Below are 57311 nucleotides of genomic sequence, written 5' to 3'. Positions count from 1 at the left end.
ATACGATAAGGATGAACGCACCCAAGGCGCCGATCCAGGCCGCGGCAGCCAGCAAATGAATAATGTCGCTGGCCAATTGGACCATCCCTGCTGGTCCCTCGGTGGCGGCGCCGTGGCCCGACCAGGCCAGGCTCGCGACAGCTATGGCAGCAAGACCGGTGAGGAGGGCGAGCCCGGCCACCCGACGCAACACAGAGGTCAGGGCGGCGATGCCCAAGATGGCCAGAACCGCCATCCGCGCGAGCAGAGCCCATCCAACATTCGTCTCGGTGAGCAGCATCATCGCGCTCGCGCGATCGACACCTTCGACACCCACGCCAAGCATGGCAGCGGCGGACAGCAGGAAGCCATAGCCACTCAGCAGGATGCCCAGCACGGCCAGCGCCACGGTCAACCCGCGGAGGGGCAGCAATCTCTCGCGCTCGTCGCCGGTCAGGGCGTAGAGCGCGAAGAGGAGCAGTCCGAACAGCAGCCCGAGATCCGCGTAGAGAGCCCAGCGGATCGCGATGAGCGGCCAGTCCGCCAATTTAGCGGACCGTGAAGGTCAGGCTGCCGGCGATGCGGTGCGTGTCGACCGAGACGACGTGCCAATCCAGCTTGTAGGTGCCCGCGGCGAGCCGACGCGGCAAAGCCGCGATCAGCGTCTTGCCATCCCGGCCAACGGTGGTCCTCACGCCGCCAATCTTCATCGGCGCATGATTTGCCATTCCGGGCATGCCGGTCATCGCAAGGTCGATACCGGATAATTGCATCAAACGCTCGCTGAACGTCAGGGTAAGCCGGTTTGTCGCGGCAACGGTCGCGCTCGCGGCGGGCGATGAGCTCACCAGCTTGGGATGCGCCAGTGCCGGGGCCGACACGCCGATCGAAAGGGCCGCGAACGCGGCGAACAGAGTCTTGGTCTTCATCGAACATCTCCTTCGCGTTCGATGACCATTACGCAGATTGAGTGCCGATCCCTCATCGGTGCCCACTCGATTGGCGATGAGGGATTTTTCGCTACCATGCGTAAATCCAATGCGCAGGGGCGGGAGTAGCGAGATGATGGACGTTGATGCAGCACTGAGCCGCCTGAGAGAGCTTCCGGTCGATCCGCGTTTGGAGGCGATCGACGGCGCGGTGATCGACGCGCTTGCCTACCAGCGCCGGCACGGTGCGCCTCTATCAGGAGCCGTCTTCGGCATCGCCGCCGGCGTCGCCCTTTCCGTCGGACTTCTGGGATCAGCCATACCTGCGCGCGAGACTCGGGTGGCATCGATCGCCCCCTTCGGCGCGCCGCCGGCACTGGCGCCATCGACGCTTCTCGGGACGAGCGAATGACCGATCGCCGTCGCCTCGTGCTGATTGCGGTGGTCGCCTTCGTGGCCGCGATCGCTGGCGCCTTCCTTGGCCGGGCCTTCATCGCGCCGCCAGCCCCGGTCGAAACTGAACTGCATGCACTGCTCCACCACGAGCTCGACCTCGATAGTGCGCAACAAGCGCGCATGGACGAAATCGAGCGCCGCTTCGCGATCCGCAAACAGGCGCTGGAGCTCGAACTTCGGGCGGACAATGCGCGGCTCGCCGACGCTATCCAGGCCGAACATGGCTATGGTCCCGCTGTCGGCGGCGCAGTCGATCGGTCGCATCAGGCGATGGGTCAGCTTCAGAAGGAAACGCTCGAGCATATCTTCGCCATGCGAGCGGTCCTGAAACCCGACCAGGCTGCCAAATTTGACGCGGCCGTCGTAAAGGCGCTCACGGCCAAGGAACCGTGAGCCTTGATCTCGCCGCCTGCTCGGACGGCGAGCTAGCCGCGCTTGCGCTGGGTGGGCGACAGACAGCCTATAGCGAGCTGATGCGGCGCCACCGGGACTGCGTCTTTCGCCTGCTGCGCGGTCATACCGGAAACGCGGACGCCGCGGTCGACCTGGCCCAGCAGAGCTTCATCGCGGCATTCGCCGCGCTACGCAGCTATGACGGCGAACGGCCCTTTCGTCTCTGGATCTCGCGCATCGCGATCAATAAAGCGCGCGACTGGGCTCGCCGCCGCGCGGTGCGCCGTCTCTTTACCTTTGCGCGGCCGATCGAGGAGGCGATCGATGTGGCTGATCCCGGGATCTCGACCGACGTCCGGCTCGACGACCGGCGCGAACTTGAGCGGACAATGGCCGCGATCGCCACCCTACCTGCCAGCCTCAAGGATGTGCTCGTCCTGCGAACGATCGAAGGTATGAGCCAAGCTGAAAGTGCGGGCGTTCTCGGCATCAGCGAAAAGGCCGTGGAGACCAGGCTCTATCGCGCGCGCGCGAAACTGGCGGAAATTTTGAGGGGTTGATGCCGACCCTGCGTAACTCCTGAGAGTTCAGGACAGGAATCGCGCGCAATGGACCTTTCAACCCTCGACCGCCGGGACTTCTTGCGAGGGGTCGGGTTTGCAGGCGGGACGGCCGCCCTGGCGGCCTGGATGCCGGCATGGGCCCAACCGGTTTCCGAAGGGCTCACCGCGCCGCTTCCAACCGTATCGGGCACCGACATTACGCTGAAGATCGCGCGGCAAACGATGACGATCGATGGGCGCCGGTCGGCCGCGATCGGCGTCAACGGCACCGTGCCGGCACCCCTCATCCGCCTACGCGAAGGCCAGACGGTACGACTCAACGTGATCAACGAGCTTGACGAAGACAGCTCGATTCACTGGCATGGGCTTCTCGTGCCGCCCCAGCACGACGGCGTTCCTGGTGTGTCCTTTCCGGGCATCAAGCCGCGGTCGAGCTATCTCTACGAGTTTCCCGTCCGTCAGAACGGCACCTATTGGTACCACAGCCATTCCGGCCTCCAGGAGCAGCTTGGGCATTACGGCCCGATCGTCATCGATCCCGCTGGAGCCGATCCCGTACGCTTCGACCGCGAACATGTCATTGTTCTGTCAGATCATAGCCAGCTTTCGCCAGAGGCGATCTTCCGGCGAATGAAGGTCGATCCAGGCCATTTCAATTTCCAGCGGCAGACGCTCGCGGGCCTGCTTGCAGGTAAGGACCAGCGGCTCAAGGACCGGGTCGACTGGGGGGCGATGCGGATGGATCCGACCGACATCTCCGACGCCACGGGTGCCGCTTATACCTATCTCGTCAATGGCCATGGCCCCTTCGACAACTGGACCGCGCTTTTCACGCCAGGCCAGCGGGTCCGCCTGCGGTTTATCAATGCCTCCGCGATGACAACGTTCAACGTCCGCATCCCAGGGCTACGCCTCACCATCGTCCAGGCCGATGGCCAGAATGTCATGCCGGTCGAGGTCGACGAGTTCCAGATCGGCGTTGCCGAGACTTATGACGCGATCGTCGCGCCGACCGAGGACAAGGCCTACACGCTCGTCGGCGAGGCGATCGACCGCTCCGGCATGGCGCGGGCAACCCTAGCGCCTCGGGCCGGCATGAGCGCGCCGGTTCCGCCCCTTCGCAAACGTCCCATCGCGACGATGAAGGACATGGGGATGGATATGTCCGGCATGCAGGGCAAAGGCATGGACATGTCGGGTGGCATGAGCCCGTCTCGCGGGGTCGATCCGACAGCAGAGAAGAATGAGTCGGGGCGACTTGCTTCGGGCGTCGCTGCCGGAGCCGCCATCCAAAGCACCATGCCGGAAATGGCGGGAATGGACCATGGTCAGATGGGCGCGATGGACCATTCCTCCATGGCCCAGGGCGGCATGGATCACGCGGCGATGGGCCATGGCGCGATGTCAGGCAGTCAGCCCATGGCGGGTCATGACATGGGCGCGATGAACATGCGCGACTTCTCTAACGCACCTCAGGTCAAGCGCGGACCCGGCGTCCAGACCATCTCGCCGATGCCGACGGATCGGACGGGCGAGCCCGGACAGGGTCTCGAGGACGTTGGTCACAAGGTCCTCGTCTACAAGGACCTGATGGCGCTCGACCGCAATCCCGACGTGCGCGCGCCGTCTCGCAGCATCGACATCCATCTCACCGGCAACATGGAGCGATTCATGTGGTCTTTCGACGGCGAGAAGATGTCCGACGTGCATGAGCCCATTCCGTTCATCGAGGGCGAGCGCGTGCGGGTGAACCTGATCAACGACAGCATGATGGGCCATCCGATCCATATCCACGGTCATTTTTTCGAGCTGGTGACCGGCCATGGGGATCATGGGCCGCGCAAGCATACCGTGATCGTTCAGCCGGGCGGAAAGGTGACCTGGGACTTCACGGCGGACGCCGTCGGAGACTGGGCCTTCCACTGCCATCTGCTCTACCACATGCACGCCGGCATGATGCGCGTCGTCAGCGTCCGTCCCAAGGGAGAGGCAGCATGATGCGGCTCGCCCCCTTCCTCGCCGCCGCAGCCACCATGGCCCTTACAGCACCCGCGTTCGCGCAGAATCATTCGATGCACAATATGCCGGGCATGTCGATGCCGGCGGCACAGCCGCAGGCTGCAAAACCCAAGCCCAAAGCGAGAAAGCCAGCGCCGCGTCGATCAGCGCCCGCGGCGCGCCCGGCCAGGCGCGCACCGCCCAAGCCCGCCAAGCCACCGGCGGTGCATCAGGGTCATGATATGAAGGAGATGGATCACTCCACCATGCCGGGCATGTCCGCCAGCCCCTCAGAGACGATGGATCATGATGCCATGCCGGGCATGGACAAGCAGAACGAACCTGCCGGTCACGACATGACCGCGATGCCCGCCATGCAGCCGACCGGGACGGCGCTGCCTGCAGGCAGTGAGCCGGCTCCAAGGCCGCCAATGGACCATTATGCCGATCGCCAGTTTCCCCCCGCCGAAATGGCGCGGGCGCGTCGGAAAATGATGGCGGAAGAAGGGGGGCAGACGCTGTCACAGGTCATGTTCAACCTTGCCGAGTATCAGGTCCGCCAGGGTCATGACGGCTATCGGTGGGACGGTGAGGCCTGGTTCGGCGGCGACATCAACCGGCTGACCCTGAAGTCCGAAGGAGAAGGTGCCTTCCGCAACGGCGTGGAGGCCGCCGAGATCCAGGCGCTCTACAGCTGCGCCATAGGACCCTATTTCAACCTTCAGGCAGGGGTGCGCTACGACTTCAAGCCCAATCCCTCGCGCGCCTATGCCGTCCTCGGTTTCGAAGGTCTTGCCCCTTATTGGTTCGAGGTCGAGGGCGCTGTCTTCCTCTCGGACAAGGTCGACCTGCTCGGGCGCGTCGAGGGCTATTATGACCAGCGCCTCACCCAGCGCCTAGTCTTGCAGCCACGGGTCGAACTGAACTTCGCTGCGCAAGACGTGCCGGAAAACCGCATCGGGGCCGGTCTTTCCAACGCCGAACTCGGCTTGCGGCTTCGCTATGAGATCACGCGCCAGTTCGCGCCCTATGTGGGTGTGTCCTACGACGCGAAAAGCGGGCAGACGGCCCGTTACGCGCGCGACGACGGCGAAGATTCGACAACGACGAGCTTTGTTGCCGGTGTCCGGATCTGGTTCTGAGCGCACAAGGAGGGTGGGAAGCGAGCCCATAACTCAGCGGGGGCAGACAGGAGAACGGAGATGGACCATTCGCAGGACGCAGGCAGTAAGATGAACGGCTATATGAGCCTTGCCGTGCAGACATTGGTCAGCGCCGTCATCATGTACCTCGTGATGTTCGTCATGATCGACAACTTCGACAGCTTCTACAACAATCTCAACATGCTCTACATGACGCTGATGATGGTGGCGCCCATGGTGGTGCTGATGATCCTGGCGATGAAGCACATGTTTGCGTCGCGCTCCACCAATATTGCGATCATCGTCGTATCGGCGGCCGCTTTCTTTGGGTCGTTCGCCCTGATCCGTTCGCAGACGACGATCGGTGACCGAGCCTTTCTGCGTTCGATGATCCCGCATCATTCGGGCGCGATCCTGATGTGCCGCCAAGCGGATATCCGGAATGCAGAGGTCAAGCGGCTGTGCGGCGAAATCCGCACGTCTCAGCGCCGCTAGATCGATGAGATGAAGGTCATCCTTTCGCGCCTCGATTGACGCGCGAACAGATTTCGAGGGGTGCTTCCCCCGATCGCGTATAGGCAGATGAAGGAAAGAGGAACCGAACGTGCTGAAGCGCCGCCTGCTTGGAGCCGCATCGCTTTTCCTGGCAACCGCAGCAAGCGCTGCGGGACCGATAGTGATCCATCGCGACCCTGGATGTGGGTGCTGCGAGCAATGGGCCGCACAAGTGCGCGCGCAGTTCGGGCGGCGCATCAGCATGGTCGACGATCAATCCCGAGCTACGTTCCAGCGGGCTCGCGGCGTTCCGACCTCGCTGTCCTCCTGCCATACCGCGGTCATCGACGGCATGGTTTTTGAAGGTCATGTCCCCATCGCAGACATGAAGCGGGTGCTCGCCCAGCGCCCGAAGGGCATTGCTGGCCTTGCCGTGGCCGGCATGCCGGTGGGATCACCGGGCATGGAAGTCCCGGGTCGTCGCGGCGATGCCTATGTTGTCATTGCATTCGGTCCTTCGGGAACGCGGATATTTGCGCGCCATCAAGTATAGTTGGCCATTGTCGGCAAGGTTGGGCTGCGATAGATAGAAACGGTCTTGAAACGCTTTTTCGCCTCTCTGCTCCTCGTCGGAGCGCTCCTCGGCCTCTTCGGGGCGCAGTTGGCCTATGCGCACGGCGTGCCCGTTACCGCGAGTGCACCCAAAGCGATGGCGATGGACGCCGATTGCATGGCGATGATGGCCAAGCAGCAGCCCGCGCCAAAAGGAACCCCGTGCAGGGGACTTACGCTCGATTGCATCGGGGCGATGGGATGCGTCGTACCTATCCTGCTGGGTAATGCACTGCCCACGCCCGGGTCGCCATGGTTTCACGACCAGACCACCTTCTGGACCACCGTCAGTGTCCTGCACGGGCACGAGTACGCGCCCGAACCAGAGCCGCCCACCCTCCTTGGCTGATTGAACAATCGCGCCCGTCAGGCGCGCGGCTTCTTGTCGCGTCCAGACGCCCCGCGATTCCTCTCCATTCAGCCAAGGATATTCGTGATGATCAAGAAGTCGATTTCGGCCGCCCTGCTGGCGGTCCTCAGCCTCGCCGCGCCCGCATGGGCGACTGACCAGAACAGTGCGCCACAAGGACACTGGGAATGGAAGTCGGTGCCACAATATGGGCCGCGAGCAACCGGCCCGGCGCAAAAGCGCTTGTGGGTACCCGACAGCGCGCAGATGGCGAATTGCGCCTGCGACATGATGAAGACGAGCGCGGCCGATTGCATGAAATCCATGCATGATCACCGCATGTCGCCTTCGGCCGGCTGAACCACGGTTCCCGGCCGATAAGATAAAACAGTGAGGCCAGGCGCGTCGCGCCGGCGCGGGCACGATCCCGCGTCGGCGCATGTTGGTTCTCACTACTTCTCATGACGGCCCGGGACCTCCGCAATGGGAGTCCTCCATGCGCATCTTCTTCTTCGCCATCCCTGTGCTCGCGCTGACCACGAATTCCGCGCTCGCCGAGCCGCTGCGCTTCGAGGAAGCGCTGGCCCGTGCGGAGGCGCAGGCGCCATCCCTGCGCGCCAAGGCGCTGGAGGCCGACGCCCGGCGCTCCGCATTGCCCGCCGCCGGTCAGCTACCCGATCCCCGGCTCGGGCTCGGCATCGACAATTTTCCCGTGTCTGGCCCACCGGCGGGCAGCTTTGCCGAGGACAGCATGACGATGGCGCGGGTGGGAATCTCGCAGGAGCTTCCGAATGCCGCGAAGCGCCATGCTCGCACGACCCGGGCGCGGACCGATCTCGCGGCAGCTGAAGCCACGCTTCTGTCGGAGGCTCGCCGAGTCAAGGTTGCAACGGCGCTGGCCTGGATCGATCTCGCCTATGCGGAGCGTCGCCTCGATGCCCTCGACCGAGTCCTTTCTCGCCTTGCCCCCCTTCCCTCGGCCGCGAAAGCGGGCGTCACCTCAGGCGCAGCGCGTCCGGCGCAAACGCTGCAGATTCAGCAGTCGCTTGCGGCCCTGGAAGACCGCAGGAGTGAGCTCGTCGCCGAAGTGGCGCGCCAACGCGCTGTCCTCTCGCGCTGGACGGGCGAGCTAGCGCCCGAGACCGCCGGCGACGTTCCCGCTCTCATCATCGATGGCGCCGCCCTTCGGGCAAGCATAGCCGCTCATCCCGATCTCGGAGCCGCCCATACTCGCGTGGCCCAGGCCGAGGCCGACGTCGCCATCGCGCGGGCCGACAAACGGCCCGACTGGGGGTTCGACGTTGCCTACCAGCGCCGGGCTGATCGCTACGGCGACATGGTCTCAGCCGGCGTGACCATCAGCCTGCCCCTCTTTGCGGGCAGGCGCCAGGACCCGATGATCGCGGCCAGCACGGCGACCGCGGCAGCGGCGCTCGCCAGTCAGGAGGACATGCGGCGAACCCTCCTCGCGGACCTCGAGGCAGGCCTTGCCGACCATGACATGCACCATGAACAATGGGTCCGCGCACGCGAGACCTTGCTACCGCTTGCGCGCAACCGGTCCGAGCTCGAGACCGCCAGCTATGCGGCGGGTCGCGCTGAGCTTCTCGACGTGATCGAGGCCCGGGCCATGCTCGCCGACAGCGAGCTCCAATTGCTCGACAGGGAGGCCGCCGTCGCGCGCGATGCCGCGCGGCTCGTCCTCACCTTTGGGGGGAACAGCCAATGAAATTCGACACGACCTCGCGTGTGCAGCTGGGGATTGCCGCAGCCGTACTTGCTATTGCGGCCGGGGGGCTTGGCTACGGACTGGCCAGCTGGAACCATGGCGGCCCGCCCACTGCGGCAGGTCCCGGCGCGCGCAAGATCCTCTACTGGTACGATCCGATGGTCCCGAGCCAGCATTTCGACAAGCCGGGCAAGTCGCCGTTCATGGATATGGAGCTTGTCCCCAAATATGCCGACGAGGCGGCGAGCGGCGAGGCCGGCGTATCGATAGACCCCGCACGGACGCAATCGCTGGGTCTGCGCATCGCAGAAGCGCGCACGGGCACGCTTGGCTCCGCCCTCACGGCAACCGGTACGATCGAGTTCAACGAGCGTGACGTTGCGATTGTGCAGTCCCGGACCGGTGGCTTCGTTCAGCGTGTCTATGCGCGCGCGCCAGGCGACGTGATTGGCAAGGGCGCGCCGCTCGCCGATATCCTCGTGCCGGAATGGGCGGGCGCGCAGACCGAATATCTGGCGGTGCGGCGGATCGGCGATGCGGGCCTCGGCCGCGCCGCCCGGCAGCGTCTTCTGCTGCTTGGTATGCCACCGGGGACGGTCGCGGCCGTCGAGCGCAGCGGGCGACCGCATAATGTCACGACGATCTCGACGCCGACCGGCGGCACCATCAAGACGCTGGGCGTCAGGGCCGGGATGACGGTGACGAGCGGTCAGACGCTCGCGGAGATAAACGGGCTTGGCACGGTATGGCTGTATGCTGCCGTGCCCGAAGCGATGGCCGGAAGTCTCCGTCCGGGTGAAAGCGCAACCGCATCACTCGCGGCCTATCCGGGCGAACGCTTCACCGGCCGCATCGCCGCGATCCTTCCAAGCGTCGCCGCCGAAAGCCGAACCCTCACCGTGCGCATCGAGCTTCCCAATCGAGGCGGACGCCTGCGGCCCGGCATGTTCGCCTCGGTCGGTTTCGGAAGCACAGCGCGCCCGGCATTGCTCGTCCCTTCGGAGGCGGTCATTCGGACCGGCAAGCGCACGATCGTCATGTTGGCTCTGCCACAAGGGCGCTATCGGCCCGCGGAGGTGCAGACCGGCGCGGAGGCAGGAGGCCAGACCGAAATCCTTGCCGGTCTCGCCGCAGGGGAGAAGGTCGTCGCCTCCGGCCAGTTCCTGATCGATTCCGAGGCCAGTCTCTCGGGCATCGAGGCGCGTCCGATCGGCGGAGCAAGCCCCGCTCCGGGTGCAGCAGCACCTTCGAACGGTGCCTATCGCACGAATGGCCGGATCGAGAGCCTCGCGGGAGATCGGATCACCCTCAGCCACGAGCCTGTCCCTGCGCTCAAGTGGCCGGCCATGACGATGACGTTCAGGCTGGGCGCCCCAGCGCTTGCGCGCGGTTTCAAGAAGGGCGACCGGGTTGCCTTCAGCTTCGACCAGGGCGCGGAAGGCCCCGTCGTTCGCACCCTGACCCGAATGGCAGCGCGATGATCGGTCGGCTCATCGACTGGTCGGCCAACAACCGCCTGTTCGTGGTGCTGGGCGCGCTGGCGCTGGTCCTGAGCGGACTGCTCGCCCTGCGTAGCACGCCGATCGACGCGCTGCCCGACCTCTCCGACACCCAGGTCATCATCCGCACGACCTATCCGGGCCAGGCACCGCAGATCGTCGAGAACCAGGTCACCTATCCGCTCGCAACGACGATGCTCTCGGTGCCGGGTGCCAAGACCGTGCGCGGCTATTCCTTTTTCGGGGACAGCTTCGTCTATGTGATCTTCGAGGATGGCACCGACCTTTATTGGGCGCGCTCGCGCGTGCTTGAATATCTCAATCAGGTGCAGGAGCGCCTGCCCGACACGTCTCGGAGCGCCATCGGGCCCGACGCGACCGGTGTTGGCTGGGTATACCAATATGCGCTGGTCGACCGGACCGGCGGACACGACTTGGCCCAACTGCGGTCGCTGCAGGACTGGTTCCTGCGCTATGAGCTCAAGAGCCTGCCGGGCGTCGCTGAAGTCGCCAGCATTGGCGGCATGGTCAAACAATATCAGGTCGTGCTCGACCCGGTGAAGCTGGCCGGCTTCGGCGTCACTCATGCCCAGGTCGTCACGGCGATCGAGCAGGCCAATCAGGAAACCGGCGGCTCGGTCCTCGAGCTCGGCGAGGCCGAATATATGGTGCGCGCTTCGGGCTATCTGCAGACGCTCGACGATTTCCGCGCCATCCCGCTACGCACCGCGGCGGGCGGCGTGCCGGTGACCCTCGGGGACGTTGCCACCATCCAACTCGGCCCTGAAATGCGGCGCGGCATCGCCGAACTCGATGGCGATGGCGAGGTGGCTGGCGGCGTCGTTATCCTGCGCTCGGGTTCGGATGCGCGCGCCACCATCCAGGCGGTCCAGGACAAGCTTGAGGTCCTTAAGAAGAGCCTTCCCCGCGGCGTCGCGATCGTGCCGACCTATGACCGCTCGCACCTCATCGATGCGGCGATCGAGAATCTTACGCACAAGCTCGTCGAGGAGTTCGTCGTCGTTGCGATCGTCTGCGCCCTGTTCCTGTGGCACGTGCGCTCGGCCCTCGTCGCCATCGTCACGTTGCCGCTCGGCATCCTGACCGCCTTCATCGTGATGCACTTGCAGGGCGTCAACGCCAACATCATGTCGCTCGGCGGCATTGCGATCGCGATCGGCGCCATGGTCGACGCGGCAATCGTGATGATTGAGAACGCCCACAAGCGGATAGAGCAATGGGAGCATGATCACCCCGGTGAAGAGCTGGAAGGGCCGGCGCGGTGGACCGTTGTCACCGACGCGGCGCGCGAAGTGGGGCCGGCGCTCTTCTTCTCGCTCCTCATCATCACTTTGTCGTTCGTCCCGGTCTTCACGTTGGAAGCGCAGGAGGGGCGTCTCTTCGCGCCGCTGGCCTTCACTAAGACCTACACCATGGCAGCGGCCGCGATCCTCTCGGTGACGCTCGTACCGGTGCTGATGGGCTGGCTCATCAGAGGCAAGATACCGTCCGAGCAGGCGAATCCGGTCAATCGGACGCTGACGAGGGCCTATCGCCCCGCCATCGACTGGGTACTGAAGCGGCCCAAGGCGACCCTAGTCTTGGCGGGGCTGGTCTTCCTGACGACCGCCTGGCCCCTGTCGCGGCTTGGCGGTGAGTTCCTACCGGCCATGAATGAAGGCGACCTTCTCTACATGCCCTCGGCTCTGCCTGGCTTGTCAGCCGCCAAGGCATCGGAGCTCCTCCAGCAGACCGATCGTATGATCAAGTCGGTGCCCGAGGTGCAGAGCGTGTTCGGAAAGGCCGGGCGCGCGGAAAGCGCGACCGACCCTGCGCCGCTCGAAATGTTTGAGACGACGATCCGCTTCAAGCCGCGCGATCAATGGCGGCCGGGCATGACCCCCGACAAACTGGTCGAGGAGCTTGATCGTGCGGTGAAAGTGCCGGGCCTTGCGAACATCTGGGTGCCCCCAATCCGCAACCGGATCGACATGCTGGCAACCGGCATCAAGAGCCCGATCGGCGTCAAGGTCTCAGGCGCGGATCTTGCCGCCATCGATCACATTGCGCGCGAGGTCGAACAGGTCGCCAAGACCGTGCCTGGGGTGAGCTCGGCCCTGGCCGAACGGCTCACCGGTGGACGTTATGTCGATGTCCGGATCGATCGGATGACCGCCGCGCGCTATGGTCTCAATATTGCCGATGTCCAGGCGATCGTCTCCGGTGCGATCGGCGGCGAAAATGTTGGCCAGACCGTCGAGGGGCTGGCGCGCTATCCCATCAATGTCCGCTACCCTCGCGAACTGCGCGACAGTCCGGACGCGCTGCACGCCCTCCCCTTGCTTACCCCGTCCGGCCAGCAGATCACTTTAGGCAGCGTCGCGCAGATCGCGATCAGCGATGGACCGCCGATGCTTAAAACCGAAAACGGGAGGCCCTCGACCTGGGTCTATATTGACGTTCGAGGACGCGATCTCGCATCGGTGGTCGACGATTTACAAACAGCAGTGGCGCACAAGGTGAAGCTCTCGCCCGGAGTCAGCCTCGCCTATTCCGGTCAGTTCGAATATCTCTCGCGCGCGATCGACCGGCTGAAGATCGTCGTGCCAGCCACGCTCGCGATAATCTTCCTCCTGCTCTATCTGATCTTCCGACGGCTCGACGAAGCGGCGCTCATCATGGGCACGCTGCCCTTTGCGCTCACCGGTGGCTTCTGGATCCTCTACCTCCTCGGTTACCACCAGTCGGTCGCCACCGGCGTAGGCTTTATCGCGCTCGCCGGCGTCGCCGCCGAGTTCGGGGTGGTGATGCTGATTTACCTGAAGGACGCCCTTCAGGCCCGCGGCCAAAGGCCGTCGCAGGCAGATATTGCAGAGGCGGTACGCGAAGGCGCGCTGCTCAGGGTCCGGCCCAAGGCGATGACGGTGGCCGTCATCATTGCTGGCCTCCTGCCGATCCTAGTCGGATCTGGCGCGGGCTCGGAAGTCATGAGCCGTATCGCGGCGCCCATGGTCGGCGGGATGCTGACCGCGCCACTCCTCTCCATGTTCGTTATTCCCGCCGCCTATCTGCTTCTGAGGCGACGGTCCCCTCACACCAAACCATGAAGCACCACGAAAGGAGACTATGATGAAATTGCACGCACTGACCGTTCTCGGCATCACTATTGCGCTCGCCGCCTGCGGCTCCAAGACCGAGTCCAACGAGACGGCGGCCACGAACACGGCGTCGCCTGCGGCTGCGGAGACCAATGCGATGGCGGGCGACATGGGTAAAATGGAGATGTCGCCTACAGCCAAGATGGCGAAGGGCACCGGCAAGGTGACAGCCGTCGACAAGAGCGCCGGGACGATCACGCTCGACCATGGTCCGATCGCCGAGGCCAACTGGCCGGCGATGACGATGGCGTTCAAGGCAGCGCCAACCCTGATCGACAGCGTGAAGGTGGGCGATCAGGTGAATTTCGAATTGAAGCTCGATGGCAACGCTGGCGAGCTGATGGCCATCAACAAACAGTAGACTGTCGCAGAGGGCTTCGGGAGGAGCCAAGAAAGCGCCTCCCGAAGAGCTCCAACAAGCCTGGAACAGGCGATGTTCGCCCGGTCCACGATCGACGGCGAGGCCAAGTTAGCGCCTCGCCATCACATCATGCGTCAGCAGACATCGCGCCCGTCGACCCAAACGCGGACCGGTCCCTGCAACGGCGCGCGCGGACCATACTGTGGCCGCGACCGCCACACATAACGGCCGGTCTCGCCGGTATAGGCCGGATCGCATTCCGGTCGGTAGTGTGCGTCAAGTTCTGCAAATTGGCGGTCACGGTTCTGGTCATGCGGCTTGGCGTAGTTCGAGCTTCTTCTGCTCGCGCAGATCGCCCATGTTGAGATAGCGGTTTGCCTCGAGCCAGTTTTCGTGGGTTTCGACGGCGAGTGCCCGCACCAGGCGCAGGCAGCTGGGAGCGTTGGGGAAGATCCGCACGACGTAGGTTCGGCGCCGGATTTCCTCGTTGAGGCGCTCGAGCATGTTGGTGCTCTTGAGATGCTTGTGATGCTGCCTCGGCAGCCGGTAGAAGGAGAAGGTCTCCTCGATCGTCTCCTCGGCCCAGTCGGTTAGCCTGGGATACTTGCCCTGCCATCTGGCGAGCCATTGGGCGAGATCGGCGCGGGCCTCGGCGAGGTTGCGCCGGTCGTAGAGCCAGCGCAGTTCCTGCAGGCAGTCGTCGTCGGCCTTGCGCGGCAGATGGTCGAGCGCGTTCCGCAGGAAGTGCACGTAGCAGCGCTGATAGGCCGCGCCCGTCAGCACCTCGCGGATCGCCGCGCGCAGGCCGGCATGGTCATCGGCGACGACGAACTCGACGCCGTGCAGGCCGCGGGTCCGCAGCCGCAGCAGGAAGTCCTTCCACGACGAGCTGCTCTCGCGGTTGGCCATCACGACGCCCAGAATCTGCCGTCGGCCGTCCCAGTCGATGCCGATGGCGATCAGCACTGCCTGGCTCATCACCACACCCGCCTCGCGCACCTTCTCGTAGCGGGCATCGAGGATCAGATAGGGGAACGGCTCGTCGAGCCGCCTGTGGGCAAAGGCGGCGAGGCTGGCATCGAGCTTCTTGTTGATCGCCGAGATCGTCGATGCCGAGAAGGCGTGGCCGCACAGTTCCTCGGTGATCGCCTTGACCTTGCGGGTCGAGACCCCCTGGACGTACATCTCGGCCAGCGTGGCGACCAGGGCCTGCTCGGAGCGCTGATAGCGTTCGAACAGCTCGGTCGAGAAGCGTCCGGCCCGGTCCTGCGGCACCCGCAGTTCCAGCTTGCCGACGCGGGTCACCAGGGTGCGCGGGTAATATCCCGAGCGATAGCCCAGGCGCCCCTCGGTCCGCTCGCCCTTGCCCGCGCCAAGCGCTCCGTCCATCTCGGCTTCGAGCATCGCCTGCATCACGCTGCGCACGATCTCGCGCAGCGCATCGGGTTCCTGGCACATCAACTCTTTGACAGCGGCGATCGCGGGCTTAACTTCGCTCCTGGTCATGGCGGGTCTCCTTGGTGACGTAGAACATCACCAGCCTGCCATGACCGCCTCGCTCCTCAAGCGATTTTGCAGAACCTCCCGCACACTACCTTCCGGTCCGCCGATCCCTGTCGACTGCTCGCGCTGATCGGCGACCTTCCTGCAGACCCGCGCACTCAGCGGCGCACGCGGACCAGGAGCCTGGGGTTGCCACTCACATTTGATGGCAGCTGGTTTCTGGACATCTGCTTGTGCCAATGCCGGAACCGGGGCGGCGACGAGCATCGTGAATGCGGCCACCGCGGCGCTGAATAGTACCCATCCGGTGGGTCCCGCCTTGTCCTGGAGGTGAGTGACCGGTCTTAAGCTCGTGCTCAAGAGCGCGCTTAGGAGCGGTTGATGGGTCAGGTGACGGTATTTTCAGGGCCTGAGCGGCGCCGGCGCTGGAGTGACGAAGAGCGGCTGCGGATTCTGTCTGAGGCGTTTTCGCCCGGTGCCTGCGTGGCTAGGGTGGCCCAGCAGCACGATGTTTCGACGTCGTTGGTTTACACGTGGCGGCGCAAGCTGCGTGAAGCTAGCTCTGAGCAGGCGGTGACCGAGGGTTCGGCACCGCGGTTTGCCGAGGCGATGATGGCCGAGGAGGCAGGATTGGCCCGGCCAGGCCTTGCCCCAGCGATTGTCGTTGATCTGGCGCGTGGCAACCGGGTCAGCATCTTCACTTCGGCATCGCCAGCCTTGGTCGCGGCGGCCTTGAGAGCGCTGCGGTGATCCCTGCAGGTGCGCGCGTGTGGATCGCGATGGGCCACACCGATATGAGGAAGGGGATGCAAGGCCTGGCCCTGCTGGTCCAAGAAGGCCTCAAGCGCGATCCCCACGGCGGCGATCTGTTCGTGTTTCGTGGGCGTGCCGGATCGCTGGTGAAGCTGATCTGGCATGACGGGATCGGCATGTCGCTCTACGCCAAGCGGCTCGAGAAGGGGCGGTTCGTCTGGCCCTCGGCGAAGGACGGCATGGTGTCGCTGACAGCCTCGCAACTGGCCTGTCTGCTCGACGGGATCGACTGGCGTAACCCGCAGTATTCCTGGCGTCCGCAGAGCGCGGGATAGTACGCCCGTTTTCTTCTCTGCCCTCGCATTTTGCGCTTCATTCGGGCGCTTTTCTGTGATTCCATCGCGGTCATGGAAGCAGCCGTTTCGCCCCTTCCTGATGATATCGAAGCGCTCAAGGCGCTGCTGGCGAGCGCGACCCAGCGGGCCCAAGAGGCCGAGGCCAAGCTCGCCAATGCACATGCTCGGGAGAGCGCGACCGAGGCGGTAATCGCGCACCTCAAGCTGCAGATCGCCAAGCTGAGGCGCGAGCAGTACGGCGCCAGCGCCGAGCGCACTCGGCGGCTGCTCGACCAGATGGAGTTGCAACTCGAAGAGCTCGAGGCCGACGCGGCCGAGGACGACCTCGCTGCCGAAGCCGCAGCCCAGAAGACCGCGGCCGTCACTGCCTTCGAACGCAAGCGGCCGGCCCGGAAGCCCTTTCCCGAGCACCTGCCGCGCGAGCGGGTCATCGTGCCGGCGCCGTGCTCGTGCCCATCCTGTGGCGGCAGCCGGCTGTCCAAGCTGGGCGAGGACGTCACCGAGACGCTCGAGGTGATCCCGCGCGCCTGGAAGGTCATCCAGACCGTGCGCGAGAAGTTCGCCTGCCGGGACTGCGAGACGATCACCCAGCCACCGGCGCCGTTCCATGTCGTGCCGCGCGGCTGGGCGGGACCGAGCTTCCTCGCCATGCTGTTGTTCGAGAAGTACGGGCAGCACCAGCCGCTTAACCGCCAGGCCGAGCGCTTTGCACGCGAAGGCGTGCCGCTCAGCACTTCGACCCTCGCCGACCAGGTCGGCGCCGCGGCGTTCGCGCTGATGCCGCTCTACCGGCTCATCGAGGCCCACGTGCTTGCTGCGACGCGATTGCACGGCGACGATACCACCGTGCCGGTCATGGCCAAGGTCAAGACCGATACGGCAAGGTTGTGGGTCTACGTGCGCGATGACCGGCCGTTCGCCGGTGCCGATCCGCCTGCGGCGCTGTTTCACTACTCTCGCGATCGGCGCGGCGAACATCCAAGAAGCCATCTCGCGTCCTGGTCAGGGATCCTGCAGGCCGACGCTTATGGCGGCTACGGCGAGCTCTATGCTGCCGGGCGCATGCCCGCGCCCGTGCTCGAGGCTGGCTGCTTTGCCCACGCAAGGCGTAAGTTCTTCGAACTAGCGGACGTTGCCAGCGCGGCTCGCAAGAAGAGCCGCGGCGAGCACGCAGGCATGATCTACCCGATTGCGGTGGAGGCCGTGCAGCGGATCGATGCCCTGTTCGATGTCGAGCGCACTATCAACGGCAAGGATGCGAACGAGCGGCTCGCTGTGCGCCGCGAGCTGAGCGCACCGCTCATGGCTGAACTGCACGCCTGGCTCACCACTCAGCTCGCCCGGCTCTCGCGCAACCACGATCTCACCAAGGCATGTCATTACATGCTCCGGCGCTGGGACGCCTTCACCCGCTTCCTCGACGACGGCAGGGTCTGCCTCACGAACAACGCCGCCGAACGCGCGCTGCGCTGCGTGCCGCTCGGCCGCAAGGCCTGGTTGTTCTGCGGGTCAGATCGCGGTGGCCAACGTGCCGCTGTCCTTTACACGATGATCCAGACCGCACGGCTCAACGACATCGACCCGCAGGCCTGGCTTGCTGATGTCCTCGCCCGCATCGCCGACCATCCCGCCAGTCAGCTCGATCAGCTGCTGCCTTGGAACTGGCAGATCAACCGCACCGCCATCGCCGCCTAACCGAAGTCGGCTGCGGCCTTCACCGGATGGCTACGCTGAATATCAAGGTCTTCATGATTCTTCTCCTTGGACTGAAAGTGCCTTGGGCAAAACCGGTCCCGAAGAGGTGGGCAGCGCGCGGCGCTGTCCAGCGTTCGGAAGGGTTCGCCTGGCGAATTATCAGGCCAAGGTGTTGGGTGGATGCTGTTCAGGCTGGGTCGATCGTCCGAGGAGCGCCGGATAAGATGGCGAGATGAGCAGTAAATCCGTGCTCACCATTTCCGCCACGGGGGACGACCGGTTATTGACCGCAAAAAGGGGGAGACAACCCATGCCCGCCAGGCAAGCGAGGGTCATCTGCTGGCAGGGTAGCGATTTCTCGCCATCGTCTTGCATCATCCCGACACAGTCCATGGGCATCATCGCTGGCGCCGCCCCGCTTACGGCAGTTGCCACAGCAGGACTTGCGGCAACTGTGACTATCTGTCCGAACAGGCCGAGTAGGACGCCTAAGATCAGCGCTAATTTATGCGCTCGTCTCATGCGTACATTCTCTGCCTGCTGCTGGATCGAGTCAAGGACCGGCACCCGGAAACCGGCTATTGCGCAGCTCGTGCGGGGCGCGATCACCCGCCGGTTTCTGCTTTTGGAACGCCACTAACTTCGCGGCCCTTCCCGCTCCCTATCAGGCATGTTCCCCATCGCCTCATGCAACGACCGGGCGAGCTATTCCTCGCTCCTTCCAAGCGCTTCAATAGCCGGATTTCTAGCTCTCAAAATGGACCACTTCCCCGGAGGCAGGCCACTGCCTGCATTGGGCCTTCATCATCCATTCAATCGAGCGGTAGCAGAAGGTTAATCCTCGGAAGTTTGAGGAGATCTTCGAATGCGTAAGCTCGTAATTACCCTAATCACCTCCGTCTTCGCCGTCGGCCTGGCAACACCCGCGATGGCCCACCCCGACGACGTAGACGGTTCTCACAATCCCCACGCGCGCGTGCACGACCGTCTGGAAGACAGGCATGACGATGGACATGACAGGCTCGATTCGGTCCACGAGCAGGCCCATGACGAAGGCGTGAGCCGGCGGGGACATCGCCGCCTCCATCGCTATTTAGACCGTCAGCACAATCGCCAGCATGATAGGTTGGAAGATCGTCACGAGACATGGCATGACCGTTCCTGGAACGGCTATAACGGTTACGGTTATAACAATCGCTATTACCGTAACCGTTATCGGAATCATGATGACGATTGATTGAGCCCGCCCCGGCGCGGACCAAAAGAACATTTCCGTTCGTTGCGGTCTCATCGCGCATGTTCGAAGCTGTTTCCGGGCAGCTGCGCATCCTGGTAGGCATAGCCGCCGCTCACCTGCCAGTTGGGCGTGAGCCGCCCAGTCAGAGCTAGCTCGACGACCTTGGTCCGCGTTTCACCCACATTGATCGTGGCGGTGACATTGTTCGGATCGGGCATTGTTGCATTGGTCCACTCAAGCTGACACAGCGCGAGCGCGACATTGAGGTCGGGCCGGATGTCCCACTTCGCGCCGATCTCATAATTGATGAACTTTTCGGGCGCGAGGTTCTGCTGAGTCGCCGTCATCAGCGTGCAAGATGATCAAGCCCGCTTATCACGAGCCGTGAGGTGAGTTGGCGACTCGTTCGATCCATTCCTCGATCTCCCGCTCGACCCACACGGCGCATTTGGCGCCGAGGGAGCGCGACTTCGGGAAGCGCCCATCACTCATGCGCTGGTAAATCGCCGATCGCTTCATGCCGACGCGCGCCATCACTTCGGGGAGACGAAGCAACCTGTTACCGGCGTACTTCGCGGGACCATCGATGTCAGAAGGTTCCGGCACCGAATTCGATTTGGACTCCGGGGAAATCGCAGACATTCTTGTTTCCTGGAAGATTGAGAAGCTCGGTCCCCTCCGAGGTTCAAGCAGGCGTCAGCGCGCGAGCGCCAACGCGATGTCGCGGTCGGCAAAATCGTCGATGTGCTTAGCCAGCATGCGCGCCACAAGTTGAGACGTTCCCTTGGCCCAACGCGGACTGAGGTCCCCAATTCTTTGGCCGAGGGTCCGTTCCAGCTGACCTGGCAAGGCCTCGAAGAACTGCTCAAGGAATTCGCCCATCGCGCAGCGCATCCACTCGCACGCGAGATCTTCCTGACCCGTGAGCGCAAGAACGAGGGTCGCGCGCGGATAGGCGCCGCAGGAATCCAGGATGCGGGCCGCTTCATCGACTCCGATCGGGCGTTCGCCGCGCATTACGCGCAGCAACGTCTCGCGATGCATCCCAACCTCGCGAGCGATCTGATGACGAGGCTTGTCTGCCCCCTCAACGGCAAATGTCAGTGTTCGCGCAAGGCAATCATTGGCCTGCCGGATCGCGGTCGCGGCGTGTTCCATTTTTTGTCACTCCTTCGTGGTCGTGGATCGAGTCGGTGGCATAACGCATGGCCATATCTGTAGGAAATAGAAAAGAACAGTAACAGAACATCGCGTTTATAGGCGAATCACAACGAGAGGCGAGGCAGCCGGAATACTCCGACGCAATCGCCCGATTCTCCCAGCAAGCCACCCACAGAATACCGTCATTTCCGGTCGTTAGCTCCGACGGTCGACCCAAAATCTGTCCATATCAGTCCGGCTAGATGGGAATTGCATCGCCGACTATTTCCTACATGGATTTCCTAGACGCATGAAGAAAGCACAGCGAACGAATGGCGCTGTGTTCACCCCTCCAAGCGGAGCTTCACATGCAGTCTCTCACCCTCCCCCGGCGCATGCACACCAACGGCCTTGGCAAGGCCGTCAATCTCGCCATACCCGTCGCCATCGCCGCGCTGGCCGCGAGCGCCGCCTATGCCGGCGCGGACACGACCTTCACCCCGGCACTGACCAAGTTTACCGACTTTCTCGAAGGGTCGGGTGGCAAGATCATCACCGTGATGAGCCTCGCCGGCGGCCTCATCGGCCTTGCCTCGGGTCGCTTCTCGCTCGGGCAGGTCGCGGTTCCGGTGGGCGTCGGCATCGGCGTCGGCACGGGTGTCCCGATCGTCACCTCGGTCGTGACCGCGGTCATCTGACGGACGGGCACGGGAAGGCGCGTCGTCATGGCGGACCCATACATCATTCCCCGGCGGCTCGACGACCCGGAGCTTATCGGCTTCTGGACCATCGACGAGTTCGCCGGAATGATTGTCCCCTTCACCTGGGGGATCCTCAGCCAGCATATCTTCATCGGCATCCTTGTCGCCTTCGGCGCCTGGTTCGCGCTGCGAAAGGCAAAAGCAGGACGCGCCAGCTCCTGGGTAGCCCATGCCGCATATTGGTATCTGCCGGCCGGATTTCTGGGCCTGAAAGCGACGCCGCCTTCCCACTGCCGCCTGCTTGCAGGTTGAGGGGAGAAACCCATGTTTGCCGACATTTCGCACGAGCGTCAGCAGTCGCTGCTGCGCCAACGTAACCTCCTGGCGCTCACGAGCGCAGGGCTTGGGTTAGCCCTCGTCGTAGCGACAAGCCTCGCCGCGACCCGTGATCGCGAGGTCGTCCTGCTGCCGACGCTGCCCAAACAGCTGACCGTGACCAGCGCCGGCGTTCAGGCCGACTATCTCGAACTCGTTACCCGTGACGCCGCGCTCATTCTCCTGAACCGAAGCCCCGAAGGTCTCGACTACTGGATGAACGAGATCCTGAAGCTCGCCGATCCTGGCAGCTACGGACGCCTCAAGGCCGACCTGGTTCGCATCGTCGAGGAACAGCGCGGCTCGGACGTCACCCAGGCCTTCGTCATCCGCTCGATGACCGTCGATCCGAAGGGACTGACGTCCGACGTAACCGGCACGCTCAAGACCTTCGTGGGCGCGCAGGTCATCGCCAGCGACGAGCGCCGCTTCCGCTTCAGCTGGACCTACCGGGGGCTGCGCCTCGCACTCTCGGGCTTCGTCCAGCTCCCCCCGCAAGACAAATTCAAGGAGCCCCAGTGATGGCTTACCGATCCCGCAGCTGGGCAAGAGCCGCACTGCTTGGCCTCATGCCCCTGGCGACCTTCATCGCCGAGCCGGCATTTGCCGATCAGTTCAAGCAGGCTGCCGACGGCGCCGGCATCGACTGCGAGGTCTCGGCCCGTGAACTGACCCGGTTCGCTTTGGTCGATGACCAGTTCGCCAGCGTCTCGAAGATCTCTACGGGCACGCCGTACAATGATTTCGCGGTCACCAATGAACCGCTGCGCGGCGACATTTATGTGTCGGTCCCAGAGACCTACGCGGCGAGGTCAATCAGCTTCTTTGCCACGACCAAGAAGGGGTTCGTCTACAAGATCGCCTGCCGCATCGAGAGCATCCCTGCGGCGCAGGTTTTCATCACGAACCCCGCGATCGCGAAGAGCGATGCCGCGCGCTGGGAAAGCGAAACGCCGCTCTCCACGAGTGCGGTGCGCCTGGTCCAGGCCATGGCCAATGACCGGACGATCAAAGGCTTCGAAGTACGGCAATCGTCGGCCCTGCCGGCGCGGGTCGGCAATCTCGAGATCCAGCTCGTCGCGGACTATCGCGGCGCCAGCCTCGCCGGGAAGGTCATCCGCGTCACCAACCGCGGCGGCAAGAGCCTGACCCTCAGCGCGAGCGATCTCGCCCCCAAGGACACCCTCGCAGTTTCGATCGCCAATCCGGTGCTCGAACCCGGCACCAGCACGACGGCCTTCGTGGTCGGCGCGAATGGGGAGAGCAGCCATGACTGACACCCAAACCCATCCGGTGCCTCTGCAGGCCGAACCTGCGTCGCCATCGGAAGTGACCGGTCTCAACGCCCGAACTGCACGGCGGCAGAGGCTCCTTCTTGGCACCATCGGCGCGATTGCTCTGGTCGGCGGCAGCTGGTTCATCCTGGGCGGTGACGACACGGCGAAGCCCAGCGATCCCAACGCGGCGCAGACCATCGACACGGCAGGCCTCGTCAACCGCGATCTGTCGCAGCGCGAATTTGTCGCCACCTATGGCAACCGTCTCGACGCAGTGACGCGTGAGCAAAAGGCTCTCAAGGACGCGGCGGCCCCGCGCACCGAAGTCGAAGCCCAACTTGCTGCCCTCAAAGCAGAGAACCAGGCGATGCGGGTCGATGGCCAGGCGGCGATCGATGCGATCTCGGCAGAGAATGCCGACCTCAAGTCCCGGCTTGCCGCCCAGCCCGCGGCCCCGGCTGCGGCGCCGCCTGCACCGGCCTATGGCTCGCAGGCAGGAGGTTATGACGCGCGAGGCCGCACGGCGACGCCGCCACAGGCCGGCGCCGGCACATCGGTTGGCGGAGAGGCGATGGTTCCTGCCCCCGGCGAGGTGAAGCTAATGAGCTTTACCTCGGATAAGGCAAATACAGGCGGCTTGAAGGCGGCAAGGCCCGATGCTCCTCCGGTCGTGGTCGAAGACTCGCCCGACTATCTGCCGCCCAACTCTTATGCGCGGGCGCGGGTGATTGTCGGGGTCGATGCTTCGGCTGGTGTTGCCAGCCAGACGGATCCTTTGCCTGTCGTTCTCAGGATTACGGGACCGGCTCGCTCGGTCCTGCAGAACGGCAAGGTGCTCACGACCCGGATCCAGGGCTGTGTGGTCAATGGCGCGGCGCGCGGTGATCTCTCTTCGGAGAAGGTCTACGTGAAGCTTGCCCGCATGACCTGCGACCAGCCGGGCGGACGTGTGGCCGTCTCCGAGGTCAAGGGCTTCATCAGCTTTGCCGGCAAGTCCGGCGTGCGCGGCCGTGTCGTCAGCCGCGAGGGCAGCCTCGTCAGCCAGGCGCTCCTCGCCGGGATCATCGGCGGGTTCGGCCGGGGCTTTTCCGCCAACTCGAACAGCGTCTTTTCGGGCGTCACCACCAATCCCGACGGCAGTCGCGCCAAACTTTCCGTCGGCGACATCGTTGGCGGCGGACTCGGCCAAGGTGCGGCGGACGCGGCCGATACGGTCAGCAAATATCTGATCGAGCGCGCTGAACAATACCAGCCCGTCGTCGAGATGCCGACCGGCATCGATGTCGAAATCGTCTTTCTGGACGGCGTTTACGTGAGGAATTCCCGATGATTGAGAGCCTTGATCCGCCAACTCGCCGCTGGCTCCGCCCGGCTGCGGGCATTGTCGCCCTTGTTACCTTGTCCGCCGCCACCGGCTGGGGCGTGGCCAGTCTCGCCTCGACGGCAAGCGGCCCCGATACCGCGAAGGTGCGAGCAGCGCTCAAGCTGCGCCTGCCCAAGACGCCGATCGACGCGATCAACTGCAAGGACCTTGGCGGCCTGTGCGAAGTCGCTTCGAAGTCGACGCTCTTCTATGTCGATCGGGCGGCCAAGTATCTCGTCATCGGACGGGTCTATGACATGGAGGCGCGCCAGGACCTTACGGCGGCCCGGTTGCTGGCGCTCAATCCCGACCTGCTCGCCGCAGGCGCCGCCCGGCGCCCAAGCGACGAGGATGCGCCTCCCCCCCAGCGCGCAAGCGTGCCGACGCGGGTTTCGCTGGCCGGGTTGCCTGCCAACGGCGCGATTGGCTGGGGACCGGCGGCCGGCCCCAGAGTGGTAGTCTTCTCCGACTTCCACTGCGGCTACTGCAAGAAGCTCGAAGCCGAGCTGAAGGCGATTGGCGCACGGGTCGAGGAAAGGCCGATTTCGATCTTCGGCGCGGAAAGCCGCAAGGATGCCGAGCGCGTGATCTGCTCGGCCCGGCCCGAAGTCGCGCTGCACATGGCCTACTCGGGGCTGGCACTCGCCAACCCCAAGCCCTGCGACACGAGCGGGCTCGATGCCAACGAAGCCTTTGCCAAGGCCCACGGCTTTGGCGGCACCCCGGTCATCGTCCGCCCATCCGACGGCGCCGTCCTCGAAGGTTTCCGCCCTGCGGCTGCGCTCCGGGCATTCCTGAGCGGCGCTCCCACTCGTTCGATCACAAAGGACAAAACCCATGGCTAAACCCATGCGCCTTCTCGCCTGTGCGTGCCTTGCGGCCCTGGTCAGCGGCTGCGCCACCTTCGGCACCAATGTCGAAGGGGACTTCACCTGCCGCGCGCCCAAGGGCGACTGCGCGCCTTCGCATGTGATCGATGCGCGTGCCACCGCTGTGGTCGAGGATGGCGCCGCGCCGCATGACATTGCCCGCGTCCGCGCCGGGGTTGCAGGCGGTGACACCACACGCACGGCCGAACGCACCCTCAAGATCGTGTTCCCGGCGCATGTCGATGAGGCGGGCACACTTCACGATGAAGCCGTCGCCTGGACTGTTATCGAAAATCCGCGCTGGGCCGCAGAACTGCGGCGCAAGGCGGGCGAGGAAACCGCTCCGCCCCTCATGCGTCAGTTGCGGCGCCAGCTCAAAACGGCCCAGCAGAAGGCTGGCGCGGCGAGCGAAGAGCCCGCGCCGAACGCGGACGCAGCACAGGGCGATGCGGCGCCGCTCGAAGCACCCGATCCCCTACCCCAGGCCTCGCCATTCTCGCTTGCCGCCCCGCCTAGCCCAGATTCCGCCGTTGCCTCGCCGCTGGCCCTCCCCTCCACGGCGCGCGAGGCCGTAGCCGGTGCGAAGGCACCGGCGGTCGAGGGGTTCGACATGCCTTCTCCCCCGCATGATCGGACCCCTCGGCCTCTTGGGCAGGCTGCATCGCCCAAGTTCCCGAGCATCGAGGCCATTCAGGCGGCGATCGCCAAGCGCTCAGCAGGCAAGACCACCGAACCCGCCACACCCATCAAGGATCACAAGTGATGGCCGAGAAACTGAAGTCGATTATCGACCGCGTGCTCTCTGGCCTGCTTGGCGATGCCGAACATGCCGAGAAGGAGCGGCCGCACCTCATGCTGGACATGCTGTCGGACTGGCTGCCCTACCGCGTCTACGACCCGCAAAGCCGGCTCTATTTCAACGCGCGGTCGAAGGGCTTCATCCTCTCGGTGACGCCGCTGATCGGAGCCGACGAACGGACCGGCGAAATCCTCGGGCAGTTCTTCTCCGAAGGGCTTCCGGCGGGCGCTTGCCTTCAGGTTCTGCACCTCGCCAGCCCCCGCATCAGCCGGATCGTCGCCCCCTGGTTCGCGCCGCGTTATGTTCAGGCCGGCGTCTATGAGGCGATTGCCCGGCACCGGGCAAAGCGGCTTTACGGGCTCGTCTGGCAGTCGGGGTCGGCGGACGCACCCTTCCATGCCCGCCACCATCAGGTGATCATGTCGGTCGGCGTTCCCGCTTCCAAGGCAACCAGCAACGAAGAGCTCAAACAGACCCGTGACGGCCTGATTGCGATGCTCAAGTCCTTGAACCTCGGCGTTGCCGAAGTGGGGCCGCAGGAACTTATCGGCGTGATCGACGATCTGACGTCGCCGACGACCGCACCGCAGGACGATGCGGTTCCCTATAATCCCAACGATCCGATCGCCGTGCAGGCCATCCGTCACGACATTGAACTCATCGTGCACGAAGATCGGATGCAGCTCAGGACCGAGCGTTTCCGTGCGACCGGCAAGATCAATGACGGCGTTCCCGAGATTGGCATCGTCTATCCTGATGCCTTCGACGTCAGGCATTTTGCATCACGGAACATGCCGCAGCGCTGGGCGCCGTGGGAGTGCGCGCGGCTGATCGGCGATCTCTTCACCGACAAGCTGCGTTTTCCCTGTCCCGCCGCGACCATGCTCTGTCTCGTCTATCCCGACCAGGAAGCCGCTGCGGCGAAAGCGGGCTTCAAGTTCATGCGCACGACAAGCCTTGCCGGCACGCGCAGCGCCCGCTTCCTGCCGCGCATCGGTGAGCAGGCTACCGAATGGCAGCACGTTCAGTCCGAACTCCAGGAAGGCCGCCGGCTCGTCCGGGTCTTCTACGGTCTCACGACTTTCTCGCCGCTGGGCCATGGCGACCGGCACGAGCGGGCGATCAAGTCGATCTACAAGGCGGCAGGCTGGGACCTTGCCGACGAGCGTTATCTTCAGGTGCAAGGTCTGCTTGCCGCCATGCCGCTGACATTGGCCGATGGTCTCGGCGCAGACATGGAGCGCCTCAAACGCTTCAAGACCGTGCTGTCGACGACGGCCGCCAACATCGCCCCGATGCAGGGCGAATATCTGGGCGGCACCCACCCGCACCTGCTGTTCGTCGGGCGCCGCGGCCAGCCTTTCTTCTGGTCGCCGTTCGAGAACGAAGCGGGCAACCACAATGTCGCGATCTGCGGCAAGTCAGGTTCGGGCAAGTCGGTGCTGCTTCAGGAGATGTGCGCGGCCCTGCGCGGAGCCGGGGCGCAGGTCGTGGTCATCGACGATGGACGCAGCTTCGAGCATTCGGTCAAGCTTCAGGGCGGGCGATTTGTCGAGTTCACGATGAAGGCAGGCTTCTGCCTCAATCCGTTCTCGATGATCGATGTGGCGCGGGCGCAAGAAGACGACGACTATCGTCTCGACTGCTTCGGCATGATCAAGGCGATCGTCGGCCAGATGGCGCGGCACAGTGCGAAGCTCACGGATACCGAGCGCGGTCTCATCGACCGGGCGGTCAACACCGTCTGGAATGAGCACGGCGCCAATGCGAGCATCACCGCTGTGGGTGACTCGCTGGCGGCGCTCGGGAACGAGGCTGCCGGCGATCTCGCCACGGCTCTCGCACCATACATGGCCGGGGGCACCTACGGCGCCTTCTTCGAAGGCCAGGCGAGTCTCGATCTCGATGCCGATTTCACGGTGTTCGAGATGTCGGACCTTGCGAGCCGCGAGGAACTGCGCGCCGTTGTCCTGTCCGCCATCATGTTCATGACCAGCCAGGCGATGACCCGCAGTTCGCGCTCGGTCAGAAAGCTGCTGCTGATCGACGAGGCCTGGTCAATGCTGAAGGGCGGCTCGATGGGCGAGTTCGTCGAAACCTATGCCCGCACCTGCCGCAAATATGGCGGTGCGCTCGCGACTGCGACCCAGTCGCTCAACGACTACTACAAGTCCGATGGCGCCACGGCCGCGCTCGAGAACAGCGACTGGATGCTGATCCTCCAGCAGAAGCCCGAGACGATCGCAGATTTCAAGGCCTCCAAGCGTCTCGATATGGACGACCGCACCGAGACCTTGATCCGCAGCCTGAAGCGCTCGGGCAACGACTATTCGGAGGTCTTCATCAAAGGCCCGGAGACCGAGGCCATCGGCCGGCTCGTGCTCGATGATTACTCGGCGACGCTGTTTTCAAGCTCACCCCAGACCTTTGCCGCGATCGATGCCGAGATCGCCCGTGGCCATCAGCTCGCCGACGCGATCGAGCGGATCGCTTTCTCCAATCGCACCTGAATTTCACCCTCAATCAAGGATTCCCGTTTTCATGCCTCTTCATGTCGTCACGCCCTTCGACCGGGCACAGGATGCCCGTCTGGACGAAGACCTCGATCTTCCGCCCGGTAAAACCTGGCGCCAGCACGCGGCTGACATCTGCTACATTCTTGTGAAGGCGGGCAGTTTTCTTGGCTCGACCTATCTGATGACGCTCGGCCTGCCGCTGCTGTTCTTCCTGATGATCTCTGGCGGCCGCGTGGATTTGTTGTTCGCGCAAATCGCCAATCTGGCCGACCGCTTTCTGTTCGCCGACCCCGTTCGGCAGGCCAGCTTCGTCGAAGAGCTCAAGTTTGCAGCTGTAGGTCTCGCCACGCTGATGGCGATCTGGCGCATGCCGCGCTTCCTCAATGAGGTGGCCGAAGGACTCCGGGAGGAAAAGCCGTGAAGTACATTATGGCAACATCGACTATATCCAAGCGCCTCGCCGGTCTCAATCTCACCGCCATCGCACTTGGCGCCAGCATGCTGGCCTCGACGCTCTGGGGCGTCTGGGCCACGCACGAACTCCTCGACCTCCAGAAGCGCGAGGTCGTGACGGTTCAGCTGAGCCGGATCATGGGCGAATTCATCGAAGCCGAAGCCCGCGCCGGACGGCCGTCCGAAGAAACCAAGCAGCGGGTGCAGGCATACCTTCAAGCCGTCGAAGCATCGGTCCAGCGACTGTCCCGCGATGGCCGCACGGTTCTCGTCGCCGAGGCCGTAGTGGCCGGCAGCACGCCGGACCTCACCGAGGCTGTACGCGCCGATGTCGTGCGGCGAATGAGAGCCATTCCCGATGCGCGCCGCTGACATCCTGTCCCGATCACCCGCATCGCGGCGCTTGGCGCTGTGGGGTGGGCTTGGCGCCGGGGCGCTGGCGCTCTCGTCACTTGCTGCCTTCGGGCAGAGCCATGCGCTGATGATCAACGCGAGCCCGAGCCTGCCCTATTGGGCCATCTGGCTCGACCGGGATTCTGTCCCCGCTCGGGGCGACATCATCCTGTTCGATCCGCCGGCCTCGCCCTTGCTCGAGAAGCATTTCGGCAAGGAGCCGAAGCCCTTCGGCAAGCGTGTCAGCGGCGTGCCGGGTGACATCGTGACCGAGAAGGACCGCGCCTTCTTCGTCAATGGCCGGCTGGTCGCCAAGGCAAAGCTCAAGAGCCGCCTCGGCGAAGCGCTGGCGCTCGGGCCAACCGGACCAGTTCCCAAGGGCTGCTACTTCGTGACGACCGAACACAAGGACGGCTTCGACAGCCGTTATGCCGCCATTGGCTGGATCTGCCGCCAGCGCATCCTCGGTGTGGGGAGGCCGATCCTGTGAAGGGGCCCCCACTCCTCATCGCGTTCTTCCTTGGCTGCGTGGTAAGCGCGGCGCCCGCTGCGGCGCGCGACTACGGCCAGCAGGGTACGGTCTGGCCCGTGATTGAGCCGGATCTGCTTCAGCAGATCCATGCACGGCTCCAGCATCTCGAAGCCACCGGTGAAACCGCGCGTTTGAATGAGGAACTGAAGCGCCGGACGATCGCGCGGGTCAACCGGCCCGTGCCCGTTGCCGGCATCACATCGGCCTCTGAAACACGCAGCTGGCGCTTCGATCCAACGATCACGGTCGAGCGTGACCTTGCCGACGACAAGGGCCGGATCATCATCGCCGCTGGCACGAGGGTCAACCCGCTCGACACCGTTCCGCTGCGGAGTCCCCTTGTCTTTCTCGACGGCGATGACCCGGCCCAGCTCGCCTGGGCGGCTCTGCGCTTTGGTCCGGCACGCGCAAAACTCATCCTGGTGCGCGGCGCGCCACTGGAACTCATGAAGGCCCGCCAGCGCCGCTTCTATTTCGACCAGGGCGGGACCCTCGTGAAGCACTTCGGCATTCGCGCCGTGCCCGCAACGGTCGAGCAGCAGGGCCGCGTCCTCATCATCACCGAGGCGCCCATCAAGCCGCAGGAGCGGTCACCATCATGAAGACGAAAAGAAGCTTCTTTGCATGGCTTTGCAGCGCATTGTTGCTCGCCAGCGTGAGCATGATGGCGAGCACTCCTGCCCAGGCTTCGGCCGGGCCTGGTCGCTGCACGGGCAAGTTCGTCAACCCGATCACCGACATCTGCTGGTCGTGCCTGTTTCCTATCTCGATCGGGGGCCTGAAGATCTGGCCTTCGAGTCGACCGGACACGAGCAACCCTGCGCTCCCGGTATGTCTCTGTGGCCTCAGGCCCGGCATCGCCATGGGATTCTGGGAGCCGGTCAGGCTCGCCGACGTGAGCATGAAGCCGTGGTGCTTCGTCAATCTTGGCGGGATGAAACTCGATCCGGGCTTCGACATCGGCTTCAAGTCGATGGCAGGCCCCTCGGCGGTTGGCGGCGCGACCCAGTACAACTCGCAGTGGCACGTCCACTGGTACGCCTATCCGCTGATCTACTGGATGGAGATCGTCGCGGATTTCCTGTGCCTTGAGTCCGGTTCGATCGATATCCTCTACATCACCGAGATCGATCCGCTGTGGCAGGACAGCGAACTCACCGCGATCATCAATCCCGAGGCCGTGCTCTTTGCCAATCCGCTGGCGCTGGCGGTCTGCGCTGCCGATTGCGTTGCGGCCACCGCCAAGCTGCCGACGGACGAACTGTTCTGGTGCGCCGGCTGCCAGGGGACGATGTATCCGCTGAACGGCAATGTTTCGGCGACGATCGGCCACGTTCAGGCCTCGCGTCTGGCGCTCGCCCGCTTCTCGTACAAGCTCCACCGCGAACTGGTGTCCTGGGGCACGATGGGCAGCAAGGGGCTTTGCGGCAAGTACCTGATGCCGGTGATGCGCAAACAGCAATACCGCTTCCAGGCCACCAATCCCAATCCGCAGACCAAGGGCCGCTATGCCTGCGCACCCATTGGCGCTTCCACCACCTTCATGTCGGCAGGTCAGGTCTATCCCGCCATCGGCGAGGACATGGGCTATCTGGTCTGGCGCAAGCGGAACTGTTGCGCGCTATGAAAACATTTCCCCATCTTGCTGTAATCGCGTGCTTTGCAAGCGCTGCCGCCTTCGCGGGCGCAACGGCCCAGACCGCCAGCTCAGATCTCGACCTCGAGGCCATCCGTGCACGGGCGGCCAGCCAGGCTGGCGAGGCCGATGCCCTTGCCGCAAGCGCGCGAGCGCGCGCAGAAAAGCTGGCAAACGAAGCCAAGGCGAGCGCTGCAAGTGCTGAGGCCCATGGCAAGCGCTATGTCAGTGAAGCCGCGAAAGTCAGAAGGCCAGCCAGCCCCGACAGCACGTTCGATTTCGACAAGATACTCGCGGATGTCGGCACGATGACGAGCGAAGGCATGGGCCAGGCGCCTCGGTTCATCGCCTTTGCCAGCACTTCGATGCCTCCTGCCGCACTTCGCGCGATGATCGACGATGTGGCCCGCGCTGGCGGCGTGGTGGTGTTTCGCGGGCTGCCGCAAAACAGCGCCAAGGCTCTGACGGCTGCACTGGCGAAGGTCGCGAAGCCGGGCGAGCAACTTGACGGCGTGGGGATCGATCCGCGGCTGTTCCGCGCTTTCGGGATCGAGGCCGTCCCTGCCTATGTCGTCACCAGCAGCGACTTTGACCTGTGCGACGGCTTTGACTGCGTCGGCCCGCTCCCTCCGCACGACCGCATGATCGGCAATGTGACCGCAGGGTACGCGTTGGAAACCTTCGCGCGCGGCGGCGGCCCCGGAGCGCTGCTCGCCACCCAGCACCTTGCCCGCCTTGAAAGGGCGCCTCAGTGAAAAGGTTATGGCCCATGAAACGGCTTGTTCTCGTCCTTGCCTGCCTCACCTCTATCAGCCTGACATCGGCCGGGCCGCTTCATGCCCAGACCACGACCGATGCGGCAAAGGCGGACGGCAAGGCCTTCGGCCGTGACAAGGCCGCAGCGGCGCAGGGCGCAGCAACCATAAATCCTGATGCGAGCCGCATTCCCAATTTCGGCGGTGTGCCGAGCCAGTCGGGCTATTTCGACGATCCTGACCGGATGAGCCGGGAAGCGGCCAGCCAGGCTTCGTCAAGCACGGGCTATCGGACCATGCGCGATTCCATGGACCGGCGCGCACGTTTCGCGCCGCAGGATCTCGATGCCACGATCGCGCGCAGCAAGGTCATTGGCGAAGACCCGCTCTCCTATACCAGCGGCATGGGCATCGGCGGCACGCAGGGCCGCTGCGTGCCCTTGCCGCCGGGAACCGGCACTGCTGGTCGCTACATGGCAACCTGCAACACCGGCTATACCGCGACCCAGGAAACCAGGAATTGCCCAGTCACGCTCACCGCCAAGGTCGAGCAGCGGCAGGTCTATGGCTATTACTGCATCCCCGGCACGGGCGATCCCGCCAATATCTACGATTGCAGCCACTATCCGGCGCCGCAGTGCAAGGTCGTCCAGTCATGGCCGGTCGACATCTGCGATCCGATGTTCGGCTGCTTTCCGAGATTTTATGTCAACGAAATGAGCTGCACGGCGCCGGTCGATGGCGCGACGCCGTATACGGTGACCGGCGAAAATGTCGCCACGACGACCCGTGATGAAAGTCCGTGCGCAGCTCTGGCGGCCGACAGCACCTGCCAGCAGGAGACCGAGACCTGCTCCGACAGCGATCCGGTCACCCGGATAGTCGACGGCGTCGCCGTCACCCAGCCGTGCTGGGCCTGGTCGCGCAGCTACACCTGCGCGAAGTTCACGCAGGCACAGGATTGCCAGACGCTCGAGACCACGCCGGGCTGCAATCTGGTCCGCGAAGACTGCCTGACAGACGAGCCCTGCCGGACCTGGGAGCGGGTCTATGATTGTCCGGTCCCGGATCAGCCTGCGAGCACCAATCAGTTCATCTGCGATGGCGATGTCTACTGCATCGACGGGTCGTGCGAGACGATCCAGCGCGAAGCCAACGACGAGTTCAAGGATGCGGCCGTCGCCTTGAACGCGATGAATCAGGCGCGCCGCGAATTCGACCCGGATAATCTCACCCTGTTCAAGGGAACGCGCGAGAGTTGCTCATCCAAGGTCTTCGGCATCCTGAACTGCTGCAAGGGCAAGGGATTCCCGCTCATTCCGGGCATCCAGCTGCTCGTGGCGCTCGGTTGCAGTCGCGAGGAGATGCTGCTCCACCAGAAGGACGCGCAAGGCCTGTGCGCCTACGTCGGAACCTACTGCTCGTCCTCCTTCCTCGGCGTGTGCCTGACCAAGCGGAAGGTCTACTGCTGCTTTGAATCCAAGCTCTCGCGGATACTCCAGGAGCAGGGTCGCCAGCAGCTGGGCAAGCCTTGGGGCAAGCCCAAGACCGAACAGTGCCTCGGCTTCACCGTCGACGAGTTCGCCCGGCTCGATCTCTCGAAAATGGACTTCAGCGAAGTCTACGCCGAGTTCACCGATGCCGCCCGTCTGCCTGACGAACTGCAGGCAACCCAAGAAATCCAGCAGAAGATCGAGGACTATTATGCCCGTGCACGCCAGTAAGGCGAGCCAGCGGCTTCTGGCCGCCTGCCTCGCCCTCACCGCCTCCAGTCAGTTCATTACCGCCCCGGCGGGAGCCGAAGAGCCGCCGCTTGTCACGACCGATGACAGACAGGACAGCTTCTACTGCGCGGAGCGCCGGCTCGGATACTGGTTCTACTGCGCCAGACCGAAGCCACCTGAGCGCGACAAGACAGTTCAGGCCCCGGCCGTGAGCGCGACAAGCCAGCTCGACGCGGTCACGGCCGAGCTTCGCGAACTCAAGGCCAGGGCGATCATGGAGCCGACGCCGGCCAACGTGACAGCCTACATCCGTTTCCAGCGCGAGCAACTCGACCGGGCATCGCTCTTCAGCGATGTCTGGCAGCGCGCCATCTGGCAGGATCCCGACCTCGACTATACGCTGCAGAGGCCGGTTTCGACGCTCGGCAAGCGCCAGTGGCAGGATGCGCGCGGAGCGGAGCGCAATGCCGTCATGGCGCACCTCTCCGAGCGCTTCGGGCTGTTCTACTTCTTTGCCCAGACCTGTGGCGCCTGCGAGGTCATGTCGCCAATCGTGCAGAGCGTCGCTTCGACCTGGCACATCACAGTGCGCGCGATCTCGACCGATGGCGGTCCATCGCGGCATTTCCCGAGCTACACCGTCGAGACCAACCAGCGGACCCGCATGGGGCTTGAGCCCAAGATTACTCCGGCCGTCGTGCTGTGGGATGCCGCCAACGGCCAGGCGATCCCGATCGGCTACGGCGTGATGTCCGCCGACGAACTTCAGGACCGCATCTACCTCCTCACATCGAAGGAAGCCGGACGTGACTACTAGGATGAGACGCCCAAAGACAGCGCTGCTCGCCGCGATCCTCGCGGCAGCCCTCCCCCTCACCAGCGTCTCTGCCGATGTGGGGAGTTCGATGGATTCGTTCCTCAATGATGTCGGGGGCGCGGCGAATGTGAACGGCCCGACCGCATTCCAGGGGCAGTCGGCGGGCTATTACAGCCTCGGCAATATCTGGACGCGCTTCCCGCAGAAGACGACCAACATCGCCAACCTGCAATTGCCTCGCGCCCGCGCAGGCTGCGGCGGCATCGACATCTTCGCCGGCTCCTTCAGCTTCATCAACGCGAGCGAGATCGTCGCCATGCTCAAGGCGGTCGCCAACAACGCGGTCGGCTTCGCCTTCAGCCTTGCGATCGACACCGTCTGCCCGGAATGCTCGAAGATCATGCAGGAGTTCAGCCAGAAGGCTCAGCTCATGAACAACCTCAACATCAACAGCTGCGAACTGGCCCAAGGGCTGGTCGGCGGCGTCTGGCCGAAAGGCGATCTTGCCGACAAGGCGATCTGCGAGGCGATCGGCAATTCGGAAGGCATCTTCACCGACTATGCCGCCGCCAAGCATGGCTGCGGCACCAAGGGACAGCGCGCCAGCACCACCGCCCAGGGCGCTGGAAAATATGATGACGTGAACACGGGCGTGGCGAGAAACTACACCTGGACCATCCTCAAGAAGTCGGCGTTCTTCTCGCCGAACGGGACGTTCGACCAGGAGCTCGCCGAATACGCCATGACGCTCCTGGGCACGATCATCTACGTGCCGCCCAAGGATGACGAGCCAGGCAAGTTCGTGCCGATCGTAGGGGAATCCTCCTCGACCCTGGTGACATCGCTCCTCGATGGGACGTCGGGCAGCAATGTCCTGATCTTCCACTGCGACGAGCCCGACAAGTGCCTCGATCCGGGGTTCAAGTCGCTGAGTCTCCCCGCTTCGAAAGCGCTCCGCCCCCGTATCTCCGCGCTCATTGCCGGCATGGTGCAGGCGATCCACGACGACACGGCAATCACCGCGGCGCAGAAGGAACTCCTGCAAGTATCGTCGGTGCCGCTCTACAAGATCCTGACCGTGCAGGCTGCCTATGGCCGCGGTATGCCGACCGACGATCGCGAGACGCTGGCCGAGATCGCCGGCGTCGACATGCTGTTCGCCGTCCTGGACCGGATCGTTGGTGAAGCGGGTCGTTCGATGTCGAGCTTCATCGGCGCCGACGAGGCCAAGATCACCATGTGGCAGGGACAGGTCAACGTGGTGCGCCAGGCCCTGGCTGATCGTCAGGCCAACACGCACCTCAAGGTCAACGCCATCATGCAGATCATCGAGAAGACGGCATTCATCGAGAACGTGCTCGCGGCCTCGATGTCGCCGGGCATGGCCGCCTCGCTCGACTGGTCGCGCGGAGTGCAGAACCGCGCCCTCACCCACTGATCGCACCTGAGTACGCACCCAAGCGGGACATGAGACATGGTTGAAATTTTCACGGTCGGCGGCGGCGATTATCTGGTGAACGTGTTCCAGGCAGTCGCGGCCTGGACCGGAAACGGCGGCTACAAGAGCCTGCTCCAGGTGGTCATGGTGATGGGCCTTGGCCTGTCCGCACTCACACTTGCGTTCAATCAGGACTGGCGCGCCTGGATCAACTGGTTCCTCGGCGCGACCCTGATCTACTCCTGCCTGATGGTGCCGCGTCTCGACGTCCATGTGACTGACAGGCTGAACCCGAGCCTTGCACCGGCCAATGTGAGCAACGTGCCCCTGGGCCTCGCGCTCATGGCCAGCTTCACCAGCCAGGTGGGCGACTACCTCACAGGCTCCGCTGAGGTCGTGTTCGGCCTGCCCGGCGATCTCAACTACTCTAAGAACGGCATGATCTACGGCGCCCGGCTCTATGATGCCACGCGATCTCTGCGCATCTCTGACCCCGAATTTGCCGCCAATCTGGACGAGCATTTCCGGCAGTGCATCTTCTACGACGTGCTGCTCGGCCGCTATTCGATGAAGGAGCTCGCGGAGACCAACGACATCTGGGCGACGATCGCGCCGGGGAGCCAGGCCCGCGCACAGCGATTCCTTACCCACGATGCGGCATCGGGCCAGGTAACCTCGAACATCGTCACCTGCCGCGAGGCCTATGATGCTCTGAATGCCGGGTGGGCGGGCCTGGTCGATAGCATGGGGACCGTGTTCGGCCGCCAGCTCTATCCAAACCAGACAGCGGCGCTCGCCAAGGCCAAGCTGTTTGCCGACCTTCCCGTTGCCTATCAATATCTCAGCGGCGTGTCGGCCAGCGCAACCGAAATCTTCAAACAGACCTTGACCATCAACGCGATGAGCCAGGCGATGCATTCGATGGCTGGTGGCAGCGGGGCCGGCAACGTCGATGTCTATGCCCAGACACGGGCCGATATCCAGACCGAGCGGACCTACAGCTCGATCGCCAGCAATGCGATGAAGTGGGTGCCGCTCCTGAACGTCGTTCTGACCGTCCTGTTCTATGCCCTGTTTCCCGTGCTCTTCCCGCTATTCCTTCTGCCCAAAACGGGGCCAGTCGCATTGAAAGGCTATGTCACCGGCTTCTTCTACCTCGCCGCGTGGGGTCCGCTCTTCGTGATCCTGCACATGATGCTGATGTACAAGGGCGCCGCCGATATGACTGCGGTTGCCGGGGCCAATGGCCTCAGCCTTGCGAGCTTCACCGGGATGGCCGACGTCAACAGCGATATCGGCATTCTTGCGGGCTACCTCATTGCCTCGGTGCCCTTCCTGGCGGGCGGGGTCGCCAAGGGAGCGATGGCCATTTCGCACAACGCGACGAGCTACCTCAATCCCAGCCAAAACGCGGCGGAGGAAGCCGCGCGCGAGGCCAGCACGGGCAACGTCGCGCTCGGGAACACGAGCTTCGAGAATTCGACAGTGCTCACGCGCCAGTTCGCGCAAGGAACGATCGCGCCAAGTTTTACCTATGGTGCCGGGCAGACCCGCACATTCAGCGATACCGGCTCGATGACGACAAGCTTTCCCGAAGCCAGCTACGACCAGCTCCCGAACTCGAGCTATCCCTTCACGCCGAGCCTCGGGCAGGAATTCACCTCACGGCTGTCGACCATGGCTTCGCAAGCGCGGTCCAACAGCGAGACCTACGCGAATGTGGCCACGGAATCGACGGCCAGCGCCGTCACCAAGTTCCGCGAGTTGAGGAACCAGTTCAGCCGCGGAAGCGCTTTCGAAAGTGCGACCGGTACATCCAACTCTGACAGCATCCAGACTGCCTTCAGCGAAGTCGACCAGGCTTCCACCAGCCTACAGCGCCAATTTGCTCTCTCACGCCGCGCCGCAGACGATATTTCCACGGCCTGGTTCCTGGGTGGCGAAGCCGGCGCAAGCGCAGGGGTTACCAATGGAGTTCTCTCCGCAAACGTAGGAGCCAAAGGTGGCGGCACCAGAACCTGGACCGACAGTGACATCGGCATCGCATCCGAAGACCGTTCCCGGATTTTTGGAAGCCTTGCCCAGATGTCTGACAGTCGTAACTGGTCGAGCACGCGCGACGGGTTCATTCGCTCGGTCAGCACCTCCTCCAGTTCGTCGGTATCGACCACAGCTGGCGGCATGAACGCATCACTCACCGAGGCCCAAAGCTACAGCCGCGAGGCGCGGCGCACCGAGGAGCTCGCGAAGCGACTGGAAACTCAGGCTTCACTCTTCGAAGGTAACAGTGCAGCGGCAAGCCTCAATCTGTCCCAGGCATACAGGGAATGGGGACTGGCCGAGATTGAGCGAAACCGAGACTTCTATGGTAACGCCCGCTTCGACGACGTTGCTTTCCAGCTCAGCCCCGAAGGGCAGGCGCTCCAAGCCAAATTTATCGAAAGCTACGCTGACCAGGTTCGTGATGGTATCGAAGACCGGCTTGTCCTTGCTCCGGGCCAGCCGGTATCGCGCACTGCGGTGACCAGTGCAGGGTCAATACGCGGACGCGCTTCAATTGGCGGCGGCGCACCGTCAGACATCCCGGCGGTGAGTCCCCAAGGAATTCACGACGAGGTTCAGCGCGTCCAGGGGGCTGGTCGGCAGCGCATTGGCAGTTCCAGAGGGCGTCTCGATGCCGTCACCAAGGGCGCGCAAGGCGCAAGCGCTGAATCCGCCGACGACGTGAAGGAGTGGTGATCGGCGAATGAAGATCACCAGAGACCGAACGACGCACCGGCCAAGAACGCGAAAACGCCCACGATCACGACGACTCCAAGAATCGTGAGCGTTCTCCCCCAAGGGTCCGCCCATGACTTCTGGATCCGATACTCCATCAGGCGGTTCTCACGGATCGCCTGATCGATTTCAGACAGCCCTTCCCATTTGCGGGATACGTGCGCTTCGGCACCCTCAAGGTCGAAGTTCGTCATGATGGCATTCATCTCTCTTCTCCTTGGAACATAGCGAAAACGGCGTCTGCACAATAGCAAATTCGATGAGTTCAATGCCTTTTCACCAACCAGCGGCCGCCTCTGCTCTAACGGCGGGAATGTCGGGACCTTGCGGACTTTCCGGACTTGGAACCTAGAAAACGGTAAGCCGCCGTTGAGACCGTTGTCACGAAGCGACTGCTTCTGGCCCCTGCAAGCTGACCGGTGGCTCCTACATCAGTGGAGGGATCGTCCGCCCAGACGAACTGGACAACAGGCGGATAGAATAGATCCACTCAAGCGCCTATCAGCCGCCGCGCCCTGAGCTCCTCAGCACGAGACGCACGAATGCGAACATGCGAACGAAGAGCCAGTCAAGCTGCTCGGATCGACCGATCGGCTCCTGACTGGTCTCCGAATGGCGGATGCGGAAGCTGTTACCGATTTTCGTTAACGCGACAGCTTCCTCCCCGAGCGTCTCGCGTAGGGCGGTTCCGGGATCGGCGGAGCGGTCTAGGAGCGCGTTTGCTTGGGCCTTCTTGTCCGCACCGGCCTCGAGTGTCTTGAGCCGCTCGAACGCGTCCCAGAGCTTCTCGAGCGCATCCCTCCGGTCCTCCGGCTTCGGCGACATGAAGCGAGAGCGCGCCGCCTCCAGCAGGCGGTCGGTCTCTTCTTCCCCAGTCTGGAACATGGCCCAGCCGAGGGTTTCCGCCACCGGCTGTGGCAATATCCGCCTTGCTTGCCCAACGTCGTCTAGTTGATACGCGACCGCATTTCTGCGGAAAAGCAGGTTCACGTCCGCAACGAAGGCGGCAAGCCCAGCCTCTCGATCCCAGCTCAGGTGGTAATGTCGGTAGAAGGGATGGAAAAACCCTTCGAGCGGCTCGCCCACCGCAGACGCGCAGAATTCGAGCAAGTCGAGGATCACCGGGGTTTCCGGAACCTCTCCGGCGCGCAACGGCCACTCGATCCACGGCACCTCCGCGAGGAGTACGCGTGAAAACGCCTGTTCGTCACAGCCGCAGGGCCCCTGACCATCGGGGCATTGCTCGGGGAAGCGGGCACCAAAGGCGCCGCCGCTGATGCGCGTCTCGATCAGTGCGAGCAGACCACCCCACACCCGTTCGTCGATGGTCACGACCACAGCCGGACGCGGTCCATATGCCCGATCCGTGTAGTATCGCTGGTCGGTCACTGGCATCCTCGCACGCTTATAGTCTCGGGGATGGTCATCGTCATTCGGGCGCACCAAACTCGCGAGCCAGGAAATCCAGGGTGGCGGCATCGCGCAGGCGGCACACAACGTTTTGGTTGGCAAAGACGCCGGGGAAGGTCTTCGCCTGTGGCAGTGGCACCTGCATCTGCCAGTCGACGCGGACGATGTATTCGGCGAGTTCGGGATCTTCCGAGTGATGGCGTATGTTCGGCTGCGCCAAAGAGTAATCGAACAGCGGCCGACCATCGATTACTGCGTCGCGGGCCATCACCGCCGCTTCCGTCACCGTGCCGAAACCTACATAGCCAGCACCCTTCTGGTAGGCGTAGATGCGTGCTCCGGGCTCCAACTTGTCCATAGCGCCGGAATAGGTGCGGCCACCGCCGGCGGCGAGGAAGCCCAATGTCCGCATATCCTCCCAGCAGCGTGACTCGCCTTCCCCGACGTTGACATACCAAAGGCCTGACCAAGGCGCCTTCGCCCTACGCTCGGTGCGCTCGACCACCTCCTCCTGGTCCATCAGCCAATCAGCCGCGAGGTACTGGCCCCGGCCATCGCCGAATACGGTGAAGAAGGCCGTGTTGATGCCGACGTCATGGACGCGGGCGAGATACTCGACGATACGCTGCGAGGCCGGGTCGAGGGCGCTCGCTACAATGACCATCGAATGGGTGGCGTTCAGTGGCTCGGGCGGCGGTCCCCCAAACTTCCTCTGGAACGCCTCGACGAAGCCGCTTCCCCTTCGTCGAAGGTATTCATCCGCCATCACATGAACCGCAGGCGTATCCAGGCCGGAGACCCAGCTCGCATAGTCAAGCACCTGCGCGACGATATCGCGGGGAGTTCGATCACGCTTGAGCTCGATCACCGTCACCGAGCCTTCCGCGTTGATCGCGATGAGATCGATGCGCCCCTGATGAGACGTCACGACCTGCCTGCCGATTACGAGAAGCGATGGATCAAGGATCGATATGTCGGCCTCAAGCCAACGCTCGAGCCGATCCTCCGCGTCAAGACGCTCCGCCGTCATCGGACTGAGCGAGTCCCCATCGATGTTCCATAGCTTCGTCATACAATCTCCCCGGATCGAGCGAGTTAGCGGGTGGGAACGCAATCGGGAAGGAAGGACTTGGAAGTTCTAGAGCAGCGACGAAGCTTGCCAAGCAATTTAGACCAGCCATAGTCATGCTGTGGTCAAAATCTTCCTTGGCGTCACTTACAAGCCGTGGTTCGACTTTCTGGCGGGCATCGCGCCCGATGAAGTCAACTTCTGGCAGCCGTCCGGGACGGGCGAGTTCAAGGCACTGCAGCCGGGCGATATGTTCCTGTTCAAGCTCAAGGGCGCGGACGCGGCAATCGCCGGCGGCGGGGTGTTTGGCCACGCCTCGCTTGCGCCACTATCGCTGGCCTGGGACGCGTTCGGCCGAAAGAACGGTAACAATTCGCTTTCCGACATGCGCGCGACGATCGCCAAACTGCGCCACCAGAGCGCTCCCCTGGAGCAGCGCGAGGACCCGGTTATCGGATGCCGGATCCTGACCGAACCCTTCTTCTGGCCGAGGGACCGCTGGATCCCGGTGCCTGACAGCTTCTCGCGCAACATCGTGGTCGGCAAGGGCTACTCCACCGACACTGACGAGGGCCTGCGCCTCTGGCAAGCGGTCAGCGAGCGGCTCGCCGCAACGCCTGCCGCGCCGCTGCCAGTCTCGGGTGACCGCTACGGAAAGCCGGTTTCGATGCGGCAGCGGCTCGGCCAGGGAGCATTCCGCCTGTCCGTGACGGATGGCTACGGCCGCCGCTGCGCGGTATCCGGCGAGAAGACACTTCCTATTCTCGATGCCGCGCACATCCGCGCCTATCGCGATGGCGGCGACCACGACATCTCCAACGGCCTTCTGCTACGCACCGACATCCACCGCCTGTTCGACCTCGGTTACGTCACGGTCACCGAGCGGAACCGATTCGCGGTAAGCGAGCGGTTGAAGGCGGACTTCGACAATGGCGTCCACTACTACGCGATGCAGGGCACCGAAATCGGAAGTCCTCGTCCCGGCTTCGCCTCGCCAGCGCCCGAGGCGCTTAGGTGGCATCGTGAGAACCGCTATTTGGGGTGAGATGAGGCCACTGAAGAGCGTTTCCGCCGAGTTGATTGCCTTATCTATCGAGGAGGTTGTGGGATGCGGGTGGCCGTTGTGAACGAAGCAACACCGATAGATGATCTGCCGACGGTAGCGAAGAAATCACCGTGCCCGCCGAAGTTCGTCCGAAATCGAAGAAAATAGCGCATTAAGTGATTTTGCTAGACGAGAAGACTATCGTATAACTGCGAGCCACCGCGGCATAGTGAGCGTAGGGGAAGCGGGGGATATGGGTCAGAAGGGGACGAAGTCGGCGCTCCTCGCGCATGCGCGCGCGGCCGCGCGAAACCTCGTCAAGGATGTGGCCACAACCCAGGCGCGGGCTGACCTATGCCTCGACCTGCTGTCGGACATCGGCGCCGATCCACGGCAGGACGCGTTCCGCCGTGTGCTGCACGCATTGCCCACTGACGAGCGCCACTACTGGATCGGGACGCTTTACACGCTGATGCTTCCGACGAAGGTTCGCCGCTCACAGGCTACCTACTTCACTCCGCCGACCGTAGCCGATGCTGTGGTCGATCTCGCCATCGAGGCCGGGTTCGACCTTGGGACCGACACGGTACTCGACCCGGCCGCCGGCGGCGCCGCCTTCCTGTCAACCTTGGCGGGACGCATGGCAACCGCGGGACTCAACGCGGAGGAGGTCGCATACCGGCTCAATGGCATCGAGATCGACGCGGGGCTCGCAACACTGTCGAGCCGGCTCATCGCGGAGAGGCTCGGCTCGGCTCTGCCCCGCGAGGTGGTCCTCACCGGCGACGCGCTCCGCGTGACGATCCCGGCTTCGTACGGCCTAGTGATAGCGAACCCTCCCTATGGCCGCATCGCGCTCGACGAGGTGCGCGGCAAGTCCTGGCGTAAGGTCGCACACAGCGGCCACATCAACAAATACGCACTGTTCACCGAGCTTTGCTTTCGACACGCAAAGCCTGGCGGCATCGTGGCATTAGTCATCCCGTCCAGCTTCCGCGCGGGACCGCTCTACGACCGCATGCGTGCCTTCATCCGCTCAAAGGCCGAGGTGCTCGCTGTCGGTTCGATCGCCGGCCGGGACGGCGTGTTCATCGATGTCGCGCAGGACATAAGCGTGCTGATCGCCCGCAAGGGAAAGGTTCACGATCCGGATGCGCCCGTGCGCTTCCCAGTAGTCGGCCTGATGCCTTCAAGCGCACCGTTAGTCGAGCAGCGGCTTCCCGCGGAGCCGGGCGACGCCTGGCCGCTTCCCGCCATCGATCCGAAACTCGTCGGCGGGGCGACCCTCGCCGACTACGGCGTCACCGCCCGGGCGGGCTACTTCGTGTGGAACCGAGAGAAGGCCCGGCTCGTTCCGAAGCTCGGCCGGCGGCAGCGGGGCTACCCGTTGGTATGGGCAAAGAACGTGCGGCCCGGCGAGCTCTGCAGGCCAGCGGGGAAAAAGGGCGCGGGGACCGACTTCGTGACCTTCCCTGGCGACAGCTCCGCAATCGTGACCCGTGCCGCCGCGGTCATGCAGCGAACCACCAACGACAAGCAGCCGCGCCGGCTGGTCGCCGCAATGGTCGATCCGACCGTTCTTTCCAGATGGGGTGGATTCGTGAGCGAGAACCACACCATCGTCCTGACGGGCCACGATCCCGACAATCTTGAGTTGGCGGTGCGGCTGCTAAACACCGCCGCGGTAGACCAGCGATACCGCCGCGTCTCGGGAACAGCGGCTATTTCCGTGACGCTGCTGAGACAGCTCGACCTCCCCACGCCGGCCGCCTTCACCGCAGCCCTCGCCGATTGCGACGATGCCGAGGCCGCTGCCTCGACAGCCTACCAGCTTTTGCCGGAGTCGGTTGGCGCCTGATGAGACGCGACCGTCCATTCCAGAAGCCACCGGGCATGGACCTGAACGATCGCGCCGAACAGCGGCGGGTCGCGCTCGATAAGCGTCAGGCGCTACTCTCGAAGATGGCGAAGGCCAACGCGGCGCGAAGTGCAGCCGCGGCCGCCATGCAGCTGAAACCGGCCGCACCGGAGCGTCCGCGGCGCGAGGTGGAACGCTACATGGCGACGCTTGCCGCGCAGCCATTCCACCAGCTTGGGCACTCCGAGGTGGCGGAAATCACGCCAGCGTACACACGGCTGGTGCGCTCGGCGGCCGAGGTAGCCTCCGACGGGTCCGTGCAGGTAGTAATGCCCTGGCCGCCGGTGCGCATCTCGCCGTCGGCAATCGTCAGCCTGCTGACGATCGCGGCCGTCGGCAGCGCGGAAGTCGAGCAAGTTGTCGTCCAAGGTTCATTGGAGAATTGCCGCCGTCGATCCGACGAGGTGCGCGCGATCGTCTTTCCATACGCGCGCAGCACGCATGCGCAGGCCCGCCAAGTCCAAGTGGGACGACACACGCTCGGGGCGGTTAACTTCGAGCACGTGAAGCGATACCTGAATGGCGGCGGTGACGCCGCAAAGGACTACCATCAGGTGCTGGCGCGCGTTCGCAAGCTGACCGGACGCGCCTCCGATGGGCGCGACTATGCGGAGTTTGAGCATCCGATCCTCGACGAGCTCGTGCCGCATGGATCGCCGGGGGGCGACCGCTCCTCCAACAGTACACTCCTTTGGCGGACGCGTTCAAAGACGGATATTGCGACGCAGCGGCGGTCGAATGACGCCGACGATCCATCGAAGGCCGACTTCTTTCTCTACACACTGCGCACCGGCGAGCGGCTCGGCGTCAATCTGCGGGCGATCAAGCACAGCCCGGACCTGCTCATTCTCGACCTAACTCGGAACGCTCGCAACCGGCTGGGCTGGGATTGGGTGGAAAAGGCAACTGAATGTGTCACCTGCCTGCGCGAGTTCCATCCGATGACCGGTATCCTAGCCATCGCCGACGATCCCTGGACCTATCGCACCGCGCGGTTCGACGTCCTGGGCACGCGCCGGCCAGGGCGAAACGGTAAGGTCACGCCGGCCACCGGCCATGTCGCATATTCGGAAGTTGCTGACATCGTCCGGCCCGTCGCGTCCGGCGCGCCAGCGTTCGAAGGCGGAAGCAGCATCGATGTCGATGGCTTCTTCGGCGAGGTCGACCATGGGATCGAGGCGCTCCGACGCCTGGCGAACAGCCTCGCCGACAAGGGCGACCCGCACGGAGCGACGACGGCGCGCAACTTGATCGCGACCGTCCGCCGCACGGCTTCCCTGCCCGGCTCTCTCGCCGAGTTGAGCACGTTTCTCGAGCACGAGACGTCGACCGCGTCAGCCGACGACCTACTCGCGGTCTACCGGGTAACGGGCGACCTCGCGACGCTGAACGATCCGCGAAGCCTCGCCAGCCAAGTCGATGCCGAGGCCGGCGCGCTGGCTGCCGCCCGCGAACTGATGCGCACGTTCAATGGCGCCACGCCGATGACGACGCTGCTCGAGGACGCGATCCAGCCCGCGCTCAGGTCAAGCTCGAAATCTGTGTTCGTGTTCAGGTCGGACCTGGTCGCTGAGTTCGCGGCCGACCGGCTCGGCGCCGCCCATCCCAAGCTGGGCGCGCGGATCGAATCTGAGTTCGTCCGTTTCGGAGGCGAACGCGCGCTTAGGACCGTCGTCGACCTGCCACAGACCGCACGGAACCAGTTTAAGCGCGTCGTCCTCGTGGCGCCGACGCGGACCGCGATACTGACGGCGCTCACCCAGCCCTGGCTTCCCGAGCACGTTACCGTGCTAGCGGACGCTGACACACTCGCGTTCGCCACGCGCGACGCCGAGCGTCTTGCGGAAGAAATCGACATCGCGCCGCTGGCGGCCCGGCTGCGCGCATTTGCAGCAAGGGCCGGCGAGCGAGTCGAGGAGATCGGCCGCCATGTCGTCCGATTCGAGATGCCTACGGACGACGTCGAGTTCCCCAACGGCCTCGTGGTGGATCTAAGCGGTGGCGGCAAGGGCGAGCGGAACCTTGTCGAAATCGAATTGAAGAACGGCCAGCGCATCATTGCCCGCCGCAGCACCGAGATCGTACTGCGCGACGACGGCGCCGCGACGACCTCGTTTGTCGAGCGTCCGGCATCGCAAGTGAAGGTAGGCGACGAGGTTTGCGTCATCGGCCAGGGCTTCGTCGAGCGAGCACGCACGCTGGTGAACATCCGCGCGACCGCCGCCGAGGAAATCCGCGACTATCACCAGCTGGTTGCCGAGCGCTTCGCCGCAGTGCCCGAGCCAACGACGATAGGGAAGCTGCGATCCCTCGTCGCCGTGATGCGCGAACCCGCAGTGCCGCCCGAAACCGCGCGATACTGGATCGACCTCGACGACGAGATCGACAAGCCGCTCCACGACGTCGTGCCGCACGCACCACAGGACGAGGTCACGTTCATGCGCTTCACCGCCGCGCTCGGAATTAGTGAGCGCATGGCGGGCAACTTCTGGAGGTGGGCCGTCGTGGCGCAGCGGTCGCACCGCGTCCGCTACGGCAACGTGTTCCACGACGCTTTTCGCGGAATACTTACCGATCCGCACGCGGCCATGGCGAGCAACCGCGACCGCACGGACCAGATCCGCATGCTCAGGTCGATGGCGGAGGAGCATGTCGCGATCGTCGATCAAGTTCGGAGCTACAGGCGTCATGAAGGGTAAGTCGAACAGCGAGCTCGCGACGATCGACGTCGAGCTGAAGGAAGCCGTCTGCGACGCGCTGGTCAACGCGCTGGTCCACCGGGTCTGCGGCGCGGATGAGCGTGGAAAGAACCTGCTGGGCGGCTCGCCGCGGCGAGGCGTCTTCGCCGACCAGCTGCTGCCGCGCTTCGACATTTCGGGCAACGACGACGAGACTACGGACATCCGCATCGCCGCAGTCGGCATCGACCTGATCACCGTCGCCGGAACCAGCGCGACGATGCGCGTCACGCCCCGCTTCTCGGTCTACGTCCGGGTCATTCCCAACTGGACCGACCTGCTAGCCGGCGGTGGCGAGCTCGAGTTCGACTTCCGGCTGCGCACGACGATCCAGCAGCAGATCGACGACGCCATCCGGACGGAGCGAATGCCGGCACTTCAGGCTGCCGGAGTCGACCGGCCGGACTGGAAGGGGATGGACGAGACCAAGCGCTCGAAGGTCAGGGCGACGCGGGCGCAGATCCTAGCGGAGGTGCGCAGGAAGGCCTACGCCGCACATGGTATCAAGCTGCTCAGCGGCGAACCAGAACCCGACGCAGTGACACAGGGGCCCGGCGACACGCCAGACACCGATCCGAACACGCCCGACGAGATCAAGCCCCCAGTCCCTCCGATCGCAAGGCTTGTCCGGGAAGGGCGAGAGCTTCCTCTCAACCTCGTCGATTCGGCCCCGATCCCGGGAAAGTGGACAAGGCTCGACCTCGAACTGCCCACGCTCGAATTCGGCTGCGACGCCGCCGACGGCGACCTCGCCACCTCCGTTGAAGTCTACAACCGGGCGCTGGCCGACGCGATCGCGGCGCAGCTCGAGGCCTGGGTGGTCGGAATCGGTGCGGGCATCGCGTGGCGAGACGTAACGGTCCAGCCTGGCGAGACGCTCTCGGAGGAGAAGTGGAACGCCGCAATAGCCACGCTCTCCACACGCCCGGTGGACCGCAACCGGATCGTGCCCGACCTTTCGCGCGTCGTCGTCAAGGTCGAGCGCCAGACCGACTTCCTTGACCCGAGCTCGATGTCCATGCGCATCATGCTCGATAACCAGTCGGCCGAGCTGTCCCCCATCGACGCCCGCGGCCGTTGCAACACCGTGTTCAATGCCGGCCTCGCGATCGCGCTGCCCCGCGCCGCACACCGGCCGCTCCGCCTCGACCGGGTCGAGCCGTCCTACCGCTTCCGCGAGCACCTCGAATACCCGGCGATCGGCCTCAACTGCGGCGTCGACGCGCAAACCGAGGGGGCGAACCTTCACCTGCGCACGACGTGCGCGCCTCGCTTCGCCCAGCCGCGCATCGTCGCGCGCAACCTCGATCTTCCCTTCCAGTTCGCCATCCTCAAGGATCCGTCCTTCGAGGCGGAGCGGCTGCTCGCCCTGCCCCGTGAATACGTGAGGTGGATCGACGAACAAGAGGTGCGGCTCAGGGACACGGTCACAGTCGGGCTGGAGCCGGCCGACGCCGCGATCGAGGAGACGCGGCTACGCAAGGACATCGCGGCGCAGCGCGCCGAGGCGCGCTACATTGAGCGCGGCGTCGAACTGCTGATCGCCTCCAAAAAAGCGGCCGACAACCTTGCCGCCGGCGGTGACGGCGACCGCCACGCCCTCGAGCAGCGCGCGGCGCCGTGGCGCGCCTGGACCATGACGAACGAAGCGTTCGCTCTTCGCGACTCCTTCGACGCCAAGCGGGGCTGGCGCCTGTTCCAGATGGCGTTCATGCTCGCGCACGTCCCCGTGTTCGCGTCACGGATGGACGAGTGGCGGGAGGCCCACGACCCGCTGCTCGACGAGGACGGGGTCAGCCTGCTCTACTTCCCAACCGGTGGCGGCAAGTCCGAGGCCTTCTACGGCACGCTGCTGTTCGCGATGTTCCTCGACCGGCTGCGCGGCAAGGATCGCGGCATCACCGCGATGATCCGCTATCCACTGCGGCTTCTCACCCTGCAGCAGGCGCAGCGGCTGCTGAAGCTAGTGATCCGGGCCGAGATGGTCCGCAAGCGCCATGCCGTCGGCGCATGGCCGTTCGAGATGGGCTTTTGGGTGGGCAGCCAGAACACGCCGAACCACTACCGCGAATTCAAGGCGGAAATCCCGCTGGTCGCCGATCACGACCATCCCGACGACGCCAACCTAGACGGCGAGACGGGCGACGACCAAGAACGCGACCGCGGCCGGCGGTATGTCGACGCCCGCGAGGCATACGACAAGATTCCCGACTGCCCAGTGTGCGGCGAGCTGACGGGCCTGAGACGCGACGAGGGCGATGGCCCCTATGGCCGTCGCGCTGCGATCCTGTGCTTCAACGACAGGTGCGACTGGAATCGCGCCCATGGCCAGCGCTACCCGCTGCCGTTCCTGCTCACCGACGACGCGGTCTACGCGCGTGCGCCGTCGATCGTCCTCGGCACCATCGACAAGCTGGCCATGCTCGGACAGAACACCAGCACGATCAGCAAGGTGCTGGGAATGTTCGGCCTGGCGCGTCGCGCCGACGACCGGGGGAACTTCGACAATCCGCGCAGCGAGGCGGACCTGAAACGGGACCCCGCCACCGAACGCTGCTCGAACGTGTTCCCGGCATACGCGAACGGCAAGCGCGTCTTCCACGACCCGTTCCCATCGCTCATCATCCAGGACGAGGCCCACCTGCTGGAGGAGAGCCTCGGCACGTTCAGCGGCCTGTTCGACACGCTGCTTGAAACCACCCTTGAGGACATCGCCGACATGGCGGGCGACGGTCTCGGGGTCGCGAGGCGTTGGACCGGCGATGGCTGGGGCGCTCCCCGAATGCCCAAGATCATCGCGGCGACCGCGACCATCTCGGCACCCGAGCGGCAGCTCGAGACTCTGTACCAGCGCATACCGCTGCGCTTCCCCTACCCCGGGCCCGACCTTTACCACTCCTTCTTCGCCGAGCCCGCCGCGCCGCCGGCTTGGAACCAGGACCGCGTCGCGCTTGCGGCGTCGCTGCCCTTCGCGTACGCGCCCGAGGCAACGGCGCCCTGGATGCGGCTCTACGTCTCGCTCATGACCAACGACGCCACCCACACGGTGACGACGGTCGGCGTCCTCGCGGCGTTCCACGGCATCGTTACGGCGCTGTGGGACGGCATGAGGGACGATACGCGCCGCGCCCAGGCGATCGCGACGATCCGCGCAGCGATCTCGCCCGGCCGCGCGGGCGACTGGCACCGCGCCGCGATCGATCGCGCCACCGATCAGGGGCACGAGGCCGACATCATGGCACTCGTAGACCTGCACCGGATCGCCCTCGCCTACGTCACGAACAAGAAGGGCGGCGACCAGATCATCGACGCCCTTAGCGCCGCCGTCGAGCACGAGCACCGCCGCATCGGCCGTGCCCACGCCTCCTTTGACAGCCGCCTCATCTCCGGCGGCATCGACATGAAGGACATTCAGGCGGTGATGGAGGCGGCCGACAAGTCGTTCGCCGGCGCCGACTATCCGGACGTGGCACAGACCGTGCGCAACATCGTGGCGACCTCGGCCATCAGCCACGGCGTCGACGTCGACCGCTTCAACAGCATGTTCTTCGCCGGACTTCCCTCGGACATCGCCGAATATATCCAGGCCTCGAGCCGCGTCGGGCGCACCCACGTCGGGTTCGTCATGCTGCTGCCCACGCCGCAGAACCGCCGCGACCGCTACGTCGTTGAGACCCACGACATCTTCCACCGGTTCCTCGAGCGCATGATCGCACCGCCCGCGGTCGAGCGCTGGGCGGAGAACGCGATCAAGCGGACGATGGCGTCATACGTCCAGGCCTGGGCGATGCTGCGCGAGGCCCGCGACTTCATGGGGAAGGACGCCGCTCGCAAGTTCGAGGTCGTACACATGGACCAGGTCAACCGGCTCGCGGCGCTGGAGCAGCGCGACCACCTCGCCTTCACGAAGGAACTTGTCGTCTTCATGCTGCGGGCAAGCGGCTTCGCCGGCAAGGGCGCGTCGCACCTGGGATCGCCGCACTACGAGGAGTTCTACCGCGGCCTCGTCGACAAGCAGGTTGAGAACTTCGCACGCGACATCTCCGGTCGAGGCACGATCTCGAGCCTGCGCGACTATTGGAAGGACCTGCCCGCCTTCAAGCCCCCGATGACGTCGTTGCGCGACGTGGATGAGGCGGGGTACATCGTCGCGGCCGCGCGCGATCCACTGGCGCGCGGCAAGTCCACCGATGTCGATCGACGCGACCTGGCCAAGGTCATGAAGGCCATCAGGACCCAGCGCGGCAGCGCGTCGGAAATGGATGCGGATGGGGGTAGCAATGGCTGACACGAAGGGAAAAGACTGGCGCACCGCCCCGACGCGGCGCCCCGCCGCGTTCGGGACAGCCCGATCGGAGCCGGACCCGCTTGAGCCGCCGACTATGTCGCGCTCGCGCGTCCAGATCGCCGGCTCCTATGCGCCCGGCGTCCTGATGACCTGGGAAGGCGGCAAGGGGATCTGCCGGTCGGTCCCGCTCGCCAACGAGGCGAAGGACCTAAAGCCCGCGACCATCGCGCTCATCTTTGAGAACCTGAGCGATTCGGTGACCAACTGGCGCGACCGCGTGATCAAGGTGCTGCCCGACGCCCTGCCTGAACTCGTCCTCGACACGCCGTTCCGGGACTCGAAGTCCGGCGAGGCGCGGGTCGAGCGCACCGACTTCCAGATGACGAGCCCAGACAAGGTCGGCTACGTCCCCTTCCCACTCCTCTACCGATGCGGCATCTGCGGATCGACTCGGGAGTTCGACAGCGTTGCCGACCAGGCGCGACAGCCGTTGCCAAGGAAATGCAACGGACACGAGGCCCGATGGACCCAGGTCGACGTCGTATACGTCCACTGGTCCGGCGACATTGAGCCGCTCAGCCCGTTCAATTTCAACTTCGACCCGCAGACCGGCACCGCCCGGCCAATCCGGATGTGCACCTGCGGATCAACCAGCTTCAAGCTGCGCAACGACGCCCCCGTGTTCTCGGAATGGCGCTACATCTGCGAGGGGTGCGGCGAGACGCGGTCGCTGAAGAAGGCGAACCCCGAGGTCCTCACTCGCCTCCAGATCCAGCAGAACGACGGCGGCCGAGCGTTTCAGTGGATCGAGGTTAACATGCTGCCGGTGTCATACCGGGCCAACTCGACATTCTACGTCCAGCGAACCAGCTTCATCGTGTTCGAGGACAGCGCGGTCGTCGAGCTGATGACGCCGAAGCGACGCGACGCGCTCATCACCCGTCTCGCCCAGATCCATGACATTCCATTCGCTGAACCGTCTGACGACGAGATCCGCGAGAGCGTGGAGGCAGATCCGGCGCGCGCCGGGGAGTGGAGCGAGTACGAGACCTACCTCAACATGGCGAGGAACGCGGAAGAGGCCGGGCGCGCCGAAGCCGCCCGCCGGCACCGCGACAACGCGGGCGAGCAGCGAGGGGCATGGTTCAACGACGGCATCGTCGAGCGCGGCCGGCTCGGCAGCCCGGCCGTACTGCAGGCCATCGCGGTGCGCGAGGACTGGACGCGCCGCTACGATCCCATCCGCCTGACGATCCAGCACGACGCGTTCGTGCGCGAGCACATCGAGCAGGCGATGACGCGGCACGCGGCAGTCGACGTCATGAACCCCGACATCGCGCTCACCGACGTGGTCAACGATCCCGCGCGCAAGGCGAAGTATCAGGAGAAGGTCGGGTCGCTCCTAGGCCACATCGGCGTCGAGCGCCTCGTGCTAGTCCGCGGGCTTCCGATCTGCGAGTTCAGCTTCGGCTACACCCGCGTTTCGGCCACGCCGATCTACAAGCGCGAGCACAACGGCATGAGTGTCGACATGCCGGTGCGGCTGAAGGCGTTCGACCCGCTGCCGATCGCCGACAACAAGCGGCCGATCTACGTCACGCAGCAGCTGAACGAGGCTCTTTACTTCAAGCTCGACGAGGCCCGCGTGCTGCGTTGGCTCGCGGCGAACCAGATCGTCGACGTGCCCAAGGACGATGTCGGCCGCACCTATCTCGAGCGCTATGACGACTTCGGGCCCTTCCTCGAGGTGTTCAAGGACCGCGAGGGCATGGGCGGATATCCCCGGACACTGCCGGCATACGTCTACCTATTGCTGCATACCCTTTCGCACCAGATGATGCACTCGCTCGCCGACACGTCGGGCGTCGACCGAGATGGCATCGGCGAGCACATATTCCCCGCCGACCTCGCGTTCGTCATCTACCGAAAGGGGATGACCCCCGACCTGGGCAACATCTCCGCGATGTGGCGAAACTATTCGGAGTCGTTCCTCAAGCGGACCCTCGACCCCAGGACGCTGCGGTGCGGTTCGGGAAACCTGTGCGACTCCCGTGGCGGCGCATGCCCCGCGTGCGTGATGGTCTCCGAGGTCAGCTGCATCGCGTCGAACCTCCTGCTGTCGAGGGCCGTGCTGAAAGGCGGCAAGGGTCCTGAGTGGGAGCCGAAGACCGCCCCGAATCTGATCGGCTTCTTCGATCCAAAGCTCACCTGATGTCCGGTAAAACTCTCGTATCACCAAAGGCTGCTGCCCGCCTCGTGGTGACGATGCCGCCCGAGCCCAGCCGCCTGGCGGACGCGCTTGCCGCCGACATCGCAAGCGACTACGTCGCGCTCACGCGCACGACCGACGCCTTCCGACACCTGGCCGGTCTAGCACGCGAACGCTTCACCATCATGATCCCCTACATCGACAGCGTCGGTGCTGCGTGGGCGACCGATCTGTTCGAGGCCACCGCCGCATTCGAGCGGCTGCTGGTGCTACGCGACGCGTCACAGTTGCTCGCGTGCGGAAGTGCGGGTCGCCGTGTCGAAGCCGCCACGACGCGCATCATCGACTACGGTGGCGCCGACCTCGCGAACGAGACCTTCCATGCCAAGATCGTCCTGGCGGACGGCGTCGCAGCCTATGTCGGATCGGCGAACCTGCTGCGCCGGTCGAAGTCAACGAACCTCGAGTGTGGCATACTGGTCGAAGGACCTGCCGTCGGAGCAGTCAAGGTGCTGCTCGACGCGGTGGTCGCGATTGCGGAGCGCTGAAGGGGTGCCCTCGGCACGCATTCCGCGCGACGGTTCGACCGCCACTACCTCGTATCCCTTCGACGATAGCCAAGCCGCATCCCGGCCTGCTCCTGCGCCAATATCGAGGGCTAAAGCGTCTTCGGTTCTGTTAGCGTCCGCGCTCGTGGTGTAATTTCCGGTGTAGATTGAGGTGCTGCTGGTGGTGGGGCATGCCCCACCACCAGCGGTTTCGATCTCGGTGGCCACCGGGCTCATCGGTAAGGTGGAGTTTCCACACTTCACACCCACCGAGGAGTTGATCCCGATGACCGAAGACAGACTACCGCTTGCCGAGCTGATGGCGAAGACCGGAGACAGCGATTTCCTGCGCAGCATTGCCGAGAGCGTGCTGCAGCTGATCATGGAGGCCGACGTTGACGGCGTGATCGGCGCCGGCCGACACGAGAGGTCCGGCGAGCGCACGACCTGGCGTAACGGCTATCGTGACCGCAGCCTCGATACCCGGCTCGGCACACTCAACCTGAAGATCCCCAAGCTCAGGACCGGCGCCTACTTTCCCGGCTTCCTCGAGCCCAGGAAGACCGTGGAGAAGGCGCTGGTCTCGGTCATCCAGGAGGCATGGATCGCCGGCGTCAGCACCCGCCGGGTCGACGAGCTCGTCCAGGCCATGGGCATGACCGGCATCTCCAAGTCGTCGGTCTCGAAGCTGTGCAAGGATATCGACGAGCGCGTGCACGCCTTCCTCAAGCGGCCCCTGGTGGGCGACTGGCCCTACCTCTGGCTGGATGCGACCTATCTCAAGGTCCGCGAGGGCGGCCGCATCGTCAGTGTCGCGGCAATAATAGCGGTCGCGGTCAACACCGAGGGCAAGCGCGAGATCGTCGGCCTTCACATCGGTCCCAGCGAGGCCGAGCCGTTCTGGTCGAGCTTCCTCAAGGACCTGGCCCGCCGCGGCCTCACGGGCGTGAAGCTGGTCATCTCCGATGCCCACGAGGGGCTCAAGGCGGCGATCACCCGCGTGCTCGGCGCCACCTGGCAGCGCTGCCGTGTGCACTTCATGAGGAACGCGCTGGCCTACGTGGCCAAGGGGCAGAACACGGTGGTCGCCGCCGCCATCCGCCAGGTGTTCCTGCAGCCCGATCACGCGACCGCTACCCAGGTCTGGCGCCAGGTCGCGGACCAGCTGCGCACCCGCTGGCCGAAGCTGGGAACCTGCATGGACGACGCCGAGCACGACGTCCTCGCCTACATGACCTTCCCCGAGCAGCACCGAGTGAAGCTGCACAGCACGAATCCACTCGAACGCTTGAACAAGGAGGTGAAGCGCCGCGCGGACGTCGTCGGGATCTTCCCCAACGAGGACAGCATCATCCGCCTCGTCGGCGCCGTCCTGCTCGAGCAGAACGACGAGTGGCAGCTCCAGCACCGCTACATGCAGATCGAGGGCATGGCTGCCCTTGCCACACCAATGATCGAGGAGGCCCAGCCGCTACAGATTACACCCAAGGCCGCCTGACCATGCCGCCCGGTGACCACACCCGAAATTACACCTCATTGACGGACGTGACCTCGGTTCTCGTTGTGATCAGATCCTCAACCGGCCTGTAAGACGCCAACAAATCAGGATGATCATAGCGCTCTGCCAGTTGGGCAGCTTGCGCATCATGTGCGGCAATAACGTCGTTGTTCACCTATCCACCCCGTCTGCAGATGGCTGTATAGGGTGACTATGGGACCAAAAGCAGCTTACCCAACTGTCAGTCATTTGACTTTCGAGGTTTGAAGATATTGCTGAACCCGAGCTTCAGTCTTGCGCCTTGGCCGGCGCCCTGCACGCAGATCGTCAACGAAACGTGGATCACCGACGGCCATCCGCCCAAACTTACTGGGGGGCGTCCGCGTCCGTTCCAGATAAGCCTCGATCTGCTCCAATAGCTCCATCGTCCATCGACTCGCTTTAGCCTTGCGTTCCTGTTATGTTCCTACTAGGAATGCGTCCTAGAGTCTAGGATGACTTTTCCTAGCATTCGTGACAGGACAGAGTGATGGACGAAGCACGACAGGCTCTCGACGAGCTCATCTTATCCCGGAAGGGCTGCACATATTCGGGGATTTCGCGCCTGCTCGGTCGTAACGTCTCCTACATCCAGCAGTACATTCGCAAAGGCAGCCCGCGGTATCTGGACGAGAGTGATCGCAACATTCTCGCGCGATTCTTTGGCGTGGATGAGCGCGTGTTGGGCGCCCCCCTTCACCGCAGCGCACCTGTTGTAGAACTGGTGCAGATCCCGGTTCTGGACGTGGAGGCCTCCGCCGGCCACGGCGCGCTCGCCGAAATGGAAAGCAAGAGCGGACAATTCGGTTTCGATGAAGGCTGGCTCCGTAAGCTGACCCCAAGCAAGGCTTCAAGCCTGTCGATCATCCATGTACATGGCGACTCGATGGAACCCACGCTCAATGACGGCGACGAGGTCATGGTCGATCTTGGCGACGGGCAAGCCCGGCTGCGCGACGGCATCTATGTCCTGAGGATGGACGATGCGCTCAATGTAAAGCGCGTTGCCATCGAGCCGCAGGGTCGGCGAATTTCCGTGCTGAGCGACAACCCGGCCTATCCCAGTTGGCGTGGCCTGGAACGGCGGGCGATCAACATCGTCGGGCGCGTCCTATGGTTCGGCCGCAAGCTCCAGTAGGTTTGGCAAAGCCATGTTCTTGATCTTCGCCGCCGCAGTCGTTTCTGCGGGCCAGACATTCACCTGCACCCCCACCCATGTCTGGGATGGCGATGGACCGATATGGTGCGCCGAGGGGCCGCACATCCGCATCGGCGGCATTGCGGCCCGCGAGATAGATGGCACTTGCCGCTCGAACCAGCCCTGCCCACGCACCTCTGCCATCGAAGCGCGAGATGCACTGGTTCACCTTTTGGGCGGGCCGCGCGGGACCATCTCCACCGGCCACGTCGTTGTCACGGGACCTCGACTGGCTTGCCATTCGGAAGGTTCGGCCGGTGGCAGCAGGACAGCAGCCTGGTGCCGTTTCCCATCTGGCGCTGATCTGTCCTGCGCGATGATCAAGACCGGCACGGTCCTGCGCTGGGACCGCTATTGGAAAGGCCCTGCCTGCCGGTGAGCAGCACCGAACATCTAACGGGCACCCTCGACCATGGCCCCAATGGCATTGTCCTGCGAACCGATGGTGGCGGGATGTGGGAACTCGACGACAGTCGCAAGGCGCGCAAGCTAATGGGCTCGCGCGTGGAGGTCGTCGGGCAGCGCTCGGGCTTCAACGGGTTCATCTGCGATCAGATCTGGCGCGCCGGGCACCCTCG

Annotated in this window: 54 protein-coding genes (2 of these 54 cut by a window edge); 45 read left to right on the top strand and 9 right to left on the bottom strand. The window is 64.3% G+C overall.

Going from position 1 to position 57311, the window contains the following annotated elements; all coding sequences use genetic code 11:
- A protein-coding gene (gene copD, locus B0I00_RS02765; protein ID WP_100865806.1) for a copper homeostasis membrane protein CopD crosses the window boundary here: on the bottom strand, positions 1 to 526 show its 5' portion. It extends 392 nt beyond the left edge of the window; only the first 526 of its 918 coding nucleotides appear in the window; its start codon is at positions 524 to 526; the stop codon falls past the left edge of the window.
- A 1-nt stretch (position 527) separates the two neighbouring features.
- Positions 528 to 908, bottom strand: coding sequence for a copper homeostasis periplasmic binding protein CopC (gene copC / locus B0I00_RS02760; RefSeq protein WP_100865805.1), 381 nt, complete (start codon positions 906 to 908; stop codon positions 528 to 530).
- Positions 909 to 1041: 133 nt separating this feature from the next.
- On the opposite strand from copC, the gene B0I00_RS02755 reads away from it, so the two are divergent.
- The 13 genes from B0I00_RS02755 (at position 1042) to B0I00_RS02695 (ending at position 13663) form a co-directional block, all read left to right on the top strand.
- On the top strand, positions 1042 to 1320 hold the full coding sequence (locus B0I00_RS02755; RefSeq protein WP_100865804.1) for a hypothetical protein: 279 nt from the start codon (positions 1042 to 1044) through the stop codon (positions 1318 to 1320).
- Positions 1317 to 1757, top strand: coding sequence for a periplasmic heavy metal sensor (locus B0I00_RS02750; RefSeq protein WP_100865803.1), 441 nt, complete (start codon positions 1317 to 1319; stop codon positions 1755 to 1757). The genes B0I00_RS02755 and B0I00_RS02750 overlap by 4 nt, the downstream gene beginning before the upstream one ends.
- Positions 1754 to 2317 (top strand): RNA polymerase sigma factor, encoded by a 564-nt coding sequence (locus tag B0I00_RS02745; protein WP_100865802.1) that lies wholly within the window; start codon positions 1754 to 1756, stop codon positions 2315 to 2317. The genes B0I00_RS02750 and B0I00_RS02745 overlap by 4 nt, the downstream gene beginning before the upstream one ends.
- A gap of 48 nt (positions 2318 to 2365) precedes the next feature.
- A complete protein-coding gene (locus tag B0I00_RS02740; protein WP_100865801.1) occupies positions 2366 to 4318 on the top strand; it encodes a copper resistance system multicopper oxidase in 1953 nt (650 codons plus the stop codon).
- A complete protein-coding gene (locus B0I00_RS02735) occupies positions 4315 to 5460 on the top strand; it encodes a copper resistance protein B (RefSeq protein ID WP_100865800.1) in 1146 nt (381 codons plus the stop codon). The genes B0I00_RS02740 and B0I00_RS02735 overlap by 4 nt, the downstream gene beginning before the upstream one ends.
- Positions 5461 to 5520: 60 nt before the next feature.
- Positions 5521 to 5955, top strand: coding sequence for a DUF305 domain-containing protein (locus B0I00_RS02730; RefSeq protein ID WP_232730088.1), 435 nt, complete (start codon positions 5521 to 5523; stop codon positions 5953 to 5955).
- 109 nt (positions 5956 to 6064) lie between these two features.
- Complete coding sequence (locus tag B0I00_RS02725; RefSeq protein WP_332870767.1) at positions 6065 to 6508, top strand: DUF411 domain-containing protein; 444 nt, start codon at positions 6065 to 6067, stop codon at positions 6506 to 6508.
- A 45-nt stretch (positions 6509 to 6553) separates the two neighbouring features.
- Positions 6554 to 6916: a hypothetical protein gene (locus B0I00_RS02720; RefSeq protein ID WP_100865799.1), complete on the top strand. Its 363-nt coding sequence runs from the start codon at positions 6554 to 6556 to the stop codon at positions 6914 to 6916.
- Positions 6917 to 7003: 87 nt separating this feature from the next.
- A complete protein-coding gene (locus B0I00_RS02715) occupies positions 7004 to 7276 on the top strand; it encodes a hypothetical protein (RefSeq protein ID WP_232730087.1) in 273 nt (90 codons plus the stop codon).
- A 136-nt stretch (positions 7277 to 7412) separates the two neighbouring features.
- Positions 7413 to 8645 (top strand): TolC family protein, encoded by a 1233-nt coding sequence (locus B0I00_RS02710; RefSeq protein ID WP_100865798.1) that lies wholly within the window; start codon positions 7413 to 7415, stop codon positions 8643 to 8645.
- Positions 8642 to 10126, top strand: coding sequence for an efflux RND transporter periplasmic adaptor subunit (locus tag B0I00_RS02705; RefSeq protein ID WP_100865797.1), 1485 nt, complete (start codon positions 8642 to 8644; stop codon positions 10124 to 10126). Before B0I00_RS02710 ends, B0I00_RS02705 begins: the two co-directional genes overlap by 4 nt.
- Positions 10123 to 13251 carry an efflux RND transporter permease subunit gene (locus B0I00_RS02700; RefSeq protein WP_100865796.1) on the top strand — a complete coding sequence of 1043 codons (3129 nt, stop codon included), beginning with the start codon at positions 10123 to 10125 and terminating at the stop codon, positions 13249 to 13251. Before B0I00_RS02705 ends, B0I00_RS02700 begins: the two co-directional genes overlap by 4 nt.
- Positions 13252 to 13273: 22 nt before the next feature.
- The gene (locus tag B0I00_RS02695) at positions 13274 to 13663 is read left to right on the top strand and encodes a copper-binding protein (protein ID WP_100866456.1); all 390 of its coding nucleotides are present in this window, start codon (positions 13274 to 13276) and stop codon (positions 13661 to 13663) included.
- Positions 13664 to 13972: 309 nt separating this feature from the next.
- On the opposite strand, the gene B0I00_RS02690 is transcribed toward B0I00_RS02695, so the two are convergent.
- On the bottom strand, positions 13973 to 15169 hold the full coding sequence (locus tag B0I00_RS02690; RefSeq protein ID WP_100865795.1) for an IS256 family transposase: 1197 nt from the start codon (positions 15167 to 15169) through the stop codon (positions 13973 to 13975).
- Between the two features lie 378 nt (positions 15170 to 15547).
- Here B0I00_RS02690 and tnpA point away from each other — a divergent pair, with 378 nt between their 5' ends.
- The 4 genes from tnpA (at position 15548) to B0I00_RS16970 (ending at position 19207) form a co-directional block, all read left to right on the top strand.
- Complete coding sequence (tnpA, locus tag B0I00_RS02685; protein ID WP_100865794.1) at positions 15548 to 15916, top strand: IS66-like element accessory protein TnpA; 369 nt, start codon at positions 15548 to 15550, stop codon at positions 15914 to 15916.
- A gap of 17 nt (positions 15917 to 15933) precedes the next feature.
- Positions 15934 to 16254, top strand: a complete 321-nt coding sequence (gene tnpB / locus B0I00_RS02680) for an IS66 family insertion sequence element accessory protein TnpB (RefSeq protein ID WP_408635194.1) — start codon at positions 15934 to 15936, stop codon at positions 16252 to 16254.
- Between the two features lie 72 nt (positions 16255 to 16326).
- A complete protein-coding gene (tnpC, locus tag B0I00_RS02675) occupies positions 16327 to 17970 on the top strand; it encodes an IS66 family transposase (RefSeq protein ID WP_100865793.1) in 1644 nt (547 codons plus the stop codon).
- Positions 17971 to 18835: 865 nt separating this feature from the next.
- Complete coding sequence (locus tag B0I00_RS16970; RefSeq protein ID WP_157812454.1) at positions 18836 to 19207, top strand: hypothetical protein; 372 nt, start codon at positions 18836 to 18838, stop codon at positions 19205 to 19207.
- Positions 19208 to 19257: 50 nt separating this feature from the next.
- On the opposite strand, the gene B0I00_RS02660 is transcribed toward B0I00_RS16970, so the two are convergent.
- The 3 genes from B0I00_RS02660 to B0I00_RS02650 are packed head-to-tail and all read right to left on the bottom strand — an operon-like array spanning position 19258 to position 20365.
- The gene (locus tag B0I00_RS02660) at positions 19258 to 19554 is read right to left on the bottom strand and encodes a TonB-dependent receptor domain-containing protein (RefSeq protein WP_100865790.1); all 297 of its coding nucleotides are present in this window, start codon (positions 19552 to 19554) and stop codon (positions 19258 to 19260) included.
- A 28-nt stretch (positions 19555 to 19582) separates the two neighbouring features.
- Positions 19583 to 19849: an AlpA family phage regulatory protein gene (locus B0I00_RS02655; RefSeq protein WP_232730086.1), complete on the bottom strand. Its 267-nt coding sequence runs from the start codon at positions 19847 to 19849 to the stop codon at positions 19583 to 19585.
- Positions 19850 to 19903: 54 nt separating this feature from the next.
- Entirely contained in the window at positions 19904 to 20365 is a 462-nt protein-coding gene (locus B0I00_RS02650; protein ID WP_100865788.1) for a transcriptional regulator, read from the bottom strand.
- Between the two features lie 350 nt (positions 20366 to 20715).
- Here B0I00_RS02650 and B0I00_RS02645 point away from each other — a divergent pair, with 350 nt between their 5' ends.
- From B0I00_RS02645 to B0I00_RS02560, 18 genes are read left to right on the top strand one after another with little or no spacing between them, the layout of a single operon-like run.
- Complete coding sequence (locus B0I00_RS02645) at positions 20716 to 21045, top strand: hypothetical protein (RefSeq protein ID WP_100865787.1); 330 nt, start codon at positions 20716 to 20718, stop codon at positions 21043 to 21045.
- Positions 21046 to 21072: 27 nt separating this feature from the next.
- The gene (traL, locus tag B0I00_RS02640; protein WP_100865786.1) at positions 21073 to 21360 is read left to right on the top strand and encodes a type IV conjugative transfer system protein TraL; all 288 of its coding nucleotides are present in this window, start codon (positions 21073 to 21075) and stop codon (positions 21358 to 21360) included.
- 12 nt (positions 21361 to 21372) lie between these two features.
- Positions 21373 to 21945, top strand: coding sequence for a type IV conjugative transfer system protein TraE (locus B0I00_RS02635; protein ID WP_100865785.1), 573 nt, complete (start codon positions 21373 to 21375; stop codon positions 21943 to 21945).
- Positions 21945 to 22700: a type-F conjugative transfer system secretin TraK gene (locus B0I00_RS02630; RefSeq protein WP_100865784.1), complete on the top strand. Its 756-nt coding sequence runs from the start codon at positions 21945 to 21947 to the stop codon at positions 22698 to 22700. Before B0I00_RS02635 ends, B0I00_RS02630 begins: the two co-directional genes overlap by 1 nt.
- Positions 22693 to 24030 carry a TrbI/VirB10 family protein gene (locus B0I00_RS02625; RefSeq protein ID WP_100865783.1) on the top strand — a complete coding sequence of 446 codons (1338 nt, stop codon included), beginning with the start codon at positions 22693 to 22695 and terminating at the stop codon, positions 24028 to 24030. Before B0I00_RS02630 ends, B0I00_RS02625 begins: the two co-directional genes overlap by 8 nt.
- Positions 24027 to 24908 (top strand): DsbC family protein, encoded by an 882-nt coding sequence (locus B0I00_RS02620; protein ID WP_100865782.1) that lies wholly within the window; start codon positions 24027 to 24029, stop codon positions 24906 to 24908. Before B0I00_RS02625 ends, B0I00_RS02620 begins: the two co-directional genes overlap by 4 nt.
- The gene (locus B0I00_RS02615; RefSeq protein ID WP_100865781.1) at positions 24901 to 25695 is read left to right on the top strand and encodes a conjugal transfer protein TraV; all 795 of its coding nucleotides are present in this window, start codon (positions 24901 to 24903) and stop codon (positions 25693 to 25695) included. The genes B0I00_RS02620 and B0I00_RS02615 overlap by 8 nt, the downstream gene beginning before the upstream one ends.
- A complete protein-coding gene (gene traC / locus B0I00_RS02610; RefSeq protein ID WP_100865780.1) occupies positions 25695 to 28241 on the top strand; it encodes a type IV secretion system protein TraC in 2547 nt (848 codons plus the stop codon). Before B0I00_RS02615 ends, traC begins: the two co-directional genes overlap by 1 nt.
- Before the next feature lie 31 nt (positions 28242 to 28272).
- Positions 28273 to 28668: a hypothetical protein gene (locus B0I00_RS02605; protein ID WP_100865779.1), complete on the top strand. Its 396-nt coding sequence runs from the start codon at positions 28273 to 28275 to the stop codon at positions 28666 to 28668.
- The gene (locus tag B0I00_RS02600; protein ID WP_100865778.1) at positions 28665 to 29072 is read left to right on the top strand and encodes a TrbI F-type domain-containing protein; all 408 of its coding nucleotides are present in this window, start codon (positions 28665 to 28667) and stop codon (positions 29070 to 29072) included. The genes B0I00_RS02605 and B0I00_RS02600 overlap by 4 nt, the downstream gene beginning before the upstream one ends.
- Positions 29059 to 29583, top strand: coding sequence for a S26 family signal peptidase (locus tag B0I00_RS02595; protein ID WP_100865777.1), 525 nt, complete (start codon positions 29059 to 29061; stop codon positions 29581 to 29583). The genes B0I00_RS02600 and B0I00_RS02595 overlap by 14 nt, the downstream gene beginning before the upstream one ends.
- Positions 29580 to 30227 (top strand): type-F conjugative transfer system protein TraW, encoded by a 648-nt coding sequence (gene traW / locus B0I00_RS02590; protein ID WP_408635193.1) that lies wholly within the window; start codon positions 29580 to 29582, stop codon positions 30225 to 30227. The genes B0I00_RS02595 and traW overlap by 4 nt, the downstream gene beginning before the upstream one ends.
- 59 nt (positions 30228 to 30286) lie before the next feature.
- Positions 30287 to 31252, top strand: a complete 966-nt coding sequence (traU, locus tag B0I00_RS02585; RefSeq protein ID WP_232730133.1) for a conjugal transfer pilus assembly protein TraU — start codon at positions 30287 to 30289, stop codon at positions 31250 to 31252.
- A complete protein-coding gene (gene trbC / locus B0I00_RS02580; protein WP_100865775.1) occupies positions 31249 to 32016 on the top strand; it encodes a type-F conjugative transfer system pilin assembly protein TrbC in 768 nt (255 codons plus the stop codon). The genes traU and trbC overlap by 4 nt, the downstream gene beginning before the upstream one ends.
- A 14-nt stretch (positions 32017 to 32030) precedes the next feature.
- The gene (locus B0I00_RS02575) at positions 32031 to 33740 is read left to right on the top strand and encodes a conjugal transfer protein TraN (RefSeq protein ID WP_100865774.1); all 1710 of its coding nucleotides are present in this window, start codon (positions 32031 to 32033) and stop codon (positions 33738 to 33740) included.
- Complete coding sequence (locus B0I00_RS02570) at positions 33721 to 34557, top strand: conjugal transfer protein TraF (RefSeq protein WP_100865773.1); 837 nt, start codon at positions 33721 to 33723, stop codon at positions 34555 to 34557. The genes B0I00_RS02575 and B0I00_RS02570 overlap by 20 nt, the downstream gene beginning before the upstream one ends.
- Position 34558: 1 nt before the next feature.
- The gene (locus B0I00_RS02565; RefSeq protein ID WP_100865772.1) at positions 34559 to 35995 is read left to right on the top strand and encodes a conjugal transfer protein TraH; all 1437 of its coding nucleotides are present in this window, start codon (positions 34559 to 34561) and stop codon (positions 35993 to 35995) included.
- Between the two features lie 36 nt (positions 35996 to 36031).
- Entirely contained in the window at positions 36032 to 38734 is a 2703-nt protein-coding gene (locus tag B0I00_RS02560; RefSeq protein WP_100865771.1) for a conjugal transfer protein TraG N-terminal domain-containing protein, read from the top strand.
- A gap of 14 nt (positions 38735 to 38748) precedes the next feature.
- Here the strand turns inward: B0I00_RS02560 and B0I00_RS02555 are convergent, their stop codons facing one another.
- The 3 genes from B0I00_RS02555 to B0I00_RS02545 all read right to left on the bottom strand — a co-directional run bounded on the left by B0I00_RS02555 (position 38749) and on the right by B0I00_RS02545 (position 41255).
- On the bottom strand, positions 38749 to 38979 hold the full coding sequence (locus B0I00_RS02555) for a hypothetical protein (protein WP_100865770.1): 231 nt from the start codon (positions 38977 to 38979) through the stop codon (positions 38749 to 38751).
- A gap of 295 nt (positions 38980 to 39274) precedes the next feature.
- Positions 39275 to 40105 carry a hypothetical protein gene (locus B0I00_RS02550; RefSeq protein WP_198519126.1) on the bottom strand — a complete coding sequence of 277 codons (831 nt, stop codon included), beginning with the start codon at positions 40103 to 40105 and terminating at the stop codon, positions 39275 to 39277.
- A 97-nt stretch (positions 40106 to 40202) separates the two neighbouring features.
- Positions 40203 to 41255: a PDDEXK family nuclease gene (locus B0I00_RS02545; RefSeq protein WP_100865769.1), complete on the bottom strand. Its 1053-nt coding sequence runs from the start codon at positions 41253 to 41255 to the stop codon at positions 40203 to 40205.
- A gap of 118 nt (positions 41256 to 41373) precedes the next feature.
- On the opposite strand from B0I00_RS02545, the gene B0I00_RS02540 reads away from it, so the two are divergent.
- The 10 genes from B0I00_RS02540 to B0I00_RS02485 all read left to right on the top strand — a co-directional run.
- On the top strand, positions 41374 to 42297 hold the full coding sequence (locus B0I00_RS02540) for an HNH endonuclease (RefSeq protein ID WP_100865768.1): 924 nt from the start codon (positions 41374 to 41376) through the stop codon (positions 42295 to 42297).
- Between the two features lie 253 nt (positions 42298 to 42550).
- Positions 42551 to 44155, top strand: a complete 1605-nt coding sequence (locus B0I00_RS02535; protein ID WP_100865767.1) for an N-6 DNA methylase — start codon at positions 42551 to 42553, stop codon at positions 44153 to 44155.
- Positions 44156 to 44190: 35 nt separating this feature from the next.
- A complete protein-coding gene (locus tag B0I00_RS02530; protein ID WP_232730085.1) occupies positions 44191 to 46914 on the top strand; it encodes a Hint domain-containing protein in 2724 nt (907 codons plus the stop codon).
- On the top strand, positions 46904 to 51241 hold the full coding sequence (locus tag B0I00_RS02525; protein ID WP_100865765.1) for a DEAD/DEAH box helicase family protein: 4338 nt from the start codon (positions 46904 to 46906) through the stop codon (positions 51239 to 51241). The genes B0I00_RS02530 and B0I00_RS02525 overlap by 11 nt, the downstream gene beginning before the upstream one ends.
- Positions 51234 to 53453 (top strand): hypothetical protein, encoded by a 2220-nt coding sequence (locus B0I00_RS02520; protein WP_100865764.1) that lies wholly within the window; start codon positions 51234 to 51236, stop codon positions 53451 to 53453. The genes B0I00_RS02525 and B0I00_RS02520 overlap by 8 nt, the downstream gene beginning before the upstream one ends.
- Positions 53453 to 53998 (top strand): phospholipase D-like domain-containing protein, encoded by a 546-nt coding sequence (locus B0I00_RS02515; protein WP_100865763.1) that lies wholly within the window; start codon positions 53453 to 53455, stop codon positions 53996 to 53998. Before B0I00_RS02520 ends, B0I00_RS02515 begins: the two co-directional genes overlap by 1 nt.
- 286 nt (positions 53999 to 54284) lie before the next feature.
- Positions 54285 to 55496 (top strand): IS256 family transposase, encoded by a 1212-nt coding sequence (locus B0I00_RS02505; protein ID WP_100865762.1) that lies wholly within the window; start codon positions 54285 to 54287, stop codon positions 55494 to 55496.
- Between the two features lie 529 nt (positions 55497 to 56025).
- Positions 56026 to 56673: a S24 family peptidase gene (locus B0I00_RS02495; protein WP_100865760.1), complete on the top strand. Its 648-nt coding sequence runs from the start codon at positions 56026 to 56028 to the stop codon at positions 56671 to 56673.
- Positions 56674 to 56686: 13 nt separating this feature from the next.
- Positions 56687 to 57112, top strand: coding sequence for a thermonuclease family protein (locus tag B0I00_RS17235; RefSeq protein ID WP_100865759.1), 426 nt, complete (start codon positions 56687 to 56689; stop codon positions 57110 to 57112).
- A protein-coding gene (locus B0I00_RS02485) for a DUF5818 domain-containing protein (protein ID WP_100865758.1) crosses the window boundary here: on the top strand, positions 57109 to 57311 show its 5' portion. The gene runs 103 nt beyond the window's last position; the window shows 203 of its 306 coding nt (coding positions 1-203); its start codon is at positions 57109 to 57111; the stop codon falls past the right edge of the window. The genes B0I00_RS17235 and B0I00_RS02485 overlap by 4 nt, the downstream gene beginning before the upstream one ends.

Source organism: Novosphingobium kunmingense (assembly GCF_002813245.1).
GTDB lineage: Bacteria > Pseudomonadota > Alphaproteobacteria > Sphingomonadales > Sphingomonadaceae > Novosphingobium > Novosphingobium kunmingense.
The sequence above is the reverse complement of the archived record's forward strand: the minus strand, read 5'-3'. Positions and strand labels throughout refer to the sequence as shown.

Bases quoted from the DNA above. Each gene is read 5' to 3' on its own strand.
- copC (WP_100865805.1), bottom strand. From the start codon at position 908: ATGAAGACCAAGACTCTGTTCGCCGCGTTCGCGGCCCTTTCGATCGGC.
- B0I00_RS02755 (WP_100865804.1), top strand. From the start codon at position 1,042: ATGATGGACGTTGATGCAGCACTGAGCCGCCTGAGAGAGCTTCCGGTC.
- B0I00_RS02750 (WP_100865803.1), top strand. From the start codon at position 1,317: ATGACCGATCGCCGTCGCCTCGTGCTGATTGCGGTGGTCGCCTTCGTG.
- B0I00_RS02740 (WP_100865801.1), top strand. From the start codon at position 2,366: ATGGACCTTTCAACCCTCGACCGCCGGGACTTCTTGCGAGGGGTCGGG.
- B0I00_RS02735 (WP_100865800.1), top strand. From the start codon at position 4,315: ATGATGCGGCTCGCCCCCTTCCTCGCCGCCGCAGCCACCATGGCCCTT.
- B0I00_RS02730 (WP_232730088.1), top strand. From the start codon at position 5,521: ATGGACCATTCGCAGGACGCAGGCAGTAAGATGAACGGCTATATGAGC.
- B0I00_RS02715 (WP_232730087.1), top strand. From the start codon at position 7,004: ATGATCAAGAAGTCGATTTCGGCCGCCCTGCTGGCGGTCCTCAGCCTC.
- B0I00_RS02710 (WP_100865798.1), top strand. From the start codon at position 7,413: ATGCGCATCTTCTTCTTCGCCATCCCTGTGCTCGCGCTGACCACGAAT.
- B0I00_RS02705 (WP_100865797.1), top strand. From the start codon at position 8,642: ATGAAATTCGACACGACCTCGCGTGTGCAGCTGGGGATTGCCGCAGCC.
- B0I00_RS02700 (WP_100865796.1), top strand. From the start codon at position 10,123: ATGATCGGTCGGCTCATCGACTGGTCGGCCAACAACCGCCTGTTCGTG.
- B0I00_RS02695 (WP_100866456.1), top strand. From the start codon at position 13,274: ATGAAATTGCACGCACTGACCGTTCTCGGCATCACTATTGCGCTCGCC.
- B0I00_RS02690 (WP_100865795.1), bottom strand. From the start codon at position 15,169: ATGACCAGGAGCGAAGTTAAGCCCGCGATCGCCGCTGTCAAAGAGTTG.
- tnpA (WP_100865794.1), top strand. From the start codon at position 15,548: ATGGGTCAGGTGACGGTATTTTCAGGGCCTGAGCGGCGCCGGCGCTGG.
- tnpC (WP_100865793.1), top strand. From the start codon at position 16,327: ATGGAAGCAGCCGTTTCGCCCCTTCCTGATGATATCGAAGCGCTCAAG.
- B0I00_RS16970 (WP_157812454.1), top strand. From the start codon at position 18,836: ATGCGTAAGCTCGTAATTACCCTAATCACCTCCGTCTTCGCCGTCGGC.
- B0I00_RS02660 (WP_100865790.1), bottom strand. From the start codon at position 19,554: ATGACGGCGACTCAGCAGAACCTCGCGCCCGAAAAGTTCATCAATTAT.
- B0I00_RS02655 (WP_232730086.1), bottom strand. From the start codon at position 19,849: ATGTCTGCGATTTCCCCGGAGTCCAAATCGAATTCGGTGCCGGAACCT.
- B0I00_RS02650 (WP_100865788.1), bottom strand. From the start codon at position 20,365: ATGGAACACGCCGCGACCGCGATCCGGCAGGCCAATGATTGCCTTGCG.
- B0I00_RS02645 (WP_100865787.1), top strand. From the start codon at position 20,716: ATGCAGTCTCTCACCCTCCCCCGGCGCATGCACACCAACGGCCTTGGC.
- traL (WP_100865786.1), top strand. From the start codon at position 21,073: ATGGCGGACCCATACATCATTCCCCGGCGGCTCGACGACCCGGAGCTT.
- B0I00_RS02635 (WP_100865785.1), top strand. From the start codon at position 21,373: ATGTTTGCCGACATTTCGCACGAGCGTCAGCAGTCGCTGCTGCGCCAA.
- B0I00_RS02630 (WP_100865784.1), top strand. From the start codon at position 21,945: ATGGCTTACCGATCCCGCAGCTGGGCAAGAGCCGCACTGCTTGGCCTC.
- B0I00_RS02625 (WP_100865783.1), top strand. From the start codon at position 22,693: ATGACTGACACCCAAACCCATCCGGTGCCTCTGCAGGCCGAACCTGCG.
- B0I00_RS02620 (WP_100865782.1), top strand. From the start codon at position 24,027: ATGATTGAGAGCCTTGATCCGCCAACTCGCCGCTGGCTCCGCCCGGCT.
- B0I00_RS02615 (WP_100865781.1), top strand. From the start codon at position 24,901: ATGGCTAAACCCATGCGCCTTCTCGCCTGTGCGTGCCTTGCGGCCCTG.
- traC (WP_100865780.1), top strand. From the start codon at position 25,695: ATGGCCGAGAAACTGAAGTCGATTATCGACCGCGTGCTCTCTGGCCTG.
- B0I00_RS02605 (WP_100865779.1), top strand. From the start codon at position 28,273: ATGCCTCTTCATGTCGTCACGCCCTTCGACCGGGCACAGGATGCCCGT.
- B0I00_RS02595 (WP_100865777.1), top strand. From the start codon at position 29,059: ATGCGCGCCGCTGACATCCTGTCCCGATCACCCGCATCGCGGCGCTTG.
- traU (WP_232730133.1), top strand. From the start codon at position 30,287: ATGATGGCGAGCACTCCTGCCCAGGCTTCGGCCGGGCCTGGTCGCTGC.
- trbC (WP_100865775.1), top strand. From the start codon at position 31,249: ATGAAAACATTTCCCCATCTTGCTGTAATCGCGTGCTTTGCAAGCGCT.
- B0I00_RS02575 (WP_100865774.1), top strand. From the start codon at position 32,031: ATGAAACGGCTTGTTCTCGTCCTTGCCTGCCTCACCTCTATCAGCCTG.
- B0I00_RS02570 (WP_100865773.1), top strand. From the start codon at position 33,721: ATGCCCGTGCACGCCAGTAAGGCGAGCCAGCGGCTTCTGGCCGCCTGC.
- B0I00_RS02565 (WP_100865772.1), top strand. From the start codon at position 34,559: ATGAGACGCCCAAAGACAGCGCTGCTCGCCGCGATCCTCGCGGCAGCC.
- B0I00_RS02560 (WP_100865771.1), top strand. From the start codon at position 36,032: ATGGTTGAAATTTTCACGGTCGGCGGCGGCGATTATCTGGTGAACGTG.
- B0I00_RS02555 (WP_100865770.1), bottom strand. From the start codon at position 38,979: ATGAATGCCATCATGACGAACTTCGACCTTGAGGGTGCCGAAGCGCAC.
- B0I00_RS02545 (WP_100865769.1), bottom strand. From the start codon at position 41,255: ATGACGAAGCTATGGAACATCGATGGGGACTCGCTCAGTCCGATGACG.
- B0I00_RS02535 (WP_100865767.1), top strand. From the start codon at position 42,551: ATGGGTCAGAAGGGGACGAAGTCGGCGCTCCTCGCGCATGCGCGCGCG.
- B0I00_RS02530 (WP_232730085.1), top strand. From the start codon at position 44,191: ATGGACCTGAACGATCGCGCCGAACAGCGGCGGGTCGCGCTCGATAAG.
- B0I00_RS02525 (WP_100865765.1), top strand. From the start codon at position 46,904: ATGAAGGGTAAGTCGAACAGCGAGCTCGCGACGATCGACGTCGAGCTG.
- B0I00_RS02520 (WP_100865764.1), top strand. From the start codon at position 51,234: ATGGCTGACACGAAGGGAAAAGACTGGCGCACCGCCCCGACGCGGCGC.
- B0I00_RS02515 (WP_100865763.1), top strand. From the start codon at position 53,453: ATGTCCGGTAAAACTCTCGTATCACCAAAGGCTGCTGCCCGCCTCGTG.
- B0I00_RS02505 (WP_100865762.1), top strand. From the start codon at position 54,285: ATGACCGAAGACAGACTACCGCTTGCCGAGCTGATGGCGAAGACCGGA.
- B0I00_RS02495 (WP_100865760.1), top strand. From the start codon at position 56,026: ATGGACGAAGCACGACAGGCTCTCGACGAGCTCATCTTATCCCGGAAG.
- B0I00_RS17235 (WP_100865759.1), top strand. From the start codon at position 56,687: ATGTTCTTGATCTTCGCCGCCGCAGTCGTTTCTGCGGGCCAGACATTC.